Genomic DNA, 48,357 nt, shown 5'->3' on the forward strand with positions numbered 1-48,357 from the left:
GTTGCCATACGACTTGGCGACGTTGCGCGCGGCCAGGACCACTTCGCGGGCGTCGGGATCGCCTTGGGTCTGCCGGGTCATTGAACCGCGACCTCGACCGGGGTGATCATCCAGTTCTTGGGGTTGATCAGGCGGAAGGCGCCGGTGACGGTGACGGACTTGCCGGTCAGGCTGGCGGTGTCGATGCCGTCCAGCACGGCGGCCTTCATGGCGCGGTTGATGCCCGATCCGGCGTCCTGGTATTCGATCTGGTTCTTGAAGTCGCCAAAGGCGATGTCGCCCGGCGCGTCGCGCAGGTCGGTGCCGTTGATCGCGGGGCCGGTCTGGACGCGGACGGTGATGTCTTCGGGCACGCCCTCGACCGTCAGAGGATAGACGCCCGAGCGCGCCTCGCCCGCGACGCCGGTCAGGGTCACGAACATGATCGCCCCGGTGGACGATGCCGTGCCGTATTTCTGCGCCGCCGCGTCCTTGTCGGCCAGCACCTCGGGCGCCAGCGTCGCGGCATCCACGGCCTTTTCCTTCACGAAGGCCTGGATGCGCGGGAATTCCTGCTGCCCATAGCTGTCGGGCGAAAAGGCCTGGACGCGGACATCGGCCTCGGACCCGATGGGGACGACGGTGGTGTCAAGCGCGATCGCGCCCGCCAGGACGACGATGGCCGCCACCCCCAGCAGCATCCCGCGCCGCGACGGGGCAGGGGCCTTGGGGGCGGGTTGATGGGAGGTGGTGCTGTGGGTCATGGCTGAAGGCCCCGGATGTCCTGGAGGGAGTGGCGGAAGGCTGCGGAACAGGCGCCGCAGGGTAAAATTCCCCACCGGCTGCGCGCCGTCATCGCCTGTGTTCTGGGCATGTCATCCCCCCTTGTAACCTTTGTCGCGGACCTGCGTTGATTGGCCGCAAGGCCCGGCAGGCGGCCCGCCTCCTCTGACGGAACCTGTCCTTGATCCCGACCTTAGCTGAAATTATTTACGGTGTCTGCAAAAAAATGCATTCACGATGCTTGTCCTTTCGTGTATGGATCCGGGAACGGGGCGCGGTCCTGCCATGGACCCGCGCAGGAGGATTTGGAATGACTGCCGCGAAACTGGGCCTGACGCGCAAGGGACTGATCCATGCCCGGCCGTGACATCCTGATCGGCATCGACGCGGGCACCTCGGTCATCAAGGCGGTGGCCTTCGACCTGTCGGGCGGGCAGATCGCGGCGGCATCCGTGCCCAACCGCTATCATTCGGGCGCCGACGGATCGGCCACGCAACCGCTGCGCCAGACCTGGGACGACTGCGCGGCGGCGCTGTGCGGATTGGGCGCCAAGGTCGAAGGCCTGGCCGCGCGCACGGCGGCGCTGTCGGTGACGGCGCAGGGCGACGGGACTTGGCTGGTCGGGAAGGGCGGGCCGGTGGGGGATGCCTGGCTGTGGCTGGACGCCCGCGCCGCGCCGACCGTGGCGCGCCTTGCCGCCGGCCCCGCCAACCGCGCCCGGTTCGAGGCGACGGGCACCGGCCTGAACACCTGCCAGCAGGGCAGCCAGATGGCGCATATGGACGCCCACGCGCCCGCCCTGCTGGACGGGGCCGAGGTCGCGCTGCATTGCAAGGACTGGCTTTACCTGAACCTGACGGGTGTGCGGGCGACCGATCCGTCGGAAGCCAGCTTCACCTTCGGCAATTTCCGCAGCCGCCAGTATGACGACGCGGTGATCGACGCGCTTGGGCTGAGCCATCGCCGCGCCCTGCTGCCGCCGATCATCGACGGAACCCAGGTCACGCATCCGCTGACGGACGATGCCGCGCGCCAGACGGGGCTTTTGGCGGGCACGCCGGTCGCCCTGGGCTATGTGGACATGGTGATGACCGCGCTTGGCGCGGGCGTCTATGGCGGCGCGGCGGGCGACGTGGCCTGTTCCACGGTGGGATCGACCGGCGTCCACCTGCGCGCGGTCCGCGCAGGCGACGTGCATCTGAACGACGAGGGCACGGGCTATGTCATTTGCCTGCCCATCCCCGGCATCGTCACGCAGGTCCAGACCAACATGGCGGCGACGCTGAACCTGGACTGGGTGCTGGGCATCGCGGCGGGCATCATGTCCGACATGGGCCAGTCCGTGACCCATCGCGACCTGGTCGCGCATATCGAGGGGTGGCTGGCGCAGTCCGCCCCCGGCCAGATCGTCTATCAACCCTATATCTCGGATGCCGGGGAACGCGGGCCCTTCGTCAATGCCGACGCGCGGGCGGGCTTTGTCGGCTTGTCGGCGGGCCACCGTTATCCCGACCTGATCCGCGCCGTGGCCGAGGGCTTGGGCATGGCCATGCGCGACTGCTATGCCGCCATGGGGCCGCTGCCGTCCGAACTGCGCCTGACGGGCGGAGCGGCGCGGTCGCGGGGCCTGCGCGCCATCCTGTCGGCATCGCTGAACGCCCCCGTCCGTGTGTCCGACCGCGACGAGGCGGGCGCGGCGGGGGCCGCGATGATGGCCGCCGTCGCCATCGGCGCCTATCCCGACATGGAAAGCTGCATCGCCGAATGGGTCACGCCCCTGCTGGGCCGGCCCGAAGAACCCGATCCCGCGCTTGTCGCGGCCTATGACGCGCTGTTCCCGGCCTTCACCGCCTCGCGCCGGGCCCTGGTGCCCGCATGGGACGCGCTTGCCGCCGCCCGATCCCTGAAAGGACAATCCCTATGACCCCTGACACCGACATGATCGACCTTTTCGTCATCGGCGGCGGCATCAACGGCGCGGGCGTCGCGCGCGACGCCGCCGGACGGGGGCTGAAGGTCGTGCTGTGCGAAAAGGACGATCTGGCCCAAGGCACCTCGTCCCGGTCGGGCAAGCTGGTCCATGGGGGCCTGCGCTATTTGGAATACTACGAGTTCCGCCTGGTCCGCGAGGCCCTGATCGAGCGGGAGGTGCTGCTGAACGCGGCCCCGCATATCATCTGGCCGATGCGCTTCGTGCTGCCCCATTCACCCGAGGATCGCCCCGCCTGGCTGGTCCGCCTGGGCCTGTTCCTTTACGACCACCTGGGCGGGCGCAAGAAGCTGCCCGGCACCCGCACGCTGGATCTGCGCCGCGATCCCGAAGGCGCGCCCTTGCTGGACCAGTATCACAAGGGGTTCGAATACAGCGACTGCTGGGTGGACGATGCGCGCCTGGTGATCCTGAACGCCGTCGGCGCGGCCGAAAAGGGGGCCGAGGTCCTGACCCGCAGCCCCTGCATTTCCGCCCGGCGCGAGAACGGCGCCTGGACCGTCCAGACCCGCAACGAGGTCACGGGAGAGATCCGCAGCTTCCGCGCCCGCTGCATCGTCAACTGCGCGGGCCCCTGGGTCAGCGACATCATCAGCAACGTCGCGGGCGCGAATTCCGCCCGCAAGGTCCGGCTGGTCAAGGGCAGCCATATCATCGTGCCGAAATGGTGGTCCGGCCAGCAGGCCTATCTGGTCCAGAACCACGACAAGCGGGTGATCTTCGTGAACCCCTATGAAGGCGACAAGGCGCTGATCGGCACCACCGATGTCGCCTATGAGGGCCGGGCCGAGGATGTGGCCGTGGGTCAGGACGAGATCGACTATCTGCTGGCCGCCGTGAACCGCTATTTCAAGGAAAAGCTGCGTCCCTCGGACGTGCTGCACGCGTTTTCGGGGGTGCGCCCGCTGTTCGACGACGGCAAGGGCAATCCTTCGGCCGTGACGCGCGATTACGTCTTCGACCTGGATACGACCGGCGGCGCGCCGCTTCTGAACATCTTCGGCGGCAAGATCACCACCTTCCGCGAGCTGGCCGAACGCGGGATGCACAAGCTGAAGGGCATCTTCCCGGGCATGGGTCCGGACTGGACCGAAACCGCCCCTCTGCCGGGCGGCGAGATCGCCAACGCCGATTTCGAATCCTTCCTGAACCTGCAGCGCGAACTGCATCCCTGGATGCCGCGCCCGCTGATCGTCCATTACGCCCGCCTTTACGGCGCGCGGATCAGGGATGTCGCGGCGGGGGCGATGAACATGGCGGACCTTGGCCGCCACTTCGGCGGCAATCTTTATGAAGCCGAGGTCCGCTATCTGGTCGCCCGCGAATGGGCGCAAACGCCCGAGGACATCCTGATGCGCCGCACCAAGCATTACCTGCACCTGACCCCCGCCGAACAGCAGGCCTTCGCGGACTGGTTCAACGGCTCTGACCTGGCGCGGGCGGCGTGACCGCCATGGCCCTGACGCTGTCGCTGAACACCAACCCGCTGGTCAACCGCTTTGCCGATCCCGACGACCTGATCGACACAGTGGCGCGCGATCTGCGGATCCGCGACCTGCAACTGACGCATGAGTTCATCAACCCGTCCTGGCCCGCCCCGGTGATCCGCCGCCTGACGCGCCAGATGGGCGCGGCCCTGGACCGGACCGGCGTGCGCGTGACCAGCGGGATGACCGGGCCTTACGGGCGGCTGAACCATTTCGGCCACCCGGACCCCGACGTGCGGCGGTATTATGTGGACTGGTTCAAGACCTTCGCCGACATCATCGGCGACCTGGGCGGCACATCGGTCGGCACGCAATTCGCGATCTTCACCTATCGCGATTATGACGACCCGCAGCGGCGCGAGGATCTGATCCAGACCGCCATCGACGCCTGGGCCGAGGTCGCGGACCATGCCAAGGCCGCCGGCCTGTCCTATGTCTTCTGGGAACCGATGAGCGTGGGGCGCGAGTTCGGCGAAACTATCCAAGCCTGCATGGACCTGCAGGACCGGCTGACGGCGGCGGGCATGGCGGTGCCCATGTGGATGATGGCCGACATCGACCACGGCGACGTGACCAGCCCGAACCCGGATGACACCGATCCCTATGCCTGGGCGCGCGCGGTGCCCAAGGTGTCGCCCATCATCCACATCAAGCAGTCGATGATGGACAAGTCGGGCCACCGTCCCTTTACCGCCGAATACAATGCCAAGGGCCGCGTCCAGCCGGAACCGCTGCTGGAGGCCCTGGCCCAGGGCGGCGCCGTGGAAAACGAGATCTGCCTGGAACTGTCCTTCAAGGAACGCGAACCGAACGACCGCCAGGTGATCGCCCATATCGCCGAAAGCGTGGCCTTCTGGGCGCCGCATATCGACAGCGGCGCCGGGGATCTGCGGATCTGATGGCCGCGCCCTTCGCCTTTGCCACGGCGACCGAGATCCTGTTCGGCAGGGGGCAGGCGGATGGCGTCGCCGCGCGGGTGGCGGGGCTTGGGCAACGGGTGCTGCTGGTCCACGGACGCAGCGCCGACCGTGCCGCCTGGCTGGCGGATGCGCTGACGGGGCAGGGATGCGAGGTCACGGCTTTCGCCGTGCCGCGCGAACCCGACACCGATCTGGTGGCCCAGGGCATCCGCGCCGCACAGGGCGCGCAGGTCGTGGTGGCCCTGGGCGGGGGCGCGGTGATCGACGCGGGAAAAGCCATCGCCGCCCTTGTCCCCGCCACGCGCCCGATGCTGGACTACCTTGAGGTCGTGGGTCGGGGCCTGCCCCTGGACCATCCGCCCTTGCCCTTTGTCGCCATCCCCACCACCGCAGGCACGGGGGCCGAGGTCACGCGCAACGCCGTGATCGGCGTGCCGGAACACCGCCGCAAGGTCAGCCTGCGCGACGCGCGGATGCTGCCGCGACTGGCGATCGTGGACCCCGCGCTGACCGATGGCTGCCCGCGCCCTGTGACGCTGGCCTCGGGCCTGGATGCCATCACCCAGGTGATCGAGCCTTTCGTCTGCACCCGCGCCAATGCCTTGACCGACGCCCTGTGCCGCGACGCGATCCCGCGCGGGCTTGCCGCGATCCGGCGGCTGATGGAGGCCGAGGATGCCGAGGCGCGGGACGAGATGGCCTGGGTCAGCCTTTGCGGGGGCCTGGCGCTTGCCAATGCCGGGCTTGGCGCGGTCCACGGGCTTGCCGGGCCGTTGGGCGGGCTGACCGGCGCGCCGCATGGCGCGATCTGCGGCGCGCTGCTGCCCCCTGTGCTGATGATGAACCGCCATGCCGCGACCGATCCGGGCGCCATTGAGCGCCTGGATCAGGTCGCCCGCTGGATCGGCGCAGCCTTCGACACGCCCTTCGCCTCGATGCCCGAGGCGGTGCGGGCGCTTGCCGACTGGTCGCATCGTGCGGGCCTTCCCGCGCTGACCGCGCTTGGCATCGGCCCCGAGGCGCAGGCCGCCGCTGCCCAGGCCGCGGCGGCGTCATCCTCGATGAAGGCCAACCCGGTGGCGCTGAGCGAAAACCAGCTTCGCCGCATCATGGAGGAGGCGGGCTGATGGCGCGACAGGGGGGGATCGACCCGGAACGAAGCCTCGCCACCCGCGCGGCTTGGCTGCATTACGCGGGCGGGCTGACCCAGGCGGCGGTCGCCAAGCGGCTGGGCGTCACCGGGGTCAAGGCGCATCGCCTGATCGCCCGCGCCGTGGCCGATGGCGTGGTCAAGGTCAGCATCGACGGCGAGATCGTGGAATGCGCCATGCTGGAGGACCGGCTTTGCGCGCTTTATGGCCTGGCCTTCTGCGAGGTCGCCCCCGAACTGGGCGAGGAAGGGATGCCCCTGCGCGCCCTGGGCCTGGCCGGGGCCAGCTTCCTGCGCCGCGAAATCGAGCGCGGCGAACACGGGACCATCGGCCTGGGCCATGGGCGAACGCTTGCGGCGGCGGTACAGGAACTGCCGCGGTTTGATGCCAACGGCACATGCTTCGTGTCGCTGCTGGGCGGGCTGACGCGGCATTATTCCGCCAACCGCCACGACGTGATGCACCGGCTGGCCGAACGCACGGGTGCGCAGGCCTATGTCCTGCCGGTGCCCTTCTTCGCCAATTCCGAATCCGACCGCGCGGTGCTGCTGAACCAGCCGGGCGTGCGCGACATCTTCGACCTGGCCAATGGCGCGGATCTGAAATTCGTGGGCATGGGCACGGTCGATCCCGGCGCGCAGCTTGTGGCATCGGGCATGATCGAGCCGCGAGAGATCGACGAAATCCGCGCAGCGGGCGGCGTGGGCGAGATGATGGGCCATTTCTTCGACGCCGGGGGTCGGGTGCTGGAAACCACGCTGTCCGCGCGCACGCTGTCGGCATCGCTGGATGAACCGGGGGAAAGCCGGGTCGTGGTGATCGCGGGCGGGGAGGACAAGGTCCAGGCGATCCGCGCCGCGCTGCGCAGCGGACGCCTGCGCGGGCTGATCACGGACGAGGCGACGGCGCAGGCCTTGGCGGATCAATAGAAAAAGGTGCGTGCAAAGCACGCACCCTACGGTTTGCGGGCAGGGTGCGTGCTTGAACGCACCGTTGCGCTTACTTCGCCGTCACTGCCTTGGCGCGGGCAACGATGGCGTCCGCCGTGATCCCGAACTCCTGATACAGCCGGTCGATGGGGGCGGATGCGCCAAAGCCGGTCATGCCGATCACGTCGTCCTCGGACGCGACATAGCGCGTCCAGCCGAACTTGCCCGCGGCTTCGACCGCGATGCGCGGCGCGTCGCCCAGGGTCGCCTTGCGGTAATCCTCGGGCTGGGCGTCGAACAACTCCCAGGACGGCATCGACACGACGGCGACGTTCAGCCCGCCCTCGTGCAGCGCCTCGGCGGCCTGGACGGCAAGCTGCACCTCGGTCCCCGTCGCGATCAGGGTCACGTCGCGGCCTTCCCCGAACTGGCGGAGGACATAGGCGCCCTTGGCGGTCAGGTTCTCGTCCCCGGCATCAAGGCGCAGTTGCGGCACGTCCTGGCGCGACAGGGCCAGAAGCGAGGGCACGTTGCGGTTGCGGATCGCAATGTCCCAGGCTTCCAGCGTTTCCACCGTGTCGGCAGGGCGCAGGACCGTCAGGTTCGGGATCGCGCGCAGGGATGCCAGATGTTCGATCGGCTGGTGGGTCGGGCCATCCTCGCCCAACCCGATGCTGTCATGGGTCATCACATAGATCGTGCCGACCCCCATCAGCGCCGACAGGCGGATCGCGTTGCGGGCATAGTCGGAAAACACCAGGAACGTCCCGCCATAGGCGATGAAGCCGCCATGCAGGTTGATCCCGTTCATCGCGGCGGCCATGCCGAATTCGCGCACGCCATAGCCGATATAGCGGCCGGGCGCCTGGCGGGTGTATTGGCTGTCCACCGCCTTGACGCGGGTCAGGTTCGATCCGGTCAGGTCGGCGGACCCGCCGATCATTTCCGGCAGGGCGGCGGTCAGGGGTTCCAGCGCCATCTGGCTGGCCTTGCGGGTTGCGGCCTTCTTGGGTTCCGCGAACAGCGCGTCGCGGGCGGCCTTGACGGCGGCGTCATAGCCCTCGGGCAATTCGCCCGACAGGCGGCGGTTGAACTCGTCGCGGACCTCGGCGGACTTGCCGGCCAGGCGGGCTTCCCAGGCCTCGCGGTCGGTGGCGCCGCGGGTGCCGATCCTGCGCCATTCGGACAGCAGGTCCTCGGGGATGACGAAGGGATCATGCGCCCAGCCGATCGCCTCGCGGGTCAGCGCGGCCTCGTCGCGGCCCAGGGGCGAGCCGTGGACCGAATAGGTGCCCGCCTTGTTGGGCGAGCCGAAGCCGATCACCGTCTTCATCGCGATCAGGGACGGCTTGCCCGTTTCCGCCTTGGCCGCCGTGATCGCCGCATCAAGGGCCTTGCCGTCATGGCCGTCGCATTTCTGGACATGCCAGCCGCAGGCCTGGAACCGCGCCGCGACATCTTCCGAAAAGCTGATCGAGGTCGGGCCGTCGATGGTGATGTCGTTGTCGTCGTAAAGCACGATCATCTTGCCCAGGCCCAGGTGGCCCGCAAGGCTGATGGCTTCCTGCCCGATGCCTTCCTGCAGGCAGCCGTCGCCCACGAAGACATAGGTGTGATGATCGACCAGGTCGTCGCCGAATTCGGCCGCCAAAGCCCGTTCCGCAAGCGCCATGCCCACGGCGGTGGCGATGCCTTGGCCCAGCGGGCCGGTCGTCGTCTCGATGCCCTTGGCGTGTCCGTATTCCGGGTGGCCGGCGGTGATCGAGCCCCACTGGCGGAAGTTCTTCACCTGCTCCAGCGTCATGTCCTCGTAACCCGTCAGGTGCAGCAGGCTGTAGAGCAGCATGGACGCGTGGCCGTTCGACAGCACGAAGCGGTCGCGGTCCGGCCAGTCGGGGTTCTTCGCATCGAACTTCAGGTGGTTGCGGAACAGGACCGTGGCCGCGTCAGCCATGCCCATGGGCGCGCCCGGATGGCCCGAATTCGCGGCGTTCACCGCGTCGATGGACAGCGCGCGGATGCAGTTGGCAAGCGCGAAGTTCTGCGGGTCCAGATCGGCCTTGGCGGCGATCTTGGGGTCTTTGGGCGAATCTAGGGGCATGTGGTCCTCCGGCGGTTTGGGGGTGAATACCTCGGACAGGTCGCAACCACAACAATAATCACAAAACTGCATCACAAAGTCACACAAACGATGTTGCGATTTCTGCGGGTGATGTTACAAATGCCCCAACCGAGGAGGATCAGGTGAAGCGCGACGAACGCCGGCAAGCGATCATGGATCTTCTGGTGGGCGCGCGCGCCGTGGATCTGGACGATCTGGCCGACCGCTTTGCCGTGTCGCGCATGACCATCCACCGGGATCTCGACGACCTTGAACAGGCGGGGCTGCTGCGCAAGGTGCGCGGCGGCGCCACCATCGAGGCGGGGACGCAGTTCGAAAGCGACTTCCGCATCCGCGCCTTGCAGGACAGCGACGCCAAGGCCCGCATGGCCCGCGCCGCGCTGGATCTGGTGGAACCGGGCATGACCGTGATGGTCAACGACGGGTCCATGGCAGCACTTCTGGGCGCCAACCTGACCGACAAGGCACCCCTGACCGTCATCACCAACAACGCCGCCGTGATCGACCGGTTGAAGGATGCCCCGCGCATCACGCTGATCGCGCTTGGCGGCACCTACAGCGCCAAGTTCAACGGCTTCTTCGGCACCGTGACCGAGGATGCGCTGTCGCGGCTGCGCGCGGATCTGGCCTTCATCTCGACCCCCGCCGTGGCCGGGCTGCGGGCCTTTCACATGGACGACGCGGCGGTCCGTGCCAAGCGGGCGATGATCGCCGCCGCCGACCGGGCCGTGCTGCTGGTCAACCATACGCGCTTCGGCCGGTCGGCCCTGCACATGCTGGCCGACCTGTCCGATTTCGACGCCATCATCACCGATGCCGCCCCCGCGCCCCCCGATCGCGCCGCGATCGACCGGGCCGGGCTGCGGCTGACCATCGCAAGGGACTGAGCGCATGACGGATTTCTGGATCGGCACAAGCTGGAAGATGAACAAGACGCTGGATCAGGCTCGCGTCTTTGCCGAAGGACTGGCCGCCGCCGACAAGGACCGCGACCCGCGCATCCAGCGTTTCGTGATCCCGCCCTTCACCGCCGTGCGCCAGGTCAAGGAATGGCTGTCAGGCACATCCGTGAAGGTCGGTGCGCAGAACATGCACTGGGCCGACGAAGGCGCCTGGACGGGCGAGATCAGCCCCGTGATGCTGCGTGACTGCAACCTCGACATCGTGGAACTGGGCCATTCGGAACGCCGCGAGCATTTCGGCGAGACGGACGAGACCGTGGGCCTGAAGACCGAGGCCGCCGTGCGCCACGGGCTGATCCCGCTGATCTGCATCGGCGAGACGCTGGCCGAACGCGAATCCGGCCGCGCGCAGGACGTGCTGGAAACCCAGGTGCGCGGCGCGCTGTCCCGCCTGTCGGGCGACCAAAAGAACGCCACGATCCTGCTGGCCTATGAACCGGTCTGGGCCATCGGCGTTAACGGGATCCCCGCCACGTCCGACTATGCCGATGCCCGCCAGGCCGAGATCGTCGCGGTCGCGCAGAACATCCTGGGGCGACGCGTGCCCTGCCTTTACGGTGGCTCGGTCAATCCGGGCAATTGCGAGGAACTGATTTCCTGCCCGCATATCGACGGGCTGTTCATCGGCCGGTCCGCCTGGAACGTGGACGGCTATCTCGACATCCTGGCGCGCTGCGCCGCAACCATCGGAGAGACGAAATGAAACTGGCAATCGCAGGCGACAGCGCGGGCGAGGGTCTGGCCAAGGTCCTGGCCGACCACCTGAAGGACAAGCATCAGGTGTCCGAAATCAGCCGCACCGACGAAGGCCCCGACGCCTTCTATGCCAACCTGTCCGACCGGGTGGCGAGCCAGGTCAAGGACGGCACTTTCGACCGCGCCATCCTGGTCTGCGGCACCGGCATCGGCGTCTGCATCGCGGCCAACAAGGTGCCCGGCATCCGCGCCGCGCTGACCCATGACACCTATTCCGCCACCCGCGCCGCGCTGTCGAACGACGCGCAGATCATCACCATGGGCGCCCGCGTGATCGGCCCGGAACTGGCCAAGGCCATCGCCGACGCCTGGCTGGCCGAGACCGAGAACTTCGACAAGGCCGGCAAGTCCGCAGGCAACGTGAACGCCATCGTCGCGGTCGATTCGAAATACAACAAGGCCTGACGAATGCTGAAACTGCCGAATGACGGCCCGCCTGTGGGCCGCCTGCTGTCGCAGGTCTTGACCGGCGACGGCCCCGCCGCCATCGTCCACGCCATAGCCGAGGCCCAGTTGCCGCTGATGCAGCGCCTGGCCGCGGGACGCCTGCACGGCGACCCGACCGAGATCGTGGGCGTGAACGACTCCGGCGACAAGCAGAAGGCGCTGGATGTCGGCGCCCATCACCACATGATCGAGGTGCTGCGCCGCGCGGGCGTCCGCCAGGTCCTGTCCGAGGAGGTCGAGGCGGTCATCCCCCTCAACCCCGACGGCGAATGGGACGTGGCGATGGATCCCATCGACGGGTCGGGCAGCATCGGCATCGGCGCGCCCCTGGGGATGCTGTTTTCCATCCTGCCCGCCGCGCCCGAGGGTTTCCTGCGCACGGGCGAAGCAGTGGTGGCTGCGGGCTATGCCAGTTTCGGCCATTCGATGGATTTCGGCTGGTCGCTGGGCGACGGCACCCATATCGCCGGTTGGGACGCCGATGCGGGCGAATTCCGCATGGTGCGCGAAAACGTCGCGCTGAAAGCCACCGCATCCACCATCGCCTATAACGCGTCCAACGAACGCCACTGGGAACCGGGCCTGCAACGTTGGGTCGCGGACCTGCGGGCGGGCAAGGACGGGCCGCGCGGGCGCGACTTCAACATGCGCTGGCTGGCCGCCGCCGTGGGCGAATTGCACCGCATCCTGCTGAACGGCGGGGCCTTCCTTTACCCCGCCGACCGCCGCCCCGGATACCAGAACGGCCGGCTGCGGCTGGTCTATGAATGCGTGCCCATCGCCTTTCTGGTCGAACAGGCGGGCGGGCTTGCATCCGACGGCACTCAGCCCATCCGTTATCGCAAACCGTTAGCGGTACACGACATGACGCCCCTGATATTCGGCGCTAAGGACGAGGTCGAGACGATCCTCGGCTATCTTGCCGGGCCAAGCAAAGGATAAGATTTCATGGCTATGATTACCCTGCGCCAGCTTCTCGACCACGCGGCCGAGAATGGCTACGCAGTCCCCGCCTTCAACATCAACAACATGGAGCAGGGCCTGGCGATCATGACCGCCGCGCAGGCGACGAAGTCTCCGGTGATCCTGCAGGCCAGCCGGGGCGCGCGCGCCTATGCCAACGACCTGGTGCTGGCGGGCCTGATCCAGGGCTTTGCCAGGGCATTTCCCGACATCCCGCTGTGCATGCATCTTGACCACGGCAACGGCTTGGCGACCTGCGCCACCGCCATCCAGAACGGCTTCACCAGCGTGATGATGGACGGCTCGCTGAAGGCCGACGGCAAGACGCCCGCCGATTACGACTATAACCGCGACGTGACCGCCCAGGTGGTGCAGATGGCCCATGCCTGCGGCGTGTCCGTGGAGGGCGAACTGGGCGTCCTGGGCAGCCTGGAAACCGGCATGGGCGACCAGGAGGACGGCCACGGCGCGACCGAGCAACTGGGCCACGACCAGCTTCTGACCGACCCGGACGAGGCCGTGCGCTTCGTCAACGACACGAACGTGGACGCGCTGGCGATCGCCATGGGCACCTCGCACGGCGCCTACAAGTTCTCGCGCAAGCCCGACGGCGACATCCTAGCGATGCATGTGATCGAGGAAATCCACACCCGTCTGCCCAACACCCATTTGGTGATGCACGGCTCGTCCTCCGTCCCCGAGGATCTGCAGCAGATCATCAACAGCTATGGCGGCGACATCAAGCCGACCTGGGGCGTCCCAGTCGAGGAGATCCAGCGCGGCATCAAGCACGGCGTTCGCAAGGTCAACATCGACACCGACAACCGCCTGGCCATGACCGCCGCGATCCGCAAGGTCTTCTCGGAAGAACCGTCCGAGTTCGACCCGCGCAAATACCTCAAGCCCGCGATGCAGATGATGTCGCAGGTCTGCAAGGACCGCTTCGAGGCCTTCGGCACGGCCGGCAACGCCGACAAGATCGTCCCGCTGCCGCTGTCGGCGATGGCCTCGCGCTATTGATCTGCGGCTAGGATGAAGATGGGGCCTCGCCGATTGGCGGGGCCTTTTTCGTCGGAAGGATGGCGGGCCGCGCAGGGGCCAGCGTCAGATGCCTGTCGAGCCTGCCAGGATGCCGCCGTCGATCGTCAATTCCGCCCCGGTCATGTAGGCGGCTTCGTCCGAGGCAAGAAGAACCGCGATCGCCGCCACCTCCTCGGGCCTGCCGAACCGGCGCATGGGTGTGTCCGCCACGATGGCCGCTTCGCGTTCCGCCCGGGCCGGGCCTTGGCCCAGCATCGGCTCCCACATCGGGGTCATCACGGCGGCGGGATGGATCGAGTTGCAGCGGATGTTCAGACCCTGTGCGGCGCAATAGAGCGCCACGCTTTTGGTGTGGTTGCGGATCGCCGCCTTCGACGACGCATAGGCCGCTGCCATCGGAACCCCGACCACCCCCGACCGAGAGGAGATGTTGATGATGGACCCCGCCCCCTTGGCACGCATGGCGCGGATCGCGTAGCGGCATCCCAGGAAGGTGCCGTCCAGGTTCACGGCATGAACGGCCCGCCAATGGGAAAGCTGGGCATTTTCCGGATCGTGGCTGGGGGTCGGCTGTTCCTCGAAACCCGTGATCCCGGCGTTGTTCACAAGGATGTCCAGGGTAGGAAACCGTCTTGCGACATTGTCCCAGTCCGCTTCGGATGACACGTCCAGGCGAAGGAAGGTTCCGCCGATGGCATCCGCGACGGCCTCGCCCTGGTCAGTGTCGATATCGGTCACGATGACCTGCGCCCCCTCAGATGCGAAGGCCTTGGCGATGGCTTCACCGATGCCGCGCGCCGCCCCTGTTACCAGGGAGGTCTTGCCTGCAAGTCTGGTCATGAAAAACCTTGGACAAGGATTGAACGAAGGCACGCCTGTCAGGCGGGCCGACTGCAAGTGTCGATTGGCCGGATCACCGGTGACGCTTGTTCATGTCCATAACTCCTGCTGAATGGCGAACCTACACCCGACAGGCCCGTCCTTCAAGAACAAGGCTTCGAGGAGGACCGGCAGCCTGGCCCCCGAGGCGTCTCTTGCGCTGAAACTTCTCTGCCTCTTTCCGGTTATCCCCCCGACACTGGAAAGGAACCCCGCCATGGCCACCGAACCCAAACCCAGCCGCGGCATGCCCCGGTCGCTGATTTACGCGCTGATCCCCGCCGGTTTTCTGATCATGGTCGCCTTCATGGTCCTGTCGGGACGCGACCGGTCCGAAACCGCTGCAGAGGCCGCAGTCGAAACGACGGATACCGCGCCCCTGCCGATCGAAAACGCGCCGGGCACCGCGCCCCCTGCTGACGCCGCACCGGCGGATGCCGCACCGGCGGAGGCAGCCCCAGCAGAAGCCGCGCCTGCGGATACTGCCCCAGCAGACGCCGCGCCCGCAGACGCGCCCCCGGCCGACGCAGCGCCGGCGGATGCCGCCCCCGCAGACGCCGCCCCGGCCGAACCGGCCAACTGACGCCTCGGCCCCGTGCCGCATGACGCCGGGGCGCGGCGGGGCGGTCGCCGCTTGACGCCGCCCCCTGCATCGGCCATGCCCCGGCCATGCTGCGCATCGACGACATATCCTATTCCATCCAGGGCCGCCCCTTGTTCGAAGGGGCCTCGGCCACCATTCCCGAAGGCCACAAGGTCGGCCTTGTCGGTCCCAACGGCGCGGGAAAGACCACGCTGTTCCGGCTGATCCGCGGCGAACTGAGCCTCGACGGCGGCGACATCAGCCTGCCCAGTCGCGCCCGCATCGGCGGCGTCGCGCAAGAGGCGGCGGGGACCGCGACCTCGGTCCTGGAAACTGTCCTGGCCGAGGACAAGGAACGCGCGGCCCTGCTGGCGGAAAGCCACAGCGCCACCGACGCGCATCGCATCGCGGACATCCAGACCCGGCTTGCCGATATCGACGCCTGGTCGGCCGAGGCGCGGGCGGCGTCCATCCTGGACGGCCTCGGCTTTTCCACCGCCGACCAGGCGCGGCCCACCAGCGACTTTTCCGGCGGCTGGCGGATGCGCGTGGCGCTGGCGGGCGTGCTGTTCGCGCAGCCCGACCTGCTGCTGCTGGACGAACCCACGAACTATCTGGACCTGGAAGGCGCGCTGTGGCTGGAAACCTATCTGGCGCGCTATCCGCACACGGTCATCATCATCAGCCACGACCGCGACCTTTTGAACCGCGCCGTCGGCCATATCCTGCATCTCGAAAACCGCAAGCTGACGCTCTACACCGGCGGCTATGACGATTTCGCGCGGATGCGGGCCGAACGCCGCGCCCTGCAAGCGGCCGAGGCCAAGAAGCAGCAGGCCCGCCGCGCGCATCTGCAAAGCTTCGTGGACCGCTTCGGCGCCAAGGCCAGCAAGGCCCGCCAGGCCCAAGCCCGCGTCAAGATGCTGGCCCGGATGGAGCCGATCACCGCGCCCGAGGAAGCCAAGTTCCACCGCTTCGGCTTTCCCCAGCCCGAGGAACTGTCGCCCCCCATCGTCGCGATGGAAGGGGTCAGCGTCGGCTATGACGGGCGCGCGGTCCTGCGCAAGCTGTCGCTGCGCATCGACCAGGACGACCGGATCGCCCTTCTGGGCCGGAACGGGCAGGGGAAATCGACGCTGTCCAAGCTTCTGGCCGAACGCCTGCCCGCGATGGAGGGCAAGCTGACCCGGTCGTCCAAGCTGCGCATCGGATACTTCGCCCAGCACCAGGTGGACGAACTGGATCTGGCCGAAACGCCCCTGGACCATATCCGCAGGCTTCGCCCGAACGAGGCGCCGCCCCGGCTTCGCGCGCGCCTGGCGGGCTTCGGCCTGATGGAGGCGCAGGCCGAAACAAAGGTCGGCCAACTGTCCGGCGGGCAGAAGGCGCGGCTGTCGCTGCTGATCGCGACCATCGACGCGCCGCATCTGCTGATCCTGGACGAACCGACCAACCACCTGGACATCGAATCCCGCGAAGCCCTGACCGAGGCGCTGAACGACTATACCGGCGCGGTGGTGCTGGTCAGCCACGACATGCACCTGCTGGGCCTGGTCGCGGACCGGCTGTGGCTGGTGCGTGACGGGGCCGTCGCGCCATACGAGGGCGACCTGGACGATTACCGCCGCTTCCTGCTGGGCGGGGACGAGCCGAAGGTGGTCGAGGAAAAGCCGAAATCCGCGCCGAAACGCGCGCCGCGCGACGAGTTGCTGGCCCTGCGCGCCGAGGCCCGCCGGGCCGAGGAACGCGTCCAGAAGCTGGCCGAGATGCTGCAGAAGCTGGACGTGAAGCTGGCCGATCCGGCGCTGTACAACGACCCGCACGAGGCGAAACGCTGGTCCGCCAAGCGCGCCGAAGCCGTGCAGGCCATGGCGCGGGCCGAGGATATCTGGATGAATGCGTTGGAAAATCTGGAAGGCGCGGAGCGGGGATAGCTGTTGCGCAAATGTGCCGCCCGGGCGATGATCGTTAACGATTGGCCCGTGGCGCCTTGTGCAGTGTAACGATTCGACCCTAGGAAGCGATTACATCCCGCCGACCCCTCCTGAAGGAAACGACCATGAAACATGTGCTGGCCTTGGCCGTCCTTGCCGCATCCGCTGCCACGGGTGCTCATGCGCAGGATTTCGGCTTTGCAGGCCGCGAGTTTTCGGTCGATCTGGGGGTCGGCGTGGATGTCGGCCCGGATTATCCGGGTTCCGACGATGCCGAGGCCGGTCCCTGGCTGATCTGGCGCAACGCGGGCTTCGGCCCCCGGGGCAGCAACCTGCGCGAGGGTTTCGCGATCTCTCCCTCCTTCGGGACGGTCGGCGAACGCGATGCGTCGGACAGCGACGATCTGGCGGGGATGAAGGACATCGACCGCGCCTATGAACTGGGTCTGCGCGTCAGCTATGGCGCGGGTCCGGTGACGGCCTTCGGTTCGGTCCGCAAGGGCTTTGACGGGCACGAGGGGCTGACCGGGGAAGTCGGCGCAAGATACCGCACCGAACTGTCCGACCGCGTCACCCTTTGGTCGGGCCTGAGCTTCGGCTATGGCGACGGCGATTACAACGCCACCTATTTCGGCGTCACCCCCGAGGAGGCGATCGGGGGCCGTCCCGCCTATGACATCGGCGGCGGCTTCAACAAGGCGTCGATCACCTTCGAGGCGCAATACGCTCTGACGGAAAACACCTCGCTTCTGGGCGAAATCGAATACGGCAAGCTGATCGGCGATGCCGCGGATTCGCCGGTGGTCCAGGACGAATACCAGCCCGCGATCAAGTTCGGGGTCGTGCGCAAGTTCTCGTTCGGGTTCTGACCCGGAACATCCGAAACCGAAAGGCCGCGACACTGTCGCGGCCTTTTTCGTTGTTCAGCGCAGGGGCATTCGATCAGGCTGGCTTGCGGCGACGGCGCGTCATCGCCAGGGCGCCGATCCCCAGGCCCAGAAGGCCCGCCGACATGGGCAGCGGCACCGGCGCGGGCTGGTTGACGGACAGAACGGTGAACTCGGCCATTCTGTTGAAGAAGGTCATCGTTCCCCAGCCCAGCGACTCGGACGACAGATAGTCGTTGTTGAACAGATAGGTCAGCGCCCCGCCCGGTGTCGCATCGACCGTCAGCGACCGAAATTCGCCAAACAGCATATCGCCGTCGGCATAGGTGGCCGTCACGCCGTCCGTGCAGCCGACACCGGCAAGATTGCAGCGCAGCGCGTGGCCGCCATTGTCGAAGGGGGCGATCATGTCGCCGGGATCCTCGGGGACGGCCAGCGTGGCGCGGAACGCCACCATGTCGCCGATGGCCAGCCCCGGTCGCAGGGTCGGCAGCGCCAGGGCGCTTTCCTCGGCCAGAAGGGTATCGAAGTAATGATCCCGCCATCCCGCCGGATCGGCCGGACCGGCGGTGCCGTAATCCGTTACCGATAGATCGGTGTATGTCGTGCCCTCGTATCGCAGGCTGATATCGAACCGGGCCAGGGTGGCCGCATTCGCCTGTCCGCCGATGCCGATCGCCAAGCCTGCCGCCAGCAGGGAAATGACCGTGATTTTCATGCTCGAGCTTCCCGTCGCAAGATGCGGCATCCCAAGGCCGCGTCCCTCGATTACCGGCCGCAGTCGGCATCATGTCAAACCGAAACACGCTCGCATTCGGAGATAGGCGAAAAAGGGATCATCCCGGGGAAAAGCCGCCGATGCGCTTTCGACGCGGCGATGCGGATCGGTCAAGCAGGGGATTGGAGCGGGTGAAGGGAATCGAACCCTCGTATTCAGCTTGGGAAGCTGCTGCTCTACCATTGAGCTACACCCGCGTGGCGCCTTGGCTAAACGAAGGCGCGGGCCTCGTCAAGCGTCAGACAAGGCCCATCTCGGCAAGCGCGGCCGCCATCTGCGGGGGCAGGGCGGCGTCGCCTTCCCGACCGCGCGGCATGTCGGCGGGCGCATCCTGGGCGGAAAGATAGCGCCAGCCCTGGAAGGGGCGGCGCGGCACGGCCGTGACCGGCACGATGTCGCGATCCAGGATCAGCGCGCAGCGGCGGATGCCGTCGTCGCGGTGGTGTTCGTCCAGCCGGACGATCCGCTGGCGGGCCAGCATGACGCCCTTGAAGACCCAGAAGATCGACCCGCCCGCCAGAAGCTCATCCTCTCGCTTGGGCCACATGCGGGTGACATGGACGGCATGGCCGTCGCCGAAACGCCGCTGCCATTCGGCCAGATCCTCGGGGCCTTCGGCGCCCACGCAAAGCTTCATAAGGTGGAGTTGTGCTGACATGGCCGCAAGATAGGGGGTACCCGGCCACCTCACAAGGTGGCCGCAATTGAAAAGGCCGCGCGGGATGGCGCGGCCTTTCGGTTCAGTGAAAAGGGACGATCAAAGCTCGTCCAGGGCCTCGACGGCCTTTTCCAGTTCTTCCTTGGTCACGGTCTTTTCGGTGACCTGCGCCTGTTCGGCGATGTGATCGACGACCTTGTCCTCGAAGATCGGGGCGCGCAGCTGCTGCTGAACGGCCTGGTTCTGCTGGACGAACTCGAAGAAGGCGCGTTCCTGGCCGGGATACTGACGCGCGGCGCGCAGCACGGCCTGGGTCATTTCCTGGTCGGTGACGGTCACCTCGGCCTTCTGGCCGATCTCGGCCAGCAGCAGGCCCAGGCGCACGCGACGCTCGGCCAGCTTCTTGTGTTCCTCGGTCGGCTCGATGTTGCCGTGGTTGTGGTCGTGGACCTCGGGGTTTTCCTCGTGCCACAGCTGGTGGGCGATCTGCTGCGCCTCGGCCTCGACCAGCGATTCGGGCAGGTCGAACTTCACCTTCTCGTCAAGCTGGTCCAGCAGCGAGCGCTTCAGGATCGCACGGGCGGCGCCGGCATATTCCTGTTCCAGGCGGCCGGCGATCTGCTTCCTCAGGCCTTCCAAATCCTCGGCGCCGAACTTCTTGGCCAGCTCGTCGTCGATCTCCGCGGCCTTGGGGGCCTTCACTGCCTTGACCTTGCATTCGAAGGTGGCGTCCTTGCCCGCCAGATGCGGGGCGCCGTATTGATCGGGGAACTTGACGTTCACCGTCACGTCGTCATCGGCCTTGGCGCCGACCAGCTGGTCCTCGAAGCCCGGGATGAAGCTGTTCGAGCCCAGCACCAGCGGGTAATCCTCGCCCGCGCCGCCCTCGAAGGCCTCGCCATCGACAAAGCCCTTGAAGTCGATGACCACCTGGTCGCCGTCCTTGGCCTTGCTGCCCTTCTTGCGGTCCTCGAAGGACTGGGCCGACTTCGCCAGGTTCTCCAGCGCCTCGTTGATGGCGGCTTCCTCGGCCGGGACGGTCAGCTTTTCCAGGGTCAGGGTGGTCAGGTCCACCTCGGGGATCGCGGGCAGCGCCTCGTAGGAAACGTTGACGACCACGTCGTCGCCTTCCTTCCAGGTCTCGCCGTTCTGCATTTCCACCTTGGGCTGGGTCGCGGGACGGTCGCCCGAGGTGTCCAGGTGGTTCTTCAGCGCGCCGTCGATGGCTTCCTGCATGGCGTCGCCCAGGATACGCTGGCCGAACTGCTTCTTCAGCATGGCCATCGGGACCTTGCCCTTGCGAAAGCCCTTCATCTCGACTTCGGGCTGCGCTTCCTTCAGCTTCGCATCGACCGTCGCGGCCAGATCAGCTGCCGGCAGGGTGAACTGATAGCCCCGCTTGAGACCTTCGTTCTGCGTTTCCGTGACCTGCATCATCGTCCTCATGCCATAATGGCCGCCACGACCGGCAGCCCGAAAAATTCCCGTCCTTCTAGTCGCGGGGTCAGGTCTCTGCAAGCGGAACCCGCGCGGCGGCCGGGGCGTTTTCCGCCGTCCCCATCTGCAAAAGGCCCGCCATGACCCGTTTCAGCGTCATCATCGCCACCAGCCTTCTGGCCGCCGGCACAGGCTGGGCCCAGACCGCCGCATCCCCCGACATCGCCCAGCCCCGCGCCGCGACCGAAGCAGCCGCGGCCCAGGACGCCGCCCGCAACCAGGCGCCCGGTGGGCAGGTCCAGGGAACGCAGCCGGCCGCCACGCAGGAAGCCGGCCAGTCCGGCGAAGGGGATTGCCCGGCACCTGGCACCGTGGCCGAGCCCGCCACGACGCCGCAGCCGGGAAGCGACAGCACCGAGGCCAACAACGCCGGCAGCAGCGGCTGGAGCGGCGGCCTGGGCGGATCCCACCTGGGCACGAACACGCAAGGCGCGGTGAACGCCTCGCCGACCTGGCAGCCGCCGACGGCGCGGGGTCTGGACCTGACCGGCCGGGCCGAACCCGTGGCGGCTACGGCGCCCGACTGCTGATCAGTTGAGGATCGGCGGCTGGGGCTCGGCGTCGTCCAGCCGCAGCCGCAGCCCGTCGCGGTTCAGGAACTCTCCGTCGCGGATCAGGGTGCGGTCGCCGTTCATGGCGCGGACAAGCTGGTCCAGCCGGTCGCGGGCGATGTCGTCCTTGACCAGCCCCTCGCGGCCGGCGCGGAACAGGACCACCGCGTCCCAAGCCACGCCCGATCCGTCTAGATAGGCCGTCATGTCGGGCCAGCGGATCTCGTCCCCGATCACATGCAGATAGGCCGACCGCAACAGGTCGATCCGCCCGTCGCCGATGCCCAGAAGCACGATCAGCATCGTGAAGCCCTGGGTTTCGGCAAAGGTCTGCTGCACCCAGTCGTCGAAATCGGTCTCGTTCATGGCTGGCCTTGGGATGATGGCGGAAGGGAATGGGAGTCGAACCCACCCGGGACAGTCTCGCTGCCCCAACCGGATTTGAAGTCCGGCCAGACCACCGGGTCTGATGCCCTTCCATGGGGTTATCCTTCAAACACTTAGCCTTTCCTGCCATTGGGTGCAATGAGGCGCTTCGCAACATCTTCGCAACATTCATTGTTCACCCCCTGTTCGTTCCCGGCGCTTCTGCGCCTCTTTCGCGCGGGATTTCTGACGTGCGGCCCCGGCATAATGGGCCACCATCCTTTTGGACGTGTGCCCTGTTACCGACATGATTAGTTCGTCCGAACAGCCAAGCGCGGCTAGTTCGTGGGCCGTGGTGTGGCGCAGTCCGTGCATGTCGTAGGCTTCCGCCCCGATGCGCTTTCGGATGACCATCATCATCCCCCAGGCCCCGTCATAGCTGGTCGGCTGGCCGTTCGGCTGGGCGCAGATCGTCAGGCCCGCCTTGGGTGTGGCTTCTAGCGCGGCCCGCAGATCAGCCGTCAGTGGGATCCACAGTGCGGCCCCGGTCTTGCCCTGGCGAACGCTGATGCCCCCGTCCGATATGTCGTTCCAGCGCATCCGCAGCACGTCCCCGATCCGCTGGCCGGTCCCGATCAGCAGTTCAAAGATCAGCCGGTGACGGGTGCCAAGCTGGGCCTCGGCCCGGAAGGCATCAATCTTGTCTTGCGGCCACGGCAGGCGCGGCGCGGCTTCGCTCTTGATCAGGCGTGTTCCTTCGGCCGGGTTGTCCTTGCGCCAGCCGATGTCGATGGCGTGTTCCATCATCACGCGGATAACCTGCACGATGTAGTTTGCGAAACGCACGGCGTCCCGGTTGCTTTCCTGCGCCCGGATCACGTCCTTGCGCTGCATCCTCTCGGCTGACAGGTGGCCCAGCTTGTCCTTGATGTAGTCCAGCACCCGGTTGTAGTCCTGCTTGCTGCGGGCCGACAGCTTCGTATAGCGGTCGCTCTGCTGGTAGCTGATGGCGAGGTCGCGCAAGGTCTTGCCTTGCGGGGCAGGGGCGCGGCCCCGCAGGATCAGCGCATACTCGGCGGCAAACTCAGGCGTTCCTGGCGCGGACTGAAACCGCACCGTCTTGAAGCCCCGCCGCTGGAAATAGACCCCGCCGCCCGGCTTCGCATAGACATACTTCGGCAGGGCGTTCTTCATCGGCGCATATCCGTCAGGTCAAAGTCATCCCCTGGCAACTGCGGGGCGCAGCGAACGTCGATTTCCCCCGTGGGCAGGATGCGGAAGCCTGCCACCGGCAAGCCCGCTTCCTTTGCCACGCGAATGGCCTTTTCCAGATCGGTCTGGCGGAAGGTTGCGCGTTCACCCATCACTGTATCTCCACACCTCAACGTTTCGACGGATCACCCTCGCCTGCCGTTCGCTGACCTCGGGGATGACAAACTGACTGTTCAGCCATCCAGCATCTTCAGTGTATGCAAGCCCTTCACGGTCCAGCCAGCGGCGGAAACTTCGCCGCACAGTGAAGTCGGCGGTGATGACAGCCTTAGCCATCCTGCCTCTCCTTGCTGCCCTTGATTAGAGCCCAGGTGGCGTGGATCAGGGCCATAGCGTGGAAGCCCACGGCTGTAAAAAGGGCGATACCTTCCGACCAATAGAGCCCATCCGGGGTCGTGCGGGCAACGATCAGCCAAACGCCTGCCGCAACCATGTATCCGGTCCACTTGCTCACAACCGGCCCTCCTTGCTGTCACGGTCGGGGAACAGCCGCCGCTTCATGGCATCACGGCTATCTGCATTCGCGCGCTGCCGGGCTATTTCGTCCCGTGTCGCCTTCTCCACCGCCTCCCGCACCCGCTCTGCGATCAGCCGGTCTAGTGCGGCGGGGTCGGGGAGGGGGAGGGCTGCATCAAGAGCGCGCTTGAGCAACTCGACCTTAGCGTCATCTTGCTCATCACCACGAATGTCGCTGTGGTAGTGGAAGCCCTTCCCGTTCGCAAACACCACTCCCAAGGTGCGCGCATCACCTTCGTCAACGTATTCCATAAATTCGTGGAATGGGCCGTTCTCCATGACCTCAACGCGCATCATTCGCCGCGCAATGGCTTCGGTGTCTCGCATCGCTTGGGCCGCTGCGGCTGCGCGGGCGTCGGCAAGGTCGCGTTCGGATAGGAGGGCGCGGAGAGTGGCGACCATTTCAGGGATGCCAGCCGTCTGATCCGCGAACGGTGCGCAGGCAATCATGCGCTGGATGTATTCGCGCGACGTGTCCGGCGCTTGCGTGTCGATCTTCGGTGCGTCGGTCATACGGATGGTCCTTTGGCGATATGGGCGTTGATCCAGTCGGCAAGGGCCTTCATGTTGGCCGTCCCGTCGATCTTATAGGTGTGGTCCCCTAGTTCTCCGAACCATGCACCCCATTCCAGAATGGCTTCGTTATCCCTGAATGCAGCCGCCAGTTCTTCGGGTGATATCGGTTCCGCCTCTGCCACCGCATCGGGGGCGGGCTGTGCGGCGGTGTGGGCGTCGAGGAGGCGCAGGACGGCTTCACGCAGGATGTATTCGCCGTTGTCATCCAAGCACATTCCTTGCTTGTAATCTTTAGGATCCCACCTGGTCAGCGCCGCGATCTGGTCGCGCAGGGTGCGTTCGGTCATGTGCGGTCTCCCGTGGGCTGGGTGAGGGCGGCGCGGGTGAAGCTGTCCATCCGCCCACCGGCTCGTTCCAGAATGTCATAGTGCGTCGGGTGCAGATGACCTTTCGGCAGCCCGGCGTCCCGCGCGTGCTGAACAGCCCACGGCGCACAGAAAGCAATGACGCTGGATTTCAGGTCGTCGTTCTCCGCTTTCAGCCGCGCCAGTTCGGCTGCTTGGGCTTCCACGTCTGCGCACAGGGCCTCGTTCGCTGCGTTTGCGCGGTCAACGGAGGCAGCGAGGGCTTCGATGGTGGCTGCGGCGTCCTTGCACTTGCTGTCGTTGCAATGCTCGTCCGGGTTCGCGCTCCGCAGTTCCGCGACCAGCCCCGCAACATCATCCGGCACGGCAGGGGCGGGGACGCGGCGGTTCCAGGCGGCAATCGCATCGGCGCGGGTTTGATGGCCAACATCAGAGACGGTGTTGGCTACCCCGCAGGACGGGCAGTTGCAGAAATACGCCTCGGTGACGGGTTCGCCGTTGCTCCATGTCATATCGGGGCAAGGCTTGGTCCACCGTTGGTAGCCTTCGGCGCTGGCTTCACCGCCGCAGAACGGGCAGGGCAACAGCTTCGGTTCATCGCTCATGTGTCGGCTCCTGCCGGGGTTGTGTTGAAAAGCGGGCGGCAGCGACCGTGCCGCCGCCCGAGGTGCCCGCGACAGGCGATGCGCGGGGTTCAGAACCATCGGCCAAGCGCCTCATCGTCATCTGCGGCCAGCATGGCTTTCACGCGGTCCAGCAGTTCCTGGCTTGTGCCATGGGCGTCGTAGAAGACCCGCTTGTTGTAGTGGTAGGCTTGCGGGCCGTATTCGCGGCGATGGTGCCGAGGGCAAAGGGGCAGGACGCGCATGTTGCTGCGGGGCGTGCCTTCGTGGTGGACTTCGACCGGCCGTGACCCGCACACCAGACAGGGCAGCATCGCCACGGCAGCCATGTGCCGCTTCTCCGCTTCTGTCTTAGGCGCGCTGCGGGGCTTGGACTTCTTGCCCTTCAACCCCAAAGGCCCCTTGGTGCGGGCGATAAAGGTCAAGCCGCATCCTCCTTCGCCCAGATGTCCACGCCCTGTTCCGCAGCCCATGCTTCCATGAAGGTCTGCATGTCCGACATTTCCTGCACGGACAGGTCAGAGGATCGGAAGCCAGCCGGGAACCAGGACTGCCCATCAAGCGCGGGCAGAACCTGAACCTGCCGCCCCATGGCTTGGAGAAAGATGCATTTCCATTGGTCGGGGCTGAACCGCTGCCCGTTCAGGGTCATGCGCTTGCTGATCCGGCCCAGCATTTCCCACATGCGATCATTCTGGGCGTCGGAACGCTTCGGCTCCTTCACCTCCATGCGCCAGCCAAGCTGCACGGCGCGGTCAAAGTAGGCGCGGGCGATTGCAACCTGCCGGGGGGTATCCATGGTGATGCCGAACCGTGCCATCACCGCGCCCTCTCGACATGCTCACGGGCCATCAGCGCCAAGACCTGATCCGCCGCATTGGACAGCGCGGCATCATCCCCGCACCCACCGGTCAGGACTTCGGCGCAGTAATCCGCAAGCAGTTGGTCGTGGATGCCGGGATGGGCTTCGCGCTGCATGGTCAGCACGTCGCGCAGGCGGGTTTCGGAATAGCGGGCGAGGATGCGGGTCATGCTGCCTCTGCGCCTTTCACCGCAGCAACTAGGTCAGCTACCGTCTGACAGCGTTCGGCAACATCATCGTCTAGGATCACGTCGAATTCTTCTTCGATTGCAAGAGACAGTTCGACGGCATCCAGACTGTCGGCGCCCAAGTCATCAATCAGGCTGGCCTGGGAAGTAACTTGGTCGGCGTTTACGCCAAGGTGCATGACCAAGATTTCCTTCACGCGCTGTTCAATGCTCATGCTGCTTTCTCCTGCTGTGCGGGGGTGAGTTGCGCCTTGCGGGCGTCCTTGGCGGCGATTGCGCGCGCGTCGTGCTGGACCGGCTTGGGTAAGTCTTTCCAGATGGCTGCCAAGGCGTCGATGGTGGCGGCTGCGGACAGGCTGCCGATGGCGATCTGCACCGGATCCAGGGCGTTCGGCTCGTTCTCTTGCCGCGCCGGTCGCTGCTGCTGACGCGGTGGGGCTTTCGTCGCCTCGCCATCGTCATCCTCGGGCGCAAGGCCCGCCATGCCCAACAAGCCATAGCGGCGGGCGTAGGTAATCGCGGACCCCACCCCCTGCATGTCCTGCTTGCCCACGACCAGATAAACCCGGCTGGTGAACACATGGCCGCTGGAATGGGCGAGGTGGGTTTCCACATACTGCCCGCGTTCGTCGCCGCCGCATGGTTGCAGGACGGCGAAGCCGTTGCTGTGCAGGGCCTCAAAGCAGGCTTCCATGACCGCGCCCAGATCCGCATACTTGGATTTCAGGTGCGGGTTGCTGGCGTTCTTGATCGCCTTGCCCATTTCTGTCTGGGCCTTGGCGAGTGCCTTGATTGCGTCTTGCATCAGTTCATCCCCCGCAGGCGGCGCAGGCGCAGGTAGTGATCAACCATGCCCCGCTGGTGCATCTTCGTGGTGATCGGCAGGCGACGGCTGCGGCAGCCCGCCAGATGAAAGCGGTGGTATTCCAGTTCCTGCGTGTATTCGGCCCGGAGGCTGTCATAGGCGCTGATTTCGCCGTTCATCCAGGCGACGTGATGGGCGGATAGTGGGGCGTTGAATTGCGGACGTTCCATTGGTGTGTCCTTTCGGTTGTGGGTTGGTGCTGCCCCGGCCAGGGAGGAGAAACCGGGGCAGCTAAACCGCGCGGAGAGAGGGGACGCGCGGATGGGTGTTCATCGGAAGCCGTGGCCGTCGCAGACGTGGCAGCCGCCAACGCTGGTGGACCCATCGGCATAGTGGTCGTAGAGGACGCCAAACCCGCGACAGACGCGGCAGAGGCGGTCGGCTTCGGTCATGCCTGCCGGGATCATGTGCGGCAGGGGGCGGCGTTCGGCACCGGCATAACTGGCGTGCAGATCGGCGATTTCCTCCATCACCTCGGCCATGATTTCCGCCAGGTTCTCGGGCGGCTGCCAGCCCCGGTAGCGGGGGCTATAGAGGGGTGCCGCCGTGTCTTTCATTTCGGAGGCTCCGGCAGGGGCATCCAGTGGGTAGGGTTCCACGGCCAGGGGTCACCGTTATAGAGCCAGTGCCCACCGTCGAACCAAAGCACGTCCATTCCGGTGACCGGGCTGAAATGGTCATCAGGGGTGAAGCACAGAACCGGCGTTCCATCCTTCGGCGCGGTATCAATCGGCTGCCACGTCATTGCCGCAACCGACGAACATCAGCGTCCGTGGCAGGGCTTTGCAGCCAGCCTGTCCGGTCGCGGTTGTCGAAGAAGCGGCGAATGGCATACTCCGTCATGCACAGCCGCTCCTCGTTGCTGTCGATGTGGACGAACAGAACGGGGTGAACAAAGCGGGTCATGGTCATTCCTCCGGTCCAGTCATGTTGCGGGCGGATTGCTTCATCGCTGCGACGGTGCGCGCATGGGCGGCTGTCAGACCCGCGTGGTGGCCCTCGCAGAAGGCTTGGGCCGTGGCGACGTCAGGCAGCATCCGGCCATCGTTCAGCACGGCGCCGTTGTAGCTGGCGAGTGCGCCGCCAGCCTTGTTTGCCATGATGTGATACGGGCCAGACGAGAAGCCGTTGCGGTAAGGCTGCCATGTCAGGGCGCCGGTCGTGGTTTGGGCGGCGGCGCGGCTGCGGCCGAAGATGCGGGCGATCATCACGCATCCTCCAGGTTCGGCAGGGGGCGAGGGGCCGGTTCGGCATCGACCAAGCGCAGGCCCATGATTTCGCAGAGGCGGTCAAGCCTGTGCCGCATGTGCTTCTGCTGGAACTCGACCGCGTGGTGATTGCCGTTGCGATCCATCCAATAGGCGACGATGGCAGCTTCTGCGATGTCGCGTGCCGCCTCGTTGGCGATCAGGAATTGAGTGCCTTCCATCACCGGCTCCTTTCTTGCGCAAATGCCGTGCATTCTGTCGGGTAGGCCTCGCATCCGTTCAGAGTCCCTGCGCCAAGCAAGCTGTCCTGCGCGGCGAAGATCACCGAGAGGCCCAAGCAGGCGACGATCCCGCCACACAGTCCGGCCATCCACAGGTCACGGGCAGGGCGCTTGCGGTCGATGCCGTGGCGGTCCTTGCGCCAGTCGTGGGCGTCCTCGGGGGTCACGCGATCACCCATGATGCGCGTCCTTCTTCATGGCCGCGTCCATCGCGGGCGCGGGCTGATTGGACCAGCGGTCGAACCGCTCTTTCCACATGTCGCGAGCTTCTTCGGTGAAATCCTCGGCTTCGCTGCCTTTCCGGTGCAGGCCCGCCCGCAGCATGTATTCGCAGCGCGAAAACTGTTGCTGTGCGTAGAAGGCGGCGGCACCCGTTTCGATCAGATGCGCAAGCCGCTTGGTGCCTGCGCCTGCTGGCTTGGAAAGATCGTGGGTTGCGACCCGCTCCGCGCCAACTGCGTCTGCAAAAGTAAGCAGGAAGCCATCTTCTGCCTCGTTCCAGCCCTTAGCCATCGGCGCGCCCCCTCTTGCTGGCCGCGTCCACCACATAGGCAGGCGGGATTTCCTGATACGCTGCGCGGGGAAGGGTGATTGCGTCAGACCGGCGCTTCGCCTCGGCATAGATGATGCCCATGATGGCGTCGTAAGCGTCCTCATTGGTCATGCGGAAGGCTTGCGTTCTCATTTCGCCACCTGCGCAATCCGTGCGTTGAGGCGGTTGGCCCGAAGAGCATACCGGCAAGCGAATTTGAGGTCCCTGCGGCTGCCGTCCGAGAGGCGGGCAACTGCCTTGATCGCATCGAGGCGGTGGGACAGAAGCTCGTCCAGCGTGCGCGGCAGAAGGTGCCGGACATCAGCGGGCATGTCGGGGAACAGGATCGGCGCAAGGGCCGGGCGGGCGGGCGTCACTGCCGCGCGGAAACCTTGCAGGCTTCCAGAAGCGCCACCTGCAACCTGATGTTGCGCATGATGGCGCGGTAATACGTGCGGTTGGATATACGGAGCATTCACGGGTGGTCCTCCATGTCTCCCGGGCGGTTGGTCTGTTGCCCTGGGTATGGAGAGATATTGCGATAATCGCAAATAACATGCAAGCACTAAATTTGCGGAAATCGCAAAAAGATGCTGCGCCTTTGATTCGCGCCTATTATCCTGCCCTAGTCAGCGTCGGACGGCGGCGCAGCAAAAAGCCCGCCTGGTCGGGCGGGCTATGGGTCGCTCTATAGGATGAGGCGTTATCCGGCGGGAGGCAGGAACCGCGCCGCGATCTGGGCGGCGGTCGAAAGCGCCACGATCAGGCCGACGATAACCGCGATACCTCCATAGCCCGGCAGCATAGCTACACGGCCCTTGAGTTCGGCAACGTCCGACCGAAGTGCCTTAAGGTCTGCCTTGACCTCTTTCATGTCATCTTCAAGGTGTTTGACGCGGGCTTCCATGCCTTCAAAGGTGCCTCCGCCGTCGCCGGATTTCAAGCCCGAACGAAGTCTGGCCAGATCCGTGCCAATGTCATGGACGTTACTCATCTCTCAGCCGCTCCAGAAGGTCGCGCTGCATTTCGTAAGTCTCCAGCATCAGTTTGTCGGCTAGATCAAGCTGCCCCCGACGAAGCGCGATGATCACGTTCATCATCTTAATCGTTACCCCCAATACCGAGACCAAGTCCTCTTTGTGGGCGGTCGGTTCGGGAGGATCAATCATCTGCCACCTGTCGAAAGTTAGTTTCCGGTATCATCGCACCACACGAAAGCCGCCAAAACTTGCCCCATTGAACAGCTAACAACCGGCACGGGCATTCCATAAGGATCAACCTGAACGTGCGGAATCAACGGCTTCAACTAAACACCCCCTAGCGTCAACTGACTTTCTGTCAGGCTTGGTCAGTGGGCGTAGTTCTGCAAAAGTTCTATATGAGCGTGCATAATCCGGGAGGGGGACAATGCCAGAGGATACCGAAGCAATCCTGAGTGAAGTGGAGACCATTCTTAGTCTTCCGTCTGGCGACGAGAGAGCAGCCCGTCTGCAACGCCTGACATCAAGTCAAGCTCTTCATCGGTTAGTTGCTTCAGGCGGTCCACTAGCCGCTTCTCTGCTGGCCTGGAGGGAACATCGGGACCGTCAAAGAATGCTTTGACGGCGGCCATTTCTTCCGGCTGAACGCGGCGACCCCCTTTGAGGATTTTACTGACCTCGGCAGGGGTTACGCCCATGGCTTGGGCAAGGGCGGACTTTTCCCCGCGCTTGCCGGTTAGCCTCTCAGCAATCCACTGTGCGTCGATTATTTCCATGCAGGTTTTGTTGCGCAAATCGCAACGGCAATATACTGCGATAATCGCAAAGATAGTGCTTGCGTTACTTTGCGATAATCGCAATAATGGCAGGCATGGAACCTGCAAACACCATCATCCAACTGTGCGGCGGCTTTCAAGCCGTAGCTGACATGACGGGACGGGATGTGTCCCGCATCCACCGCTGGACCTACTCCAAGGAGAAGGGCGGCACTGGCGGGGTGATCCCTGCTGACGTGCAGACGCTGCTTCTTTCCGAAGCCGTCCGTCGCGGCGTCCCGCTCACGCCGAACCACTTCTTTCCCGGTTTTCCACAGAAGCCCGCCCGTCAACGGCGCGCGACGGCCTAATCGCCGCCGCGCCCCTTCTTCGCACGTCCTCAACCGACCCAAACTGGGCACAGGCGAGACTGATGACACGCCAAAAACTCCACTCTGAACAAACCGGGTTTCCCCACACACAAGATGGGAACGGCTTTGTGAACACCCAAGGAAACACGGTTTCCGAAGGAGTTAGCCATGAATGATGCCGCCATGATCCGCGCCTTCATGGGCGGGCTGATTGACCGGGCAGGGGGCTTTGATGCCGCCGCTGCCTTCATCGGCGCCCGTCTCGGCCATGAGGTTTCCAAGGGCAGCATCAGCAAGCGCCAGTCGGGACAACTGGACTGGCCGCTAATCGAAATCATGGCTCTTGAGGATGCCGTTGGCGACCGCTGTGTTCGCCGCTGGCTGTCGCAATCGCTGCCCGAGGTCGAGGAAGGCGTCTGCCTGCTTCGCGGTGCTGCGGTTCTGGCCCGTGAAAGCGGAGAAGCCTTCGAGGCCGTGGCCGATCTGGCTGCTGGCACAGGCTGCCGCGAGAAGGCCCGCAAGGAAGTCGCAGACCTGATCGTCGCGGGCAAGAGCATGGCCGCGATCTTGGAAGGTGGCGCGAAATGACCACCGTTCACCCCTTCTCAGACGCCCCCGTCCTGTTCCTGATCGGCTACGGCTTCCGCCCTGCCTATCAGCCCGCAGACTACATCGGCCCCCGCATGGATTGCCCGATGTGGCTGCCCGCCCCTGACGCGGATCTTGCCTATCTGGCGAAATGGGAAGCCCCCGCAGGCCACGGCCTCGGCTTCGTCCTGTGGCCCGACATGGGAAACCCCATAACGGCGGCGGAACTGGCGCAGAGCAATGTGCAAAATATTCACATCGCTCCCCCCTTCACCGCTGGCCCGCTCATCCCCGGCCCCTGGCATCCCCCGGTGGACTATCCCTGCAACTGCATCACGCCTGACTTCCCGCCCGTCGCACCTGTGCCGGTTATGGCTGATGCAGCCGTGATGCTGATGACCGCCTTGGCTGCATTCTGGCTGTGGAGGCGGAAATGACCATCATCCGGGAAGAACGCATTGGCGGGCAGCGACTGATCTTGGGAGATTGCTTGGGCGCATTGACCTCAATCGAGGCAGCGCACGCAGTGATTACTGATCCGCCCTATTCCTCGGGCGCCCGAACTACCGCACAGATGCGCGGTCGCGGTGGGATGTCCCGTGGAGAGGCGTGGGCAGATAAGCCGCTGCCTAATGATCGCCTGTCTGTCACCGGCTTCACATGGTTGATGCGGCAGATCGGTTTGGAGGCGGAGCGCCTCCTAGTGGCGGGCGGATCTTTCCTTGCCTTCATCGACTGGCGGCAGTTCCCGACGCTCTACGGCTGCATTGAAAGCTGCAACCTCCAGATCATCAACATGGTGGTTTGGGATAAGCAAGTTTTCGGCATGGGGAACGGCTTTCGCAATCAGCATGAACTGATCCTGCACGCATCTTCTGGAACGCCCCGCGTCTTTGATCGCAGCGTGCCAAACGTCATTGGGTCTAAGCGCATCCCCTCGTCAGACATCCATCCGACTGAGAAGCCTGTGGAACTGATGGAGGAACTTATTCGCGTCGTGACAGATCGCGGCGAGACTGTGGTTGATCCGTTCATGGGAAGCGGAACGACGCTGGTTGCCTGTGAAAAGCAGGGACGGTTTGGCGTCGGCGTTGAGATTGACCCTGACTATTTCGAGACGGCTTGCCGCCGCGTCGAAGAAGCATCCCGCGCCCCTGACCTTTTCATCGCCCCCACCGTGAAACCCACACAGGAGGCAATGGAGCTATGACATGTCTCAATCACGACCGGGACCAGTTGAGCCGCCTCGGTGCTGCAAGTGTGACGCATCCGTCGCCCCTTTCGGCTTCGGTGAATACCGCGTCTGCCGCGAATGTGCCCCCGCAGCCGATGCTTACCTACGGCGTGTTAGCAGCCGCACGATCCCAGCGTTGTTCGGACCTAGCAGCCAACCCCAACAGCCGCATCATTCTCGGCCGCGTCCGCGAACTGACGCACCTGATGCTGATGCTTGAACTGGAGGCCCGGCAATGAGCGCCCGTAACCGTGAGAAAGGCGCCAGCTTCGAACGCTACATTGCGAACGAACTGTTCCTGCGCCTTGGCATCAGCTTCCGCCGCGACCTTGACCAATACCGGGAACGCGAACGCGGCGACCTGATCACCGACGACGAGAACTGGCCGTTCCTAGTGGAATGCAAAAAGGTCCGCCAGATAAGCTTGGGCGCATGGCGCAAGCAGGCCACGGCCGCAGCCCGCAAGGCTAATCGCCGCCCCGCTGTGATCTACCAGCCGCCCTACAAGCCGACTGCCGTCTCCGTGCCTCTCAGCGCCTTCTGTGACGCATGGCCTTCGAACGAATGGGCAGAAATCACCCTGGACGGCTTCTGCCTGCTGGCCCGCGAAATCATGGCTGAACCGGGCAACTGGCAGCCCAACGACTACCGCGATCTGCGTGACCGCCTCGTGGGGAAGGACGCAGAATGAGCAGCACCCCGTTCATGCAGCTTTATCCGGCTGACTACCTGGCCGACACCATGGACCTTACAACGGAGCAGCATGGGGCCTACCTACTGATCCTGATGACCATGTGGCAGCATGATGCAAAGCTGCCTTCCGACATCAAGAAGTTGGCCCGCATTGCCCGCCTGTCGCCCGCCAAGTTTCGTCCTGTCTGGGAAGAAATCAGCCGTTTCTTCATCGAGGCTGACGGCTTCATAACCAACGCCAGGCTTACGAAAGAACGAAAGAAAGCGCACGAAAAAAGTGCAAAACGCGCAATCGCTGGCAGCGCTGGCGGCAAAGCTAAGGCACTGAAAGATAAGGCGACAGCAGATAGCAATTGCCATGCGAATGCTATGGCATCTTCTTCAGATACCAGAGACCAGATAGAAGAAAGAAAGGAAGCTAAAGCTTCCTCGTCGGCCAAGCCGACTGTGCCGGGTCCATCCTTCGATGATTTCTGGGCTGTCTGGCCTCTCGGCAAGATCGCCAAACAGGACGCCGCCAAGGCTTTCAAGAAACTCAGTGCCGAAAGCCGCAGGCTGGCGATAGATCGCGCCCCGGCTTGGGCTGCGCAGTGGCGCCGCGATCACCCGCACGCCAACCCCATTCACCCAGCCAGATACCTCAATGGCACTCGCTGGACCGACGAAATCCAACCCACGCTAACCCTGATCCCCGGAGGAACCCGTGAACCTTCCCGCCAAGATCACCGCGCCCCTTCCCACGCCCACCCCACAGATCGCGCAATCGCTTTCGCCAGCCGCGCTGTCAGAACACCGAGCAAAGATTGCTTTTGACGTGCGCGTGATGCTGTCGGCCTACTTCGACCCCAGCGAAAGCGACGAAGTGAAGGCCGGTCTGCTGGCATGGTTCTGTGACGAATTGCAGGACTGGAAGCACGAGCAGGTTGTTTGGGGTCTGCGGGAATGGAACCGCGAGAACCCGCGCCGCCGCCCGACCCCTGGCGACATCGTGGCGATCCTCAAGCGCGCCCGTGGTGAGAAGTTTGCCAAGCAATACGCTGAGCAGCTTGCCCGCATCAACAGGACCCCCGAACCCGTCATCACCGAAGAAGCCCGCGCCCGCAACGCCGCCCGCGTGGCTGAACTGTTCCCCAGCATCATCAAGCGCGTCCCGGAGGTGAAGGAATGAGTATGCCCGTTCCCTGCCACATCAACGGTCAGTTCTATCCTTCGCAGAAGGCCGCAGCAGAAGCCCTTGGCGTCACGCCGAACGCAATCAGCAACGCCATCATTCATGGCCGCGAGGACAATGTTCGTCGGTTTAAGGGCCATAAAGGAAATCTCAATGCCCGGCATATCCCGGTCGTGATTTTTGGTCGACGCTATCGGTCTAAGCTGGCGGCCGCGAAAGCCCTTGGCGTGAACTATCGCACCTTCCGACGCTGGCTGGAGAATGGCGAATTGGGCCGTCTGATGATCGCCATCAGCAAGAAGGAGGCCGCGCACGTCGGTAAATCCGCATGACGCGCCGTTGCTTCTCAGGGTTTGAGCGCCCCAAAGGCTTCACCGGATACGACCGACAGGCAAGTGTGACTGAATATGCGGGTGTCAAGTTCCGTTCCCGCCTTGAGGCGACTTGGGCGTCATTCTTTGACCTGACGGGTATGGAATGGGAATATGAACCTGTCCGACTTGATGGATGGATCCCTGATTTTCGCTTGTTTGGTCGCTTCCTCTGCGAAGTGAAGCCGATCCAGATGACGGGCTTCGCAGTGGCTTCGACCGAGTATGCCTGGATCCGCAAGACGCTTGGTCATGGTCAGGTTTTGATCTTCGGTGATCGTCCGTCGGATTGCCTCGCCTGCATGGTCAACGCCGATGACCTGAGCATTTCCGGCAGGACGGTGTTCTTTGACCCTGATGCTCCGTTCAAAATGGTTTCCGTAAGCGATGACGGCGGCAGCCATCCGCTTCGCGGTAACGCTGAATGGCCGTGGCGGGAAGCTGTCCGAAATCTCATTCGCCCCACAACGACACCCGGCATCGCCCGCCGTAGATCGGAGATTTCAGCATGAAGAACCTCACCATTGCAGGCCGCATCACCCGCGATGCAGTCACCCGCAGCACCCAGCAAGGCGAAAAGGTCACGGGCTTTTCCGTCGCTGTGGATGACGGCTACGGCCAGAACAAGCGCGCGATGTTCTTCGACTGCAGCCTGTGGGGCAAGCGCGGCGACAGCCTGGCGCAGCACCTGACGAAAGGATCGCAAGTCACCGTATCCGGCGATCTGTCCACCCGTGAACATGAGGGCAAGACCTACCTCACGATCCGTGTTGCAGACCTGACCTTGCAGGGCAAGCCGCAGGGCACCTCGGGCGGCGGCAGGTCCGACGACTATGACCGGCAGTCCAGCGGCAGCCAGCAGAGCAGCCGCAGCGACTACGACGACTCAATTCCATTTTAGTGCCTGAAATGCTTGATGAAATCCCGCAAATATGCGATCATTCAACGGCAAGCGGAGGTGCTGGTAACACCTTCCGCCTGCCTGACCAATCACGCCGATGGAGGGCGATCATGGCTAAGGATCAAGTAATCCCTGAGGGGATGGATTCGCAATATCCCGGAAACGAAATTTGGAAGCCTGTGCCGTCTGAGCCGGGCGTTCATGTGAGCAACTGGGGCAGGGTTCTCTTGGCTCCTGGTTATGTGCCCCTGCCGAACGGGGGTTATCGGCTGTATCAGCCTGAACCGCGTTTTGGGCAGATTGCTAAGTCCAAGAAGGGTGCTCAGCACGAATATCGAATTGTGATGGTGAAGCGGCAACGTGAAGGCGGCAGGCAATCCCCGCGCAAGGTTCACCAGCTTGTCTGCGAGGCATTCCACGGTCCGAAGCCGTTCCCCGAAGCCGTGGTGCTTCACCTTGACGAGGACGGGCTGAACAACCGGCCCGAAAACCTGCGGTGGGGAACGCAGAAGGAAAACCTGAACATGCCGGGGTTCGTCCAGTATTGCCGGACCCGGCCTCATCCTTCTCTCAAAAGCAAATGAGGTGCGCCATGGGTATCATTCCTGTTTTTCGTGACATCACCCAGCCGCCCGAGCCGTGGACCGCTGAAATCTGCGACATCGTGCGGGATCAGTGGCAGGCTGGCATCCCAAAGCCCTTGCGCGTCCGTCCCGCAGATCTGGTGCCGTCGGATAACCTCACCCGTGGAACAACCACCCTGCTGGAACGGGCAGCCGCGCGCCGTGCCGAATTGGCCGCTATCATCATGCCCCTGCATCGCGCCGGACAGATCATCCCCAAATTGGCGGAGGCGGCCCAATGCTCCCCTACCACCGTGGCCCGCATCCTAGCAGAACATGGCGTCAAGCCGAACAGATCCACAGTCGGGGGCTTCAAGAACCGGGATTATACCCAGTTCGTCCCGCAGGCTATGGCGATGCGGGCGCAGGGTAAGTCGTGGCGTGACATCGGCACCGCACTGGGCATTTGTCGGGCCGCTATCAGCAAGGCTTGCCAGGCACATGAGGCGCGCAAATGACATTGGTGGCGCCAAAACACTTGCGCGGCCGGATCGGGAACTGGCGGCTGGAACTGCTGGAAGAACGCGCCGAATGGATCAGGAAGGCACATGGTGAAGGGCATACCGCCCGGGCCATCGGGGAAGCATTGGGCATCTCGCACGGAGCCGCGATCAAGGCCGTGCAAGTGGCTGGCTGCCGTCGCATCAATCGCCAGTCGAGGTCGTGCATCTACAGTCAGGGGCTTATCCTGGGAGCGCCAAGCAAAGCCTACGACAGCTTGCCCATCCCGGCCCGTGCCGCCCTGGCAGACGCAGCAGCACGCAAAGGGAAGCCCATGATGCAGGTCATGGCGGATTTCTGGGCACAGCATCACGGAGCGGGCGCATGACAGGCATCGGCATCGTTGCTGTTCACGGCTTCTGGAACCCCCTGAGCTGGAAACTCGGCCTGCGCGAATACCAGGGCGAGGATTGGTATTACATCGGCCCCGTGGCCCTGATCGTGGAGCGGACGGCATGAGGGTGCTGGTAGCGTGCGAGTATTCCGGCCGCGTCCGTGACGCCTTCATCGCCCAGGGGCATGAGGCCATGTCCTGCGATCTTCTGCCCGCCGAGGTTCCCGGCCCGCACTACCAAGGCGATGTGCGAGACGTGCTGGACTATCCGTGGGATCTGATGATCGCCCACCCACCCTGCACGCACCTGTCCGTCAGTGGCGCCCGGCACTTCGAGGCCAAGCGTCAAGACGGCCGGCAGCAGGCGGCGGTTAGCTTCTTCATGATGCTGGCCAAGGCCGACATCCCAATGATCGCCATCGAGAACCCGGTCTGCATCATGTCCAGCCTGTGGCGGAAGCCTGACCAGACGATCCAGCCTTGGCAGTTCGGTCACGGCGAAACCAAGGCGACGTGCCTCTGGCTCAAAGGTCTGCGCCCGCTGGTCCCGACCGACATCGTGGAAGGCCGCGAGGCCCGCGTCCATCGGATGCCACCCGGTCCTGACCGGTGGAAAGAACGCAGCCGCACCTTTGAAGGCGTGGCCGCAGCCATGGCCGATCAGTGGGGCCGTGACGACCTGTTCAGCGTGAGGGCCGCAGAATGACGCAACACGACCCCACCCGGCGCACCAACCGCCAGCGTGACAGCCGCAAGCAGGAACGCCGCCAGGAGCGACACACCGACAACGCATCCCTCCGCGATGCCGTCAGGGCCATCGGGGCGGGCGACATCGAGCAGTGGCAGCAGGAGGACGGCGATGAGTGACACAGGCGCAGTGGTCGCGCTTTTCATCGCGGCGATGATTGGGGCAGGCTTCGTCGGCCAGCTTCTCGGAGAGGCGCTGATCCGTTTCGCGATCTGGCGCGGATGGTTCTCCCGCCGAACGATTATCGTCCGCACCCACATCTGGGACACCGACAGCGAGAGAGGGCAGGGCGATGAGTGACCGCGAGGAGTGGAGCGAATGGCGGCTGCACGATGGTATGTCTCGGCCTGTGCCCGCTGGAACATGGGTGGAGACAGAGGACCGTTGGGGGGAAATCAATCAGGACTTCGCAGAAGCCTTTGATGAAACCACCGACATGTCTGGCTGCTGGGTTTGGGAAGGCGATGATGAATTGTTCGGGGTGGAAATCGTCCGATACCGCGTCAGGACGCCCCGCGCCCTCCAGCAACTCCGCGAAATGATCGAAACCCTGCCCGCACCACGGCAGAAGGAGGACGCATGAGCGACAGCATCCTATTCTTGGACATAGACGGCCCCATGATCCCCATGCGCGCCTATATCTTCGACCGCATGGCAAGCCATGACCAGCTTCTCGACATTGCCTGCATCAATGTCTTGCGGGCTGTCGTGGACGATACCGGCGCAAAGATCGTGTTCAACACGACGCACAACCGCTTCCTGCATAGCAATGGCAAATATCCGGGTCTGCTGGGCCGCTTTGCTGCTGCGGGCTTCCATGTCGGCTTCGACATCCACGATGACTGCCACACGCTCTATCCTGACTTGGACCGACTGACTGCCATCCGTGAGTGGCTACACCGGCACCCCGGCCATGAGTGGATCGCCTTCGATGACTGCCAGATTGACGACCCGCGCGCATTCCTGACCGACAGCAAGCACGGCATCGGCTGGGACGAATACCAGCACGCCCGCCAGCACCTGTTGGGCGAGAAGCCCGCATTGATCCTGATGTGAAGGAGGACGCTCATGTCTGATGCACTGCAACGGCTGATCGAAGCGGTGGAGGCGGGCAGCGATGCGCCGTTCCATGATCTGACGTATTCCGACCTGGACGGATTTGGACAGCGTTTCATCAATTTGGTCCAACAGGCGAACCATGGCGACCTGAACGCAGCCAAGGCACTGCATGACGCCCTGCTGCCGGAACACGACTGGGAACGCGACGACACTGGCAGGATGAGTGTGACGCACTGCAATGGCGATTATTCCGCAAAGGTGATCGGCAATCCCGCCCGCGCTTGGCTCCTCGCCATCCTCCGCGCTTACCAACAGGTGCAGCAATGACCCCCGCCGAACAACTGGCAGAAGCCATCCTCTCCGCTGCTGGATCGGGCCTGCGCCATTACACCGCCACCAGCAGACAGCGCATCATCGACGCGGCAGAGGCGCAGATCGCCGCGTTGCAGGGCATCCCGGTCAGGCTTGGCGTCCTGGAGTTGCCCGCAGCGCCTCTGGAACCCACCCCACAGCCCCGCAACGACCTTGCCGGGTCCACCGGGACGTCCGACACCATCAACGCGCCTCACGGGGCAGAAAACGGAGCAAACGAATGATCGAGGGCATCACGGTCGATACGGACATGTGGACGGTCTTTGAGGCTTCCATGACCCGCGAGGTGCATGTGACTTCGAACCAGTGGTCGCGGGACACACTGTATCTTGGCGAACCCCTGCCGGATGACCGCGAAGAATACGAGTTCGTCACCATCAAAATGCAGCGCACGATTTCTAGAAGCAGCAAGGTGCAGCCATGACCAAAGCCCGCAAGCGACTGACCAAGCAGCGCCGCGCATCTCTTGCTGGCGTCCTTGCCCGCAGCAAGGCCTCCGTCACTCTCTGGGATCACGGCGCAATGGGCCAAGCCAACCGAAAGGGCCTCATCATCGAAGAACGAGGGGAGCAGGATCCCGTGTCCGGCAAGATCACCAACCCGAACGGCGTCACAGGCGCCAGGCGCATCGACCTGCTGCAATACTGGCACAAGCGCGGCAGCATCAGCACGGGCGGATACAACGCCGCCGTCATGCTGCGGGACGCATTTGAGGCTACTATGCGCAGCAAGCCATGCCTGCCCGACAATGACCGGGTGCAGTCCAGCCCCAAGCCGGACCATGCTGTCACCATCCAGATCGACCGCATCAGCCGCTATGAGAAGATCGCCCGCCACGTCCACCCGGCCGACAAGTCGCTCATCACGGCTTGCGTCATTGACGGACACCACCCAAGCCGCATCTACGGCGCGCTTCGCACCCGGCAAGGCTTCGATGATCTGCGGGATGCACTAGATCGGCTGCACGACTCACTTTCTCGCACAAGGGCTATTGTCAAGCACGCAAATTGATGATAACCAGATAATCGCAGGCGAGAGGTTTGGCAGATGTCTGCCTTTCGCTCAGACGCGCGGGCCGAGAGATTGGCGCCGCGTTTTTCGTAGCGGCTCTGCTCACGTCATCCGCATTAAGTCCACGTTCAGAGCGTGGCCGGTGGGTTGATCGCCACCGCCTGTCATTTCAGCGTCCACATTCACCCCGTGGGCAAAGGACTTGTCAGTGATACTGTTCCGGGATGTCGAGCTTCATGCGCTCTTCGTCTGCCCCTTCGTAGAAGGGCCGCCTCATGGCGGTTTGGTTGGTTGGCACGAAGTCGGGAAGTGAAATGATCGCGCGCCAAGCGTCTTCTGTAATGCGGAAAGTGTGAGAGTCCCCGTAGTCCGACTCAATAAGATTGTTATCGACCATATGGATTGTGACCGGGTGGTCCGGTGGCGCACTGACGCGTCTACTCGCCTGAGATACCGAGTAGAGCAGGACGTATTTGATCGCCAAAGGCGAAGAAGCGATGGTTTTCCGAAGCCTTCGGATATTGTTCGGGCGTCTTGCAGCCTTGGCTTTTTCGCGAGCAAAGGTCGCCAGGCTGTCTCCAGCCCAGTACAGTCCTGCTAGCACCACGACGACGAAAGAGAAGATGACTGCTACACGAAGGCTGGGCATAACCCAGATTGGCAATCCGGCAAATAGTTGCGGTTGATAGCGTTCCGCCAGCAGGCAGAGTGCGCAAGCGGAGAACACCGTGAACGCAGCACGTCCGCTGATCTTCAAGGCAGCAATTAGCTGTCCGACAATGTCCATTCTCGCCTCCCTGTTGGTTGCTTTGAGCACAGAGGCATAGCGATTCGATAGTCCGCCCCAACGGGGCAAAACCATTCGCCAGCGGCGGAGGGATGAAACATGCGATCAACCTGGAGAGGTTGGTCCAGGGGACACCGAATTGGGCTGTTTCGGCGCTCTGTCGAGCTTAGTTTTGCCGAGATGGAGAAGGTGATCCTTTCGCACGGCTGAAAGATATTCATGGTATGCAGTGTGGACCTTTTTAGTCGTCTCTGCTGCGTTACGGCGAACCTTAGTTAGTTCTTCTGTCCCTTTGCGAGTGAGGGGATCCTCTGCTCGGCGGGCCAATGTTTGCGCCGTCCTATCCTGTTCATCGGCGTTGTATAAGGCTTCGGCCTTGGCAGCGACATCAGGAGAAGCAAAAAGATAGATTAGTTGCTGCTTTCCAAATAGCTTACGACGTGCATCGACTTCTTCCTGGGGCCTCGGATGGACTCCTCCGTTGCCCCAAGTTTCACGAATTTCCTCGAATAGCGCCAAGAACTCCGCATGAACCTTGCGAACTTCACTAGCTGAGGAAGTGTCCCGGTCAATCTGCTTCTGCTTCAAGTAGACCTTCACGGCTATCCACCAAGCCATGGCTGCGCCTATGACGGCGGGGAGTAAAGGCTTAATTTCGGTCCATATTTGGCAGGCTACAGTGGGCATCATGTTCATTGGCCTTCTCATTGCGTGTGGTGAGATGCTGGCGCCCTGATGGCCGTCTGGAACATGAAAAACAATCGAGGAAATCAAGATGGCGCAGCACGGCGGAAAGCGCCCCGGTGCTGGCCGTAAGCCGGGCCGGGTAAGCAAGGCAAAGCGTGAACTGGCCGACATGGCGAAGGATCACGCAGAGAGCGCCTTGGATGTTCTGGCGGAAATCATGCACGACAACCAGCAGCCAGCGGCAGCCAGGGTATCGGCGGCGAACGCCCTGCTGGATCGGGGATACGGCAAGCCCGCGCAGGCTGTGCAGCTTACGGGCGCAGAGGGCGGGCCTGTGACGTTGGTCACGCGCCGCGTCGTGGATGCCAATGGAACTGGAGATTGACACGCCCAGGTGGGCGCTGCCTCTGTTGCAGCCTGCCCGCTACAAAGGCGTCTGGGGTGGTCGGGCAAGCGGCAAGTCCCACGTCATGGCCGAAAACCTCGTTGAGGCGATGGTCATGGACGCGGACCTTCGGGCGGTTTGCATCCGGGAGGTCCAGAAGTCGTTGAAATTCTCGGCCAAGCAGTTGGTCGAGGACAAGATCAAGGCCATGGGCGTCGGGCATCTGTTCGACGTTCAGGCGGTGGAGATTAAGCGCAAGGGCGGGGCAGGGGTCTGCATCTTCCAAGGGATGCAGGACCACACAGCGGATAGCATCAAATCGCTGGAAGGCTTCCGCATCGCCTGGATCGAGGAAGCGCAGGCGCTGTCGGATAAGTCGCTGCGGCTGCTGCGCCCTACGATGCGGGCGCCAGGCGCGGAAATATGGGCCAGTTGGAACCCAGATCAGCCCGACGATGCGATTGACAAGTTCCTGCGGGGGCAGAAGCCGCCAGAGGGTGCAATTGTCCTGCGGGCAAATTGGCAGGACAATCCGTGGCTGCCCGACGAGATCAAGGCGGAGATCGCCCACGACTGGGCAGGAGACCCGGAAACCTACGCCCATGTCTGGCTAGGGGAATATAACACCCGATCCGAAGCGCAGATCTTCGCGGGCCGTTACAAGGTCGATGAGTTCGAACCAGGCGACGATTGGGACGGCCCATACTTCGGGGCAGACTGGGGCTTCGCCCAAGACCCGACGATCCTGGTCAAGTGTTGGGTGATGCCTGACGGGCGCGTGGCGGTTGAGAAGGAAAGCGGCAAGGTCGGGCTGGACATCGATAAGACCGGCGACCTGTGGGGGCAAGACATCCCCGAGGCGCAGAGGGCCACGATAAGGGCAGACAGCGCCCGACCCGAGACGATCAGCTACATGCAGCGGCATGGCTGGAAGGGCATCACGGGCGTGGACAAGTGGAAGGGCAGCGTCGAGGACGGCGTTGAATGGCTGCGGACCAAGGGTCTGCTGATCCACCCGCGTTGCCAGCGCGCCCAGCGTGAAGCCCGGCTCTACCGCTACAAGGTCAACAAGGCGGGCGATGTGCTGGCGCAGATCGAGGACGCCGAGAACCACATCTGGGACGCTGTGCGCTATGCGCTCGCGCCCTTGATCCGAGCCAGGTCCCAGCCTGAAACGAAGACGACGACGGTAGTAGGGATGTACTGATGGCCGGAACTGTGTCCGACAAGCATCCCGACTGGACGGATCGGGCCGACGAATGGGCAATGATGCGGGCATGCGCCCGTGGCGAGAAGGCGGTGAAGGAGGCCGGCGAAAGCTACCTGCCAATGCCGTCCGGCTTCCGTGCCCAAGGCGACGGCGGGCGGGCGATGTACGCCGCCTATCAGACGCGGGCGCAGTTTTCGGAGATCCTCGCGCCCACGATCCGGGGCATGGTCGGCGTCATTCACCGCACCGAGGCGCAGGTTGAGATGCCAGCCTCGATGCAGCGGCTGTGGGAGCACGCTACAGCCGATGGTCTGCCTCTTGAGGCCCTGCACCGCAGGATTACTGGGGAATTGCTTCTAACAGGCCGCTACGCGCTTCTGGCGGATGCCTCCTCTGAGGGGTCTGACTTGCCTTGGCTGGCTGGCTACACTGCCGAGGCGCTCATCAACTGGTCGCCGGCGCGCGACTTCTTCGTACTGGACGAAAGCGGCCTCCGCCGTGTGGGCTTCCGGTGGCGGGAGCAGAAGGCTTTCCGCGTGCTGCGGATGGAAGATGGCCGGTACAGCGTCGAGACATATACGAACGAAACGCTTGATGCCGAAGCCTTGCAACCGACAGCGCGCGGTGGGGCAGGGCTGACGGAAATCCCGCTGGTCGTAATGGGGCCGAAGGACCTGTCTGTCACGCCAGATGAGCCGCCGCTGATCGGTGTGGCCCGTGCGGCGCTGGCGATGTACCGACTGGACGCCGACTATCGACACCAGCTCTACATGAGCGGGCAGGAGACGCTGGTCATCATCAACGGCGATGCGCCTCAGGCAGTAGGGGCTGGGGTGGTGATCACGCTGAAGGCCAGCAGTGACGAACATCAGCCAGATGCCAAGTATGTCGGCCCGGCCGGAACGGGCATCAAGGCACACCGCCAAGCCATCCAGGACGAGCGAGACAATGCATCAGCGGCAGGCGCGCGGCTGTTCGACAGCGAGAAGAAGGCAGCCGAAAGCGGCGACGCTCTGCGCATCCGGTATGCGGCTCAGACGGCGACGCTGACCTCCATCGCGCTCGCAAGCGCCCAGGGGCTGGAGAAGGCGCTGCGGCACATTGCGGTGATGATTGGCGCATCGCCCAATGAAGTCGTCGTTAAGCCGAACCTGTCGTTCGTAGATGCAACGCTTACCCCGACCGATGCCGCAGCGCTTGTGAGGCTGTGGCAGGACGGGGCTGTCAGCTATCAGACGCTGTACGAGAACTTGCAGCGCGGGGAAATCGCCAGTGCAGAACGGTCGTTTGAGGAGGAATATGACCTGATCCTGAACCCGATGGAGCAGGCCGAGGCTTAACTCCAGCTTACTTTGGCACCGGCTTTTGTGTTGTCGCTTGTCGGCGTCTGGGCTTTGGAGGTACGGCGATCTTTAGGCGATCTGCTTCAGCACGTGTAATTAGGGTTCGCTGGATAAAGCCTTCGGCTATGGACATCATGGTGTCCAACTGGCTTGTGCTAGGACGCCAAGCCCTGTGTGCTGCGGCCCCGCCGGCATCAGTCAAGACAGATAAGAAGTTCTTTTCTGTCAAACCAACAAAGCCTTCATCTTGCAGGTCAGAAAGCTTTTCTCCAAAGCGTTTCGCAGGGTCGATGCCTAATACCTCGGTTGCGCGGTCAAAGGCTGTACGAAGGCCGATGGCTGCAAGGACGTCCAGATCGCTATCCAAAGCAACATATACAGCCTGCATTAGATCATGAAGGCTGGGATCAATCTCTGAAAGGTCGTGAAGCCAATCGGGCCGTTCCCGCTTTATGGGCGAAGGCCAGTGTTCGATCTTATGTTTGTATTCCACATAATCTTCGCCGCTTACCGGGTCGGTGTGGCAGATTTCATCTTCCGAAAAGACTGAGTCTGTTTGGTGGTAAATGGTCTCACATGCGCGGCACTGGAGTATCCGGTGGTCGGTGTGAAGCCAGACAAGATCATACTCCTCGTGTCGGCTCGCGTGACCCATAACATCAGCCCATCTGTCAGGGCCGCAGGCGGGACAGTGCCCTCGGACTTTATCTGGGTCGAACGACATATGTTCTCTCGTGAAGTCATCAGTGGCGGCAAGACTGCTGCACAGCAAAGAGCGACGAGTCAAGATTGTGGGATCGCCCGCACAGCCTTCCAATTCGTAAGTTGTCCAGACCGGCCGCCAGTGTGCGGCCTTTTCTTCTGAAAGGAACGGCCAGTGGCCCTGAAAGCAATCATCGACAGCCTCGACAGTGTCGAGGAACAGCATCGCTCGCTCTACGAGGAAAAGGACGGCAAGTACGTCCTGGCAATCGAAGGGTTGGAAGCCCACCCCGGCGCCGCCGCGTTGAAATCGGCGCTGGATCGTGTCCGCTCCGAAAAACGCGCCCTCAGCGAGAAGCTGACCGGCGCTGAGGCGCGACTGACCGGCCTGCCCGACGACTTCGATGCCGACGAGTACGACCGGCTCAGGGCTGCGGCAGAGGGCAAGGAGCCGCCCGCGTTGGATGAGCGACTTGAACGGCAGCGCACCGAACTGGAAAAGAAGCACGGCGCCGAGAAGGCGAAGCTGGAAGGTCGCATTGCCAAGCTGGATGGCACGCTGCGCAAGACGCTGGTGGATGACGGCCTGACTAAGGCGCTGATCGACGCAGGCGTGTCCAAGGACTTCCTCCCGGCCGCCAAGGCGCTGCTGAAAGAGCGCGGCGCGGTGAAGCTGATCGAGGAAGATGATGAATTCCAGGTGCTGGCTGACAACGGCATCGATGACCGCATGCCCTTGGCAAAGTTCGTAACTGACTGGGCCGCTGATGAAGGCAAGCACTTCGTCGCCAAGCCCACGGGCGGCGATGCGAAGGGCGGCGATGCCAAGCGGTTCACCGACAACCCCTTCGATCCGAAGAACCCGAACCGGACGAAGCAGCAGGAACTAATCATCGCCAACGACGCCAAGGCCCGCCAGATGGCCGAGGCCGTGGGCGTGAAGCCCTACTGGTAACTTCCGGCGCCAGTGGCGCCATTCCCGAGGCCTGCGCCCAGTGGGGCGGCCCAACAATCCCCACTCAATCGTAAACTCGGAAAAGGAGCCACAAGATGGCAACGACCCGTTTGAGCGACGTCATCTACGGCCCGCTCTTCCTCCCCACTACCATCCAACGGATCGCGCAGCTGTCGCGTATCCGCAACTCGCCCATCGTGACCGCAGACGCTGAGCTTCAGCGATTTGCGAACGGCCCTGGCGATCTGGTGCAGATGCCGTTCTGGAACGACCTGTCGGGCAACTCGAACGTCTCGACCGACGACCCCGCCCAGAACGCCACCCCGAACAAGCTGACCCAGGGCCAGGACATTGCCCGCAAGATCCGCCGCAACAACGGCTGGCAGTCGGCGAACCTCGTGGCATCGATGCTGGCAGAAGACCCGCTGGATGCTGTCGCCACGCTGATCGCTGAATACTGGGTGCGTGAAGAACAGCGCATCATGGGTCAGCAGATGGCAGGCATCTTCGCTTCGTCCGGTATGGCAGGAAACAAGCTGGATGTGGCGTCCGAAGATGGTGCCGTCACCCCGGTGCTGCTGGATGCCGAAGTCGCGGCCAATGCCTATGCTCTGCTGGGCGAATACGGCCAGACCCTCTCGGCCGTGCTGATGCACTCGCGGGTGTTCTACAACCTGCGTGCTGCCCGTGCGATCGAGAAGTTCAAGGATCCGGCGACTGGCCTGGACTTCGACATGTGGGACGACAAGGTCGTCTATGTGTCGGACCAGTGCCCCCGTGTCGCTGGCTCGACTTCGGGCTTTAAGTACACCAGCTACCTCTTCGGCAATGGTGCACTGGGCTACGCGGAGGCCACCGGCGAGGGCGGACCCAAGCGCCCTGTCGAACTGGACAGCGTGGCGTCAGCCGGCAACGGCGAAGGCGTCGAGACGGTCTGGTATCGCCGCCACTGGGTCATGCACCCGCGCGGCGTGGCGTTCACCGGCGCCCCGGCCTCTGCCTCCGGCGTCACCGATGCCGAACTGGCAACCGGCGCGAACTGGACGCGGGTCTATGACCCCAAGCTGGTCCGCATCGTCGCAGTCACCACGAACGGCTGACGGGCAGGGGCCGCTTGGCCCCGCCTTCATCACTCCAACCAGAGGACGGACCGATGTCTGACAAAGATGATCCCGTGATGGCCGAGGCAATTGCCCGTGCCGCAGAGTCGCGCGCGCAGATCCTGCGCAGTAAGGCTGCTAAGAACGCCGACTATGACAAGTTGGCGAGTGCAGCCGAGAAGGAAGCCACCAAGGCCGCGCGCCATGCTGCCGGGCTTCCTGAGGAGCAGCCCGATCCCGAGGGCACTGCGCAGCACCTGGCCGATAGCGAAGGCAACTTTCCGGCCAACGCTGAGGTCGCAGCCACTGGCGGTATCGGCATCAAGGGCAGCAACACCAACGTGGGCGCTGGAAAGCCTGCCACCACGCCGGAACAGGCTGGCGAGGCCGTGACCGAGGGCGCGCAGAAGGTCATCGGCGACGAGCCGGTGGGCAAGCGCGGCAAGTAAACCAAGCGGGGCGGCGCATGTCGCCCCAGCTTTCTGTTAGAATGGCGCTTTTGTCGGCCAATCAACGCCACACACTGCCATAACAGCTGCTTTGATGTCTGGGTCAGCCGTGTAACCGTCGCCAGGCTTGCCAGC

78 protein-coding genes and 2 tRNA genes (1 of these 80 cut by a window edge) are annotated in these 48,357 nt (G+C 64.1%); 43 read left to right on the plus strand and 37 right to left on the minus strand.

The genetic code is table 11. The features are described 5' to 3' along the window. Both CK944_RS02905 and CK944_RS02910 read right to left on the minus strand, forming a co-directional pair. Positions 1–81, minus strand: the 5' portion of a protein-coding gene (locus tag CK944_RS02905) for a sugar ABC transporter ATP-binding protein (RefSeq protein ID WP_103171528.1). The gene continues 1,452 nt to the left of window position 1, outside the view; only the first 81 of its 1,533 coding nucleotides appear in the window; it begins with the start codon at positions 79–81; its stop codon lies off the left edge, out of view. Continuing rightward, positions 78–743 carry a DUF2291 family protein gene (locus CK944_RS02910; protein ID WP_205048997.1) on the minus strand — a complete coding sequence of 222 codons (666 nt, stop codon included), beginning with the start codon at positions 741–743 and terminating at the stop codon, positions 78–80. Before CK944_RS02910 ends, CK944_RS02905 begins: the two co-directional genes overlap by 4 nt. A 372-nt stretch (positions 744–1,115) precedes the next feature. On the opposite strand from CK944_RS02910, the gene CK944_RS02915 reads away from it, so the two are divergent. The 5 genes from CK944_RS02915 to CK944_RS02935 are packed head-to-tail and all read left to right on the plus strand — an operon-like array spanning position 1,116 to position 7,240. Beyond that, positions 1,116–2,687 (plus strand): FGGY-family carbohydrate kinase, encoded by a 1,572-nt coding sequence (locus tag CK944_RS02915; RefSeq protein WP_103171529.1) that lies wholly within the window; start codon positions 1,116–1,118, stop codon positions 2,685–2,687. Further along, on the plus strand, positions 2,684–4,201 hold the full coding sequence (locus CK944_RS02920; protein WP_103171530.1) for a glycerol-3-phosphate dehydrogenase: 1,518 nt from the start codon (positions 2,684–2,686) through the stop codon (positions 4,199–4,201). The genes CK944_RS02915 and CK944_RS02920 overlap by 4 nt, the downstream gene beginning before the upstream one ends. 5 nt (positions 4,202–4,206) lie before the next feature. Then, entirely contained in the window at positions 4,207–5,139 is a 933-nt protein-coding gene (locus tag CK944_RS02925) for a sugar phosphate isomerase/epimerase (protein WP_103171531.1), read from the plus strand. Next, positions 5,139–6,287 carry an iron-containing alcohol dehydrogenase gene (locus CK944_RS02930; protein ID WP_103171532.1) on the plus strand — a complete coding sequence of 383 codons (1,149 nt, stop codon included), beginning with the start codon at positions 5,139–5,141 and terminating at the stop codon, positions 6,285–6,287. Before CK944_RS02925 ends, CK944_RS02930 begins: the two co-directional genes overlap by 1 nt. Beyond that, positions 6,287–7,240, plus strand: a complete 954-nt coding sequence (locus tag CK944_RS02935) for a sugar-binding transcriptional regulator (protein ID WP_103171533.1) — start codon at positions 6,287–6,289, stop codon at positions 7,238–7,240. The genes CK944_RS02930 and CK944_RS02935 overlap by 1 nt, the downstream gene beginning before the upstream one ends. A gap of 70 nt (positions 7,241–7,310) precedes the next feature. Here CK944_RS02935 and tkt read toward each other — a convergent pair whose 3' ends face one another. After that, positions 7,311–9,341 carry a transketolase gene (tkt, locus tag CK944_RS02940; protein ID WP_103171534.1) on the minus strand — a complete coding sequence of 677 codons (2,031 nt, stop codon included), beginning with the start codon at positions 9,339–9,341 and terminating at the stop codon, positions 7,311–7,313. A 143-nt stretch (positions 9,342–9,484) separates the two neighbouring features. Here tkt and CK944_RS02945 point away from each other — a divergent pair, with 143 nt between their 5' ends. The 5 genes from CK944_RS02945 to fba are packed head-to-tail and all read left to right on the plus strand — an operon-like array spanning position 9,485 to position 13,510. Continuing rightward, positions 9,485–10,249 carry a DeoR/GlpR family DNA-binding transcription regulator gene (locus CK944_RS02945; protein WP_103171535.1) on the plus strand — a complete coding sequence of 255 codons (765 nt, stop codon included), beginning with the start codon at positions 9,485–9,487 and terminating at the stop codon, positions 10,247–10,249. 4 nt (positions 10,250–10,253) lie between these two features. After that, positions 10,254–11,027, plus strand: coding sequence for a triose-phosphate isomerase (locus tag CK944_RS02950; RefSeq protein ID WP_103171536.1), 774 nt, complete (start codon positions 10,254–10,256; stop codon positions 11,025–11,027). Beyond that, a complete protein-coding gene (locus CK944_RS02955) occupies positions 11,024–11,485 on the plus strand; it encodes an RpiB/LacA/LacB family sugar-phosphate isomerase (protein WP_103171537.1) in 462 nt (153 codons plus the stop codon). Before CK944_RS02950 ends, CK944_RS02955 begins: the two co-directional genes overlap by 4 nt. A 3-nt stretch (positions 11,486–11,488) precedes the next feature. Further along, on the plus strand, positions 11,489–12,469 hold the full coding sequence (locus tag CK944_RS02960; RefSeq protein ID WP_103171538.1) for a class 1 fructose-1,6-bisphosphatase: 981 nt from the start codon (positions 11,489–11,491) through the stop codon (positions 12,467–12,469). Positions 12,470–12,475: 6 nt separating this feature from the next. Continuing rightward, positions 12,476–13,510 carry a class II fructose-bisphosphate aldolase gene (gene fba / locus CK944_RS02965; protein WP_103171539.1) on the plus strand — a complete coding sequence of 345 codons (1,035 nt, stop codon included), beginning with the start codon at positions 12,476–12,478 and terminating at the stop codon, positions 13,508–13,510. An 84-nt stretch (positions 13,511–13,594) separates the two neighbouring features. On the opposite strand, the gene CK944_RS02970 is transcribed toward fba, so the two are convergent. Continuing rightward, the gene (locus CK944_RS02970) at positions 13,595–14,371 is read right to left on the minus strand and encodes a glucose 1-dehydrogenase (RefSeq protein WP_103171540.1); all 777 of its coding nucleotides are present in this window, start codon (positions 14,369–14,371) and stop codon (positions 13,595–13,597) included. Between the two features lie 256 nt (positions 14,372–14,627). Between CK944_RS02970 and CK944_RS23590 the strand changes: the two genes are divergently transcribed. The 3 genes from CK944_RS23590 (at position 14,628) to CK944_RS02985 (ending at position 17,796) form a co-directional block, all read left to right on the plus strand. Beyond that, a complete protein-coding gene (locus tag CK944_RS23590) occupies positions 14,628–14,993 on the plus strand; it encodes a hypothetical protein (protein ID WP_188715144.1) in 366 nt (121 codons plus the stop codon). Between the two features lie 86 nt (positions 14,994–15,079). Further along, on the plus strand, positions 15,080–16,927 hold the full coding sequence (locus CK944_RS02980; RefSeq protein ID WP_103171541.1) for an ABC-F family ATP-binding cassette domain-containing protein: 1,848 nt from the start codon (positions 15,080–15,082) through the stop codon (positions 16,925–16,927). A gap of 125 nt (positions 16,928–17,052) precedes the next feature. After that, the gene (locus CK944_RS02985) at positions 17,053–17,796 is read left to right on the plus strand and encodes a MipA/OmpV family protein (protein ID WP_103171542.1); all 744 of its coding nucleotides are present in this window, start codon (positions 17,053–17,055) and stop codon (positions 17,794–17,796) included. A 73-nt stretch (positions 17,797–17,869) separates the two neighbouring features. On the opposite strand, the gene CK944_RS02990 is transcribed toward CK944_RS02985, so the two are convergent. The 4 genes from CK944_RS02990 to tig all read right to left on the minus strand — a co-directional run bounded on the left by CK944_RS02990 (position 17,870) and on the right by tig (position 20,684). After that, the gene (locus tag CK944_RS02990) at positions 17,870–18,532 is read right to left on the minus strand and encodes a hypothetical protein (RefSeq protein WP_103171543.1); all 663 of its coding nucleotides are present in this window, start codon (positions 18,530–18,532) and stop codon (positions 17,870–17,872) included. Positions 18,533–18,715: 183 nt separating this feature from the next. Beyond that, positions 18,716–18,789: transfer RNA gene (locus CK944_RS02995), tRNA-Gly, on the minus strand. 41 nt (positions 18,790–18,830) lie between these two features. Next, the gene (locus CK944_RS03000; protein ID WP_103171544.1) at positions 18,831–19,250 is read right to left on the minus strand and encodes a DUF1489 family protein; all 420 of its coding nucleotides are present in this window, start codon (positions 19,248–19,250) and stop codon (positions 18,831–18,833) included. A 99-nt stretch (positions 19,251–19,349) separates the two neighbouring features. Next, entirely contained in the window at positions 19,350–20,684 is a 1,335-nt protein-coding gene (gene tig, locus CK944_RS03005) for a trigger factor (RefSeq protein ID WP_103171698.1), read from the minus strand. Between the two features lie 143 nt (positions 20,685–20,827). Between tig and CK944_RS03010 the strand changes: the two genes are divergently transcribed. Continuing rightward, positions 20,828–21,277, plus strand: a complete 450-nt coding sequence (locus CK944_RS03010) for a hypothetical protein (protein WP_103171545.1) — start codon at positions 20,828–20,830, stop codon at positions 21,275–21,277. Here the strand turns inward: CK944_RS03010 and CK944_RS03015 are convergent, their stop codons facing one another. The 26 genes from CK944_RS03015 to CK944_RS03130 form a co-directional block, all read right to left on the minus strand. Beyond that, the gene (locus tag CK944_RS03015; RefSeq protein WP_103171546.1) at positions 21,278–21,664 is read right to left on the minus strand and encodes a hypothetical protein; all 387 of its coding nucleotides are present in this window, start codon (positions 21,662–21,664) and stop codon (positions 21,278–21,280) included. A 17-nt stretch (positions 21,665–21,681) separates the two neighbouring features. Further along, positions 21,682–21,777, minus strand: a tRNA-Sec gene (locus CK944_RS03020). 76 nt (positions 21,778–21,853) lie between these two features. Further along, the gene (locus CK944_RS03025; RefSeq protein WP_103171547.1) at positions 21,854–22,858 is read right to left on the minus strand and encodes a tyrosine-type recombinase/integrase; all 1,005 of its coding nucleotides are present in this window, start codon (positions 22,856–22,858) and stop codon (positions 21,854–21,856) included. Further along, the gene (locus tag CK944_RS23115) at positions 22,855–23,028 is read right to left on the minus strand and encodes a hypothetical protein (protein ID WP_158247939.1); all 174 of its coding nucleotides are present in this window, start codon (positions 23,026–23,028) and stop codon (positions 22,855–22,857) included. Before CK944_RS23115 ends, CK944_RS03025 begins: the two co-directional genes overlap by 4 nt. Next, on the minus strand, positions 23,021–23,212 hold the full coding sequence (locus CK944_RS03030) for a hypothetical protein (protein ID WP_103171548.1): 192 nt from the start codon (positions 23,210–23,212) through the stop codon (positions 23,021–23,023). The genes CK944_RS23115 and CK944_RS03030 overlap by 8 nt, the downstream gene beginning before the upstream one ends. A gap of 174 nt (positions 23,213–23,386) precedes the next feature. Further along, positions 23,387–23,965, minus strand: a complete 579-nt coding sequence (locus tag CK944_RS03040; protein ID WP_103171550.1) for a hypothetical protein — start codon at positions 23,963–23,965, stop codon at positions 23,387–23,389. After that, a complete protein-coding gene (locus CK944_RS03045) occupies positions 23,962–24,315 on the minus strand; it encodes a hypothetical protein (RefSeq protein ID WP_103171551.1) in 354 nt (117 codons plus the stop codon). The genes CK944_RS03040 and CK944_RS03045 overlap by 4 nt, the downstream gene beginning before the upstream one ends. Beyond that, complete coding sequence (locus CK944_RS03050; protein WP_158247940.1) at positions 24,312–24,938, minus strand: Lar family restriction alleviation protein; 627 nt, start codon at positions 24,936–24,938, stop codon at positions 24,312–24,314. Before CK944_RS03050 ends, CK944_RS03045 begins: the two co-directional genes overlap by 4 nt. Before the next feature lie 89 nt (positions 24,939–25,027). Next, positions 25,028–25,381 carry a hypothetical protein gene (locus CK944_RS03055; protein WP_103171553.1) on the minus strand — a complete coding sequence of 118 codons (354 nt, stop codon included), beginning with the start codon at positions 25,379–25,381 and terminating at the stop codon, positions 25,028–25,030. Then, a complete protein-coding gene (locus tag CK944_RS03060) occupies positions 25,378–25,776 on the minus strand; it encodes a recombination protein NinB (protein WP_103171554.1) in 399 nt (132 codons plus the stop codon). The genes CK944_RS03055 and CK944_RS03060 overlap by 4 nt, the downstream gene beginning before the upstream one ends. After that, positions 25,776–25,988: a hypothetical protein gene (locus CK944_RS03065; protein ID WP_103171555.1), complete on the minus strand. Its 213-nt coding sequence runs from the start codon at positions 25,986–25,988 to the stop codon at positions 25,776–25,778. Before CK944_RS03065 ends, CK944_RS03060 begins: the two co-directional genes overlap by 1 nt. Continuing rightward, positions 25,985–26,221: an acyl carrier protein gene (acpP, locus tag CK944_RS03070; RefSeq protein ID WP_103171556.1), complete on the minus strand. Its 237-nt coding sequence runs from the start codon at positions 26,219–26,221 to the stop codon at positions 25,985–25,987. The genes CK944_RS03065 and acpP overlap by 4 nt, the downstream gene beginning before the upstream one ends. After that, positions 26,218–26,811, minus strand: coding sequence for an ERF family protein (locus CK944_RS03075; protein WP_103171557.1), 594 nt, complete (start codon positions 26,809–26,811; stop codon positions 26,218–26,220). Before CK944_RS03075 ends, acpP begins: the two co-directional genes overlap by 4 nt. Continuing rightward, positions 26,811–27,041 carry a hypothetical protein gene (locus tag CK944_RS03080; protein ID WP_103171558.1) on the minus strand — a complete coding sequence of 77 codons (231 nt, stop codon included), beginning with the start codon at positions 27,039–27,041 and terminating at the stop codon, positions 26,811–26,813. Before CK944_RS03080 ends, CK944_RS03075 begins: the two co-directional genes overlap by 1 nt. Before the next feature lie 99 nt (positions 27,042–27,140). Continuing rightward, entirely contained in the window at positions 27,141–27,428 is a 288-nt protein-coding gene (locus CK944_RS03085) for a hypothetical protein (RefSeq protein WP_103171559.1), read from the minus strand. Next, positions 27,425–27,616, minus strand: a complete 192-nt coding sequence (locus CK944_RS24310) for a DUF551 domain-containing protein (RefSeq protein ID WP_103171560.1) — start codon at positions 27,614–27,616, stop codon at positions 27,425–27,427. The genes CK944_RS03085 and CK944_RS24310 overlap by 4 nt, the downstream gene beginning before the upstream one ends. Then, positions 27,613–27,777: a hypothetical protein gene (locus CK944_RS23120; protein WP_158247941.1), complete on the minus strand. Its 165-nt coding sequence runs from the start codon at positions 27,775–27,777 to the stop codon at positions 27,613–27,615. The genes CK944_RS24310 and CK944_RS23120 overlap by 4 nt, the downstream gene beginning before the upstream one ends. 2 nt (positions 27,778–27,779) lie before the next feature. Next, a complete protein-coding gene (locus CK944_RS03095) occupies positions 27,780–28,079 on the minus strand; it encodes a hypothetical protein (RefSeq protein WP_103171561.1) in 300 nt (99 codons plus the stop codon). After that, on the minus strand, positions 28,079–28,300 hold the full coding sequence (locus CK944_RS03100; RefSeq protein ID WP_103171562.1) for a hypothetical protein: 222 nt from the start codon (positions 28,298–28,300) through the stop codon (positions 28,079–28,081). The genes CK944_RS03095 and CK944_RS03100 overlap by 1 nt, the downstream gene beginning before the upstream one ends. Then, positions 28,300–28,539: a hypothetical protein gene (locus CK944_RS03105; RefSeq protein WP_103171563.1), complete on the minus strand. Its 240-nt coding sequence runs from the start codon at positions 28,537–28,539 to the stop codon at positions 28,300–28,302. Before CK944_RS03105 ends, CK944_RS03100 begins: the two co-directional genes overlap by 1 nt. Beyond that, complete coding sequence (locus CK944_RS03110; RefSeq protein ID WP_158247942.1) at positions 28,532–28,909, minus strand: hypothetical protein; 378 nt, start codon at positions 28,907–28,909, stop codon at positions 28,532–28,534. Before CK944_RS03110 ends, CK944_RS03105 begins: the two co-directional genes overlap by 8 nt. Beyond that, positions 28,866–29,045, minus strand: coding sequence for a hypothetical protein (locus CK944_RS22770; RefSeq protein ID WP_146038583.1), 180 nt, complete (start codon positions 29,043–29,045; stop codon positions 28,866–28,868). Before CK944_RS22770 ends, CK944_RS03110 begins: the two co-directional genes overlap by 44 nt. Continuing rightward, on the minus strand, positions 29,042–29,269 hold the full coding sequence (locus CK944_RS03115; RefSeq protein ID WP_103171565.1) for a hypothetical protein: 228 nt from the start codon (positions 29,267–29,269) through the stop codon (positions 29,042–29,044). The genes CK944_RS22770 and CK944_RS03115 overlap by 4 nt, the downstream gene beginning before the upstream one ends. 326 nt (positions 29,270–29,595) lie before the next feature. Continuing rightward, the gene (locus CK944_RS03120; protein WP_146038584.1) at positions 29,596–29,886 is read right to left on the minus strand and encodes a hypothetical protein; all 291 of its coding nucleotides are present in this window, start codon (positions 29,884–29,886) and stop codon (positions 29,596–29,598) included. Next, complete coding sequence (locus CK944_RS03125; RefSeq protein WP_103171567.1) at positions 29,879–30,061, minus strand: hypothetical protein; 183 nt, start codon at positions 30,059–30,061, stop codon at positions 29,879–29,881. The genes CK944_RS03120 and CK944_RS03125 overlap by 8 nt, the downstream gene beginning before the upstream one ends. Positions 30,062–30,345: 284 nt before the next feature. Continuing rightward, positions 30,346–30,648 (minus strand): hypothetical protein, encoded by a 303-nt coding sequence (locus tag CK944_RS03130; protein ID WP_103171568.1) that lies wholly within the window; start codon positions 30,646–30,648, stop codon positions 30,346–30,348. An 86-nt stretch (positions 30,649–30,734) separates the two neighbouring features. On the opposite strand from CK944_RS03130, the gene CK944_RS03135 reads away from it, so the two are divergent. The 23 genes from CK944_RS03135 (at position 30,735) to CK944_RS03240 (ending at position 40,604) form a co-directional block, all read left to right on the plus strand. Then, positions 30,735–30,998, plus strand: coding sequence for a hypothetical protein (locus CK944_RS03135; RefSeq protein WP_103171569.1), 264 nt, complete (start codon positions 30,735–30,737; stop codon positions 30,996–30,998). A 168-nt stretch (positions 30,999–31,166) separates the two neighbouring features. Then, positions 31,167–31,586 (plus strand): hypothetical protein, encoded by a 420-nt coding sequence (locus tag CK944_RS03140; protein ID WP_103171570.1) that lies wholly within the window; start codon positions 31,167–31,169, stop codon positions 31,584–31,586. Continuing rightward, positions 31,583–32,023 carry a hypothetical protein gene (locus CK944_RS03145; protein ID WP_103171571.1) on the plus strand — a complete coding sequence of 147 codons (441 nt, stop codon included), beginning with the start codon at positions 31,583–31,585 and terminating at the stop codon, positions 32,021–32,023. The genes CK944_RS03140 and CK944_RS03145 overlap by 4 nt, the downstream gene beginning before the upstream one ends. Continuing rightward, on the plus strand, positions 32,020–32,796 hold the full coding sequence (locus tag CK944_RS03150; protein WP_103171572.1) for a site-specific DNA-methyltransferase: 777 nt from the start codon (positions 32,020–32,022) through the stop codon (positions 32,794–32,796). The genes CK944_RS03145 and CK944_RS03150 overlap by 4 nt, the downstream gene beginning before the upstream one ends. A gap of 259 nt (positions 32,797–33,055) precedes the next feature. Beyond that, the gene (locus CK944_RS03160) at positions 33,056–33,511 is read left to right on the plus strand and encodes a hypothetical protein (RefSeq protein ID WP_103171574.1); all 456 of its coding nucleotides are present in this window, start codon (positions 33,056–33,058) and stop codon (positions 33,509–33,511) included. Beyond that, a complete protein-coding gene (locus CK944_RS03165; protein ID WP_103171575.1) occupies positions 33,508–34,326 on the plus strand; it encodes a DUF1376 domain-containing protein in 819 nt (272 codons plus the stop codon). Before CK944_RS03160 ends, CK944_RS03165 begins: the two co-directional genes overlap by 4 nt. Before the next feature lies 1 nt (position 34,327). Next, positions 34,328–34,681, plus strand: a complete 354-nt coding sequence (locus CK944_RS03170; protein WP_103171576.1) for a hypothetical protein — start codon at positions 34,328–34,330, stop codon at positions 34,679–34,681. After that, positions 34,678–35,016, plus strand: a complete 339-nt coding sequence (locus tag CK944_RS03175) for an NUMOD1 domain-containing DNA-binding protein (protein WP_146038586.1) — start codon at positions 34,678–34,680, stop codon at positions 35,014–35,016. The genes CK944_RS03170 and CK944_RS03175 overlap by 4 nt, the downstream gene beginning before the upstream one ends. Beyond that, entirely contained in the window at positions 35,013–35,567 is a 555-nt protein-coding gene (locus CK944_RS03180) for a hypothetical protein (RefSeq protein WP_103171578.1), read from the plus strand. Before CK944_RS03175 ends, CK944_RS03180 begins: the two co-directional genes overlap by 4 nt. Continuing rightward, positions 35,564–35,956, plus strand: a complete 393-nt coding sequence (locus CK944_RS03185; RefSeq protein ID WP_103171579.1) for a single-stranded DNA-binding protein — start codon at positions 35,564–35,566, stop codon at positions 35,954–35,956. Before CK944_RS03180 ends, CK944_RS03185 begins: the two co-directional genes overlap by 4 nt. A gap of 110 nt (positions 35,957–36,066) precedes the next feature. After that, positions 36,067–36,540, plus strand: coding sequence for an HNH endonuclease signature motif containing protein (locus CK944_RS23730; protein ID WP_205048998.1), 474 nt, complete (start codon positions 36,067–36,069; stop codon positions 36,538–36,540). 8 nt (positions 36,541–36,548) lie between these two features. Then, positions 36,549–37,037, plus strand: a complete 489-nt coding sequence (locus tag CK944_RS03195) for a hypothetical protein (protein WP_103171581.1) — start codon at positions 36,549–36,551, stop codon at positions 37,035–37,037. Further along, on the plus strand, positions 37,034–37,408 hold the full coding sequence (locus CK944_RS03200; protein WP_103171582.1) for a hypothetical protein: 375 nt from the start codon (positions 37,034–37,036) through the stop codon (positions 37,406–37,408). The genes CK944_RS03195 and CK944_RS03200 overlap by 4 nt, the downstream gene beginning before the upstream one ends. Next, positions 37,405–37,539: a hypothetical protein gene (locus CK944_RS24180; protein ID WP_256388071.1), complete on the plus strand. Its 135-nt coding sequence runs from the start codon at positions 37,405–37,407 to the stop codon at positions 37,537–37,539. Before CK944_RS03200 ends, CK944_RS24180 begins: the two co-directional genes overlap by 4 nt. After that, a complete protein-coding gene (locus CK944_RS03205) occupies positions 37,536–38,120 on the plus strand; it encodes a DNA cytosine methyltransferase (RefSeq protein ID WP_103171583.1) in 585 nt (194 codons plus the stop codon). Before CK944_RS24180 ends, CK944_RS03205 begins: the two co-directional genes overlap by 4 nt. Further along, a complete protein-coding gene (locus tag CK944_RS23125) occupies positions 38,117–38,281 on the plus strand; it encodes a hypothetical protein (protein ID WP_158247943.1) in 165 nt (54 codons plus the stop codon). Before CK944_RS03205 ends, CK944_RS23125 begins: the two co-directional genes overlap by 4 nt. Next, a complete protein-coding gene (locus CK944_RS03210) occupies positions 38,274–38,462 on the plus strand; it encodes a hypothetical protein (protein ID WP_103171584.1) in 189 nt (62 codons plus the stop codon). The genes CK944_RS23125 and CK944_RS03210 overlap by 8 nt, the downstream gene beginning before the upstream one ends. Beyond that, on the plus strand, positions 38,455–38,745 hold the full coding sequence (locus CK944_RS03215; RefSeq protein ID WP_103171585.1) for a hypothetical protein: 291 nt from the start codon (positions 38,455–38,457) through the stop codon (positions 38,743–38,745). The genes CK944_RS03210 and CK944_RS03215 overlap by 8 nt, the downstream gene beginning before the upstream one ends. Further along, the gene (locus CK944_RS03220; RefSeq protein WP_103171586.1) at positions 38,742–39,218 is read left to right on the plus strand and encodes an HAD domain-containing protein; all 477 of its coding nucleotides are present in this window, start codon (positions 38,742–38,744) and stop codon (positions 39,216–39,218) included. The genes CK944_RS03215 and CK944_RS03220 overlap by 4 nt, the downstream gene beginning before the upstream one ends. A 12-nt stretch (positions 39,219–39,230) precedes the next feature. Continuing rightward, positions 39,231–39,548, plus strand: coding sequence for a hypothetical protein (locus CK944_RS03225; protein ID WP_103171587.1), 318 nt, complete (start codon positions 39,231–39,233; stop codon positions 39,546–39,548). Continuing rightward, positions 39,545–39,817, plus strand: coding sequence for a hypothetical protein (locus CK944_RS03230; RefSeq protein WP_103171588.1), 273 nt, complete (start codon positions 39,545–39,547; stop codon positions 39,815–39,817). The genes CK944_RS03225 and CK944_RS03230 overlap by 4 nt, the downstream gene beginning before the upstream one ends. Further along, positions 39,814–40,017, plus strand: a complete 204-nt coding sequence (locus CK944_RS03235) for a hypothetical protein (RefSeq protein ID WP_103171589.1) — start codon at positions 39,814–39,816, stop codon at positions 40,015–40,017. Before CK944_RS03230 ends, CK944_RS03235 begins: the two co-directional genes overlap by 4 nt. After that, complete coding sequence (locus tag CK944_RS03240; RefSeq protein ID WP_103171590.1) at positions 40,014–40,604, plus strand: hypothetical protein; 591 nt, start codon at positions 40,014–40,016, stop codon at positions 40,602–40,604. Before CK944_RS03235 ends, CK944_RS03240 begins: the two co-directional genes overlap by 4 nt. 205 nt (positions 40,605–40,809) lie before the next feature. Here CK944_RS03240 and CK944_RS03245 read toward each other — a convergent pair whose 3' ends face one another. Both CK944_RS03245 and CK944_RS22775 read right to left on the minus strand, forming a co-directional pair. Next, on the minus strand, positions 40,810–41,391 hold the full coding sequence (locus CK944_RS03245) for a hypothetical protein (RefSeq protein ID WP_103171591.1): 582 nt from the start codon (positions 41,389–41,391) through the stop codon (positions 40,810–40,812). Positions 41,392–41,496: 105 nt separating this feature from the next. After that, on the minus strand, positions 41,497–42,081 hold the full coding sequence (locus CK944_RS22775) for a hypothetical protein (protein WP_158247944.1): 585 nt from the start codon (positions 42,079–42,081) through the stop codon (positions 41,497–41,499). An 85-nt stretch (positions 42,082–42,166) separates the two neighbouring features. On the opposite strand from CK944_RS22775, the gene CK944_RS03250 reads away from it, so the two are divergent. Genes CK944_RS03250 through CK944_RS03260 form a run of 3 tightly spaced genes read left to right on the plus strand, consistent with a single transcriptional unit; the run spans position 42,167 to position 45,013 of the window. Beyond that, complete coding sequence (locus CK944_RS03250) at positions 42,167–42,463, plus strand: hypothetical protein (RefSeq protein WP_205048999.1); 297 nt, start codon at positions 42,167–42,169, stop codon at positions 42,461–42,463. After that, entirely contained in the window at positions 42,447–43,670 is a 1,224-nt protein-coding gene (locus CK944_RS03255; protein WP_103171592.1) for a PBSX family phage terminase large subunit, read from the plus strand. The genes CK944_RS03250 and CK944_RS03255 overlap by 17 nt, the downstream gene beginning before the upstream one ends. Next, positions 43,670–45,013, plus strand: a complete 1,344-nt coding sequence (locus tag CK944_RS03260; RefSeq protein WP_103171593.1) for a DUF4055 domain-containing protein — start codon at positions 43,670–43,672, stop codon at positions 45,011–45,013. The genes CK944_RS03255 and CK944_RS03260 overlap by 1 nt, the downstream gene beginning before the upstream one ends. A 7-nt stretch (positions 45,014–45,020) precedes the next feature. Here the strand turns inward: CK944_RS03260 and CK944_RS22780 are convergent, their stop codons facing one another. Continuing rightward, positions 45,021–45,944, minus strand: a complete 924-nt coding sequence (locus CK944_RS22780; RefSeq protein WP_146038589.1) for a DUF4145 domain-containing protein — start codon at positions 45,942–45,944, stop codon at positions 45,021–45,023. Between CK944_RS22780 and CK944_RS03265 the strand changes: the two genes are divergently transcribed. The 3 genes from CK944_RS03265 (at position 45,894) to CK944_RS03275 (ending at position 48,222) form a co-directional block, all read left to right on the plus strand. Beyond that, positions 45,894–46,673 carry a hypothetical protein gene (locus CK944_RS03265; RefSeq protein WP_103171594.1) on the plus strand — a complete coding sequence of 260 codons (780 nt, stop codon included), beginning with the start codon at positions 45,894–45,896 and terminating at the stop codon, positions 46,671–46,673. The two genes, CK944_RS22780 and CK944_RS03265, sit on opposite strands and share 51 nt — an antisense overlap. Before the next feature lie 95 nt (positions 46,674–46,768). Further along, positions 46,769–47,773: a hypothetical protein gene (locus CK944_RS03270; RefSeq protein WP_103171595.1), complete on the plus strand. Its 1,005-nt coding sequence runs from the start codon at positions 46,769–46,771 to the stop codon at positions 47,771–47,773. A gap of 53 nt (positions 47,774–47,826) precedes the next feature. Further along, the gene (locus tag CK944_RS03275) at positions 47,827–48,222 is read left to right on the plus strand and encodes a hypothetical protein (protein ID WP_103171596.1); all 396 of its coding nucleotides are present in this window, start codon (positions 47,827–47,829) and stop codon (positions 48,220–48,222) included. Positions 48,223–48,357: the final 135 nt, after the last annotated feature.

Origin of the sequence: Paracoccus sp. SY (assembly GCF_002901215.1) — a bacterium.
GTDB classification, from domain to species: Bacteria; Pseudomonadota; Alphaproteobacteria; order Rhodobacterales; family Rhodobacteraceae; genus Paracoccus; species Paracoccus acridae.

Excerpts from the sequence above, each read along its gene's own strand:
- CK944_RS02910 (WP_205048997.1), bottom strand. The coding sequence starts at position 743 with ATGACCCACAGCACCACCTCCCATCAACCCGCCCCCAAGGCCCCTGCC.
- CK944_RS02915 (WP_103171529.1), top strand. The coding sequence starts at position 1,116 with ATGCCCGGCCGTGACATCCTGATCGGCATCGACGCGGGCACCTCGGTC.
- CK944_RS02920 (WP_103171530.1), top strand. The coding sequence starts at position 2,684 with ATGACCCCTGACACCGACATGATCGACCTTTTCGTCATCGGCGGCGGC.
- CK944_RS02925 (WP_103171531.1), top strand. The coding sequence starts at position 4,207 with ATGGCCCTGACGCTGTCGCTGAACACCAACCCGCTGGTCAACCGCTTT.
- CK944_RS02930 (WP_103171532.1), top strand. The coding sequence starts at position 5,139 with ATGGCCGCGCCCTTCGCCTTTGCCACGGCGACCGAGATCCTGTTCGGC.
- CK944_RS02935 (WP_103171533.1), top strand. The coding sequence starts at position 6,287 with ATGGCGCGACAGGGGGGGATCGACCCGGAACGAAGCCTCGCCACCCGC.
- tkt (WP_103171534.1), bottom strand. The coding sequence starts at position 9,341 with ATGCCCCTAGATTCGCCCAAAGACCCCAAGATCGCCGCCAAGGCCGAT.
- CK944_RS02950 (WP_103171536.1), top strand. The coding sequence starts at position 10,254 with ATGACGGATTTCTGGATCGGCACAAGCTGGAAGATGAACAAGACGCTG.
- CK944_RS02955 (WP_103171537.1), top strand. The coding sequence starts at position 11,024 with ATGAAACTGGCAATCGCAGGCGACAGCGCGGGCGAGGGTCTGGCCAAG.
- CK944_RS02960 (WP_103171538.1), top strand. The coding sequence starts at position 11,489 with ATGCTGAAACTGCCGAATGACGGCCCGCCTGTGGGCCGCCTGCTGTCG.
- fba (WP_103171539.1), top strand. The coding sequence starts at position 12,476 with ATGGCTATGATTACCCTGCGCCAGCTTCTCGACCACGCGGCCGAGAAT.
- CK944_RS02970 (WP_103171540.1), bottom strand. The coding sequence starts at position 14,371 with ATGACCAGACTTGCAGGCAAGACCTCCCTGGTAACAGGGGCGGCGCGC.
- CK944_RS23590 (WP_188715144.1), top strand. The coding sequence starts at position 14,628 with ATGGCCACCGAACCCAAACCCAGCCGCGGCATGCCCCGGTCGCTGATT.
- CK944_RS02980 (WP_103171541.1), top strand. The coding sequence starts at position 15,080 with ATGCTGCGCATCGACGACATATCCTATTCCATCCAGGGCCGCCCCTTG.
- CK944_RS02985 (WP_103171542.1), top strand. The coding sequence starts at position 17,053 with ATGAAACATGTGCTGGCCTTGGCCGTCCTTGCCGCATCCGCTGCCACG.
- CK944_RS02990 (WP_103171543.1), bottom strand. The coding sequence starts at position 18,532 with ATGAAAATCACGGTCATTTCCCTGCTGGCGGCAGGCTTGGCGATCGGC.
- CK944_RS03000 (WP_103171544.1), bottom strand. The coding sequence starts at position 19,250 with ATGTCAGCACAACTCCACCTTATGAAGCTTTGCGTGGGCGCCGAAGGC.
- tig (WP_103171698.1), bottom strand. The coding sequence starts at position 20,684 with ATGCAGGTCACGGAAACGCAGAACGAAGGTCTCAAGCGGGGCTATCAG.
- CK944_RS03010 (WP_103171545.1), top strand. The coding sequence starts at position 20,828 with ATGACCCGTTTCAGCGTCATCATCGCCACCAGCCTTCTGGCCGCCGGC.
- CK944_RS03015 (WP_103171546.1), bottom strand. The coding sequence starts at position 21,664 with ATGAACGAGACCGATTTCGACGACTGGGTGCAGCAGACCTTTGCCGAA.
- CK944_RS03025 (WP_103171547.1), bottom strand. The coding sequence starts at position 22,858 with ATGAAGAACGCCCTGCCGAAGTATGTCTATGCGAAGCCGGGCGGCGGG.
- CK944_RS23115 (WP_158247939.1), bottom strand. The coding sequence starts at position 23,028 with ATGGGTGAACGCGCAACCTTCCGCCAGACCGATCTGGAAAAGGCCATT.
- CK944_RS03030 (WP_103171548.1), bottom strand. The coding sequence starts at position 23,212 with ATGGCTAAGGCTGTCATCACCGCCGACTTCACTGTGCGGCGAAGTTTC.
- CK944_RS03040 (WP_103171550.1), bottom strand. The coding sequence starts at position 23,965 with ATGACCGACGCACCGAAGATCGACACGCAAGCGCCGGACACGTCGCGC.
- CK944_RS03045 (WP_103171551.1), bottom strand. The coding sequence starts at position 24,315 with ATGACCGAACGCACCCTGCGCGACCAGATCGCGGCGCTGACCAGGTGG.
- CK944_RS03050 (WP_158247940.1), bottom strand. The coding sequence starts at position 24,938 with ATGAGCGATGAACCGAAGCTGTTGCCCTGCCCGTTCTGCGGCGGTGAA.
- CK944_RS03060 (WP_103171554.1), bottom strand. The coding sequence starts at position 25,776 with ATGGCACGGTTCGGCATCACCATGGATACCCCCCGGCAGGTTGCAATC.
- CK944_RS03065 (WP_103171555.1), bottom strand. The coding sequence starts at position 25,988 with ATGACCCGCATCCTCGCCCGCTATTCCGAAACCCGCCTGCGCGACGTG.
- acpP (WP_103171556.1), bottom strand. The coding sequence starts at position 26,221 with ATGAGCATTGAACAGCGCGTGAAGGAAATCTTGGTCATGCACCTTGGC.
- CK944_RS03075 (WP_103171557.1), bottom strand. The coding sequence starts at position 26,811 with ATGCAAGACGCAATCAAGGCACTCGCCAAGGCCCAGACAGAAATGGGC.
- CK944_RS03080 (WP_103171558.1), bottom strand. The coding sequence starts at position 27,041 with ATGGAACGTCCGCAATTCAACGCCCCACTATCCGCCCATCACGTCGCC.
- CK944_RS03085 (WP_103171559.1), bottom strand. The coding sequence starts at position 27,428 with ATGAAAGACACGGCGGCACCCCTCTATAGCCCCCGCTACCGGGGCTGG.
- CK944_RS24310 (WP_103171560.1), bottom strand. The coding sequence starts at position 27,616 with ATGACGTGGCAGCCGATTGATACCGCGCCGAAGGATGGAACGCCGGTT.
- CK944_RS23120 (WP_158247941.1), bottom strand. The coding sequence starts at position 27,777 with ATGACCCGCTTTGTTCACCCCGTTCTGTTCGTCCACATCGACAGCAAC.
- CK944_RS03095 (WP_103171561.1), bottom strand. The coding sequence starts at position 28,079 with ATGATCGCCCGCATCTTCGGCCGCAGCCGCGCCGCCGCCCAAACCACG.
- CK944_RS03100 (WP_103171562.1), bottom strand. The coding sequence starts at position 28,300 with ATGGAAGGCACTCAATTCCTGATCGCCAACGAGGCGGCACGCGACATC.
- CK944_RS03105 (WP_103171563.1), bottom strand. The coding sequence starts at position 28,539 with ATGGGTGATCGCGTGACCCCCGAGGACGCCCACGACTGGCGCAAGGAC.
- CK944_RS03110 (WP_158247942.1), bottom strand. The coding sequence starts at position 28,909 with ATGTGGTGGACGCGGCCAGCAAGAGGGGGCGCGCCGATGGCTAAGGGC.
- CK944_RS22770 (WP_146038583.1), bottom strand. The coding sequence starts at position 29,045 with ATGAGAACGCAAGCCTTCCGCATGACCAATGAGGACGCTTACGACGCC.
- CK944_RS03120 (WP_146038584.1), bottom strand. The coding sequence starts at position 29,886 with ATGAGTAACGTCCATGACATTGGCACGGATCTGGCCAGACTTCGTTCG.
- CK944_RS03125 (WP_103171567.1), bottom strand. The coding sequence starts at position 30,061 with ATGATTGATCCTCCCGAACCGACCGCCCACAAAGAGGACTTGGTCTCG.
- CK944_RS03130 (WP_103171568.1), bottom strand. The coding sequence starts at position 30,648 with ATGGAAATAATCGACGCACAGTGGATTGCTGAGAGGCTAACCGGCAAG.
- CK944_RS03135 (WP_103171569.1), top strand. The coding sequence starts at position 30,735 with ATGGCAGGCATGGAACCTGCAAACACCATCATCCAACTGTGCGGCGGC.
- CK944_RS03140 (WP_103171570.1), top strand. The coding sequence starts at position 31,167 with ATGAATGATGCCGCCATGATCCGCGCCTTCATGGGCGGGCTGATTGAC.
- CK944_RS03145 (WP_103171571.1), top strand. The coding sequence starts at position 31,583 with ATGACCACCGTTCACCCCTTCTCAGACGCCCCCGTCCTGTTCCTGATC.
- CK944_RS03150 (WP_103171572.1), top strand. The coding sequence starts at position 32,020 with ATGACCATCATCCGGGAAGAACGCATTGGCGGGCAGCGACTGATCTTG.
- CK944_RS03160 (WP_103171574.1), top strand. The coding sequence starts at position 33,056 with ATGAGCGCCCGTAACCGTGAGAAAGGCGCCAGCTTCGAACGCTACATT.
- CK944_RS03165 (WP_103171575.1), top strand. The coding sequence starts at position 33,508 with ATGAGCAGCACCCCGTTCATGCAGCTTTATCCGGCTGACTACCTGGCC.
- CK944_RS03175 (WP_146038586.1), top strand. The coding sequence starts at position 34,678 with ATGAGTATGCCCGTTCCCTGCCACATCAACGGTCAGTTCTATCCTTCG.
- CK944_RS03180 (WP_103171578.1), top strand. The coding sequence starts at position 35,013 with ATGACGCGCCGTTGCTTCTCAGGGTTTGAGCGCCCCAAAGGCTTCACC.
- CK944_RS03185 (WP_103171579.1), top strand. The coding sequence starts at position 35,564 with ATGAAGAACCTCACCATTGCAGGCCGCATCACCCGCGATGCAGTCACC.
- CK944_RS23730 (WP_205048998.1), top strand. The coding sequence starts at position 36,067 with ATGGCTAAGGATCAAGTAATCCCTGAGGGGATGGATTCGCAATATCCC.
- CK944_RS03195 (WP_103171581.1), top strand. The coding sequence starts at position 36,549 with ATGGGTATCATTCCTGTTTTTCGTGACATCACCCAGCCGCCCGAGCCG.
- CK944_RS03200 (WP_103171582.1), top strand. The coding sequence starts at position 37,034 with ATGACATTGGTGGCGCCAAAACACTTGCGCGGCCGGATCGGGAACTGG.
- CK944_RS24180 (WP_256388071.1), top strand. The coding sequence starts at position 37,405 with ATGACAGGCATCGGCATCGTTGCTGTTCACGGCTTCTGGAACCCCCTG.
- CK944_RS03205 (WP_103171583.1), top strand. The coding sequence starts at position 37,536 with ATGAGGGTGCTGGTAGCGTGCGAGTATTCCGGCCGCGTCCGTGACGCC.
- CK944_RS23125 (WP_158247943.1), top strand. The coding sequence starts at position 38,117 with ATGACGCAACACGACCCCACCCGGCGCACCAACCGCCAGCGTGACAGC.
- CK944_RS03210 (WP_103171584.1), top strand. The coding sequence starts at position 38,274 with ATGAGTGACACAGGCGCAGTGGTCGCGCTTTTCATCGCGGCGATGATT.
- CK944_RS03215 (WP_103171585.1), top strand. The coding sequence starts at position 38,455 with ATGAGTGACCGCGAGGAGTGGAGCGAATGGCGGCTGCACGATGGTATG.
- CK944_RS03220 (WP_103171586.1), top strand. The coding sequence starts at position 38,742 with ATGAGCGACAGCATCCTATTCTTGGACATAGACGGCCCCATGATCCCC.
- CK944_RS03225 (WP_103171587.1), top strand. The coding sequence starts at position 39,231 with ATGTCTGATGCACTGCAACGGCTGATCGAAGCGGTGGAGGCGGGCAGC.
- CK944_RS03230 (WP_103171588.1), top strand. The coding sequence starts at position 39,545 with ATGACCCCCGCCGAACAACTGGCAGAAGCCATCCTCTCCGCTGCTGGA.
- CK944_RS03235 (WP_103171589.1), top strand. The coding sequence starts at position 39,814 with ATGATCGAGGGCATCACGGTCGATACGGACATGTGGACGGTCTTTGAG.
- CK944_RS03240 (WP_103171590.1), top strand. The coding sequence starts at position 40,014 with ATGACCAAAGCCCGCAAGCGACTGACCAAGCAGCGCCGCGCATCTCTT.
- CK944_RS03245 (WP_103171591.1), bottom strand. The coding sequence starts at position 41,391 with ATGGACATTGTCGGACAGCTAATTGCTGCCTTGAAGATCAGCGGACGT.
- CK944_RS22775 (WP_158247944.1), bottom strand. The coding sequence starts at position 42,081 with ATGATGCCCACTGTAGCCTGCCAAATATGGACCGAAATTAAGCCTTTA.
- CK944_RS03250 (WP_205048999.1), top strand. The coding sequence starts at position 42,167 with ATGGCGCAGCACGGCGGAAAGCGCCCCGGTGCTGGCCGTAAGCCGGGC.
- CK944_RS03255 (WP_103171592.1), top strand. The coding sequence starts at position 42,447 with ATGGAACTGGAGATTGACACGCCCAGGTGGGCGCTGCCTCTGTTGCAG.
- CK944_RS03260 (WP_103171593.1), top strand. The coding sequence starts at position 43,670 with ATGGCCGGAACTGTGTCCGACAAGCATCCCGACTGGACGGATCGGGCC.
- CK944_RS22780 (WP_146038589.1), bottom strand. The coding sequence starts at position 45,944 with ATGCTGTTCCTCGACACTGTCGAGGCTGTCGATGATTGCTTTCAGGGC.
- CK944_RS03270 (WP_103171595.1), top strand. The coding sequence starts at position 46,769 with ATGGCAACGACCCGTTTGAGCGACGTCATCTACGGCCCGCTCTTCCTC.
- CK944_RS03275 (WP_103171596.1), top strand. The coding sequence starts at position 47,827 with ATGTCTGACAAAGATGATCCCGTGATGGCCGAGGCAATTGCCCGTGCC.